The sequence below is a fragment of the Roseibium sp. AWQ4_290 genome (assembly GCF_056160985.1).
In genome coordinates this window covers 1-56,478 of the sequence record NZ_JBSWYG010000006.1, presented here as the reverse complement: position 1 = coordinate 56,478, position 56,478 = coordinate 1, and the positions used below count along the sequence as shown (strand labels likewise).

Below are 56,478 nucleotides of genomic sequence, written 5' to 3'. Positions count from 1 at the left end.
ACGATCATTCCCCCTTTGGAACAATTCGGATGGAATTAAACCGGGACTTGCCCGGAAGGTCCGATGCGGTTCCGTTTCGTTACTTGAACGGAATTTTTCGCATATCGTGAAAGCTTATATCGATTGCTTGAATTCAACCAACAGCGTTGTTATGCAAATTTTGCATAGAGTTTTGCCCTGCTCAGTTTTTCAGCATTACCCCGGAGCTGCCCCATGGACACAAACTGGCTTGCCGATTTTCTGGTTCTGAGCAAAAGCGGCAATTTCTCAAGGGCCGCTGACGAGCGCAACATTACCCAATCCGCCTTCAGCCGCCGGATCAAGGCCCTGGAAACCTGGCTGGGCACGGACCTGTTCGACCGCAGCAGCTATCCGGTCACCCTGACGGCGGAAGGCGAACAGTTTCATGCGACCGCGCAGAATGTCCTGAAAGAGCTGGAAATCAACCGGGTCGAGTTTTTGCGGCGTAAATCCGGTTCCAAGCCGGACCTGCGCCTGGGCGCCTCCACCTCCCTTGCCCTCAGCTTCATTCCCGAATGGCTGAACCAGATTCACAAGGCCTGCGGCGCCTTCACGGTCTCGCTCGACACTTATGACTTCTATGAAATGATCGAATTGCTGGGCGACCGGAAGATGGATCTGGTGGTGCTGTATTATAAGCCAGAAGTTCCGGCATTTTTTGAGCATCAGGCCTTCGACGCGATCAAATTGGGCGAAGACACTATGCATCTTTGTACTGCCCTGAGCGCGGATGGCAAGCCGGCATTTGACATTGACGCCCCGCCCGAAGGAGGGCTGGAATATATCGGCTATGGCCAGACCGGCTATTTTTCCCGAGTGGAGGACCTGCTTTTTGCGGCGATGACCCCCCAGGATCCAAAATTTGTCTGCACCTCCCAAAGTGGCACATGCGAATTCATGAAACAGCTGGCGCTGATGCAGCAGAACATGCTCTGGCTGCCCGCCTGCAGCGCCCATGAGGGGGTGCGACGTGGCCAGTTTGCCCTGGCAGGAAACGGGCGCTATGACACGCCCCTTGAAATCTGGGTTTACAAGAACCGCGACGACGCGTCCCAGCTGGTGGAGACGATCTGGGCCCATTTGAAATCCAATCCCTGCACCGGCCATCTTGAGCGGCTGCGGCTCTCTTAAAAAACGCGGCTGCAGGCTTGCGCGGCCCTAGGCCGGACCGGTGCCGTCCTGTTTCTCCAGCAGGGCCTTGAGGCGGTCTTCCTCTTCTGCTGTCAGAGGTACCGCCCCGGATGCAGAGACCTGCCAGTCCGTCCGGCGGGCGCGGTTTCGAAGCGCAAGACCAATTGCGATGAGCCCGGCCAGGAGTGCGGCAGGCCCGGCAGCCCACAGGATCAGCGTGTGCCAGGCCATGCGCGGCTTCAGCAGCACAAATTCCCCGTAGCGGGACACAAGATAATCGATGACCTGGGCATCGCTGTCCCCCGCCACCAGCCGTTCGCGCACCAGAATGCGCAGATCCTTTGCCAGCGGCGCATCACTGTCATCGATCGACTGGTTCTGGCAGACCATACAGCGCAGTTCCGCCGAAAGCGCCCTGGCCCGCGCCTCCAGCGACGGGTCGCTCAAAACCTCGTCCGGCGCCACGGCGCGGACCGGTCCGCTCAAAATCGTGACAAGAAGCACCAGGCTCATCAGCAGCATCCGGGTCATCTTGCTCACTCCGCAGGGGCCAGGTTGCGGGCCGCCTTGCGCGCGGCCGGTTTGGGAGCGCCGATGCGCAGCCTGCGGTCCGCCATGGAAAAAACCGCCCCGATGGACATGATCACGCAGCCAATCCAGATCAGGGTGATCAGTGGCTTGAAATAGACCCGCACATCCACTGCACCGTCTCCGCGCCCCTCGCCCAGAGACAGATAGAGCTGGGAAAAGCCGGTGGTATGGATGCCAGCTTCCGTTGTCGGCATGCGCCGGGCCGTATAGACGCGTTTGGAGGGCTCGAGTTCAGCCACGAAAGCCCCGCCCTCGCGGATGGTGAAGTGGCCGACATCTTCGGTATAATTCGGCCCCTGGCGAGGGGCTCCGCCATCGAAAGTCACCTGATATCCGGCCAGATCGACCGTATCGCCCGGGCGCATGGTCTCGATCCGCTCTTCCTGAAAGGCCGAGGCGGTGACGATGCCCAAAACCGTGACGCCAATGCCGAAATGCGCCAGTGCCGCGCCCCAGGCGGACCCAGGCAGGCCCGCCAGCCGCGCGGCCGCACGTTGCAAGCCTATCTCGAAAATCTTCACCCGGGTTAGAATTTCGCACACCGCCCCGGCCATGACCCAGACAGCCAGGCCAACGCCGAGCGGTGCCAGTACCTTCTCCATCCCCCAGAGCCAGAATGTGAACAGGGTGAGAATCAGGGCGAGCGCGAAAGCGGCGTACAGGCGCTGGCAGGCAGCCAGCAGATCACCGCGTTTCCATGACAGAACCGGCCCGAAGGGGACCGCCAGCAGCAATGGCACCATCAAAGGCCCGAAGGTGAGATTGAAGAACGGGGCGCCCACGGAGATCTTCTCACCGGTTACCGCATCGAGGGCCAGCGGATAAAGCGTTCCAACAAAGACCGCCGCACAGGCTGCGGTCAGAAACAGATTGTTGAAGACCAGACCGCCCTCCCGGCTGATCGGCGCGAACAGTCCGCCCTGTTTCAACATGGGCGCGCGCCAGGCATAGAGCGCCAGCGACCCGCCGATGAAGAGGCACAAAAGACACAGGATGAAAACACCGCGCGCCGGGTCGGTGGCAAAGGCATGAACGGACGTCAGCACCCCGGAGCGCACCAGGAACGTGCCCAGCAGCGACAGGGAGAAGGTGAAGATGGCCAGCAGCACCGTCCAGACCTTCAGCGCTTCGCGCTTTTCCATTACGATGGCCGAATGCAGCAGGGCGGTTCCGGCCAGCCAGGGCATGAAGCTGGCATTCTCGACCGGATCCCAGAACCACCAGCCACCCCAGCCCAGTTCGTAATAGGCCCAGTAAGAGCCCATGGCGATTCCCAAGGTCAGGAAACACCAGGCCAGCAGCGTCCACGGCCGGACCCAGCGGGCCCAGGCCGCATCCGTACGGCCCAGAATCAATGCGGCTACGGCAAAGGAAAATGTGATCGAAAACCCGACATAGCCCACATAAAGCAGCGGCGGATGGATGGCGAGGCCGATGTCCTGAAGGATCGGATTGAGATCCGCCCCTTCCAGAGGCGGGTTCAGAACCCGGGTGAAAGGGTTGGAGGTGGCTAGCAGAAACAGCAGAAAACCGGCCGTGACCCAGGCCTGAACGGCAAGGGTTGCCGCCTTCAGGTCCGAAGGAAGGTTGCCCCCGAAGAGACCAACCAGCGCCCCGAAAAACACCAGGATGAGCACCCAGAGCAGCATGGAGCCTTCGTGGTTGCCCCAGACACCGGTAAATTTGTAAAGCAGCGGCTTTGCGGAATGGGAGTTCTCGACCACGTTCAGGACTGAAAAGTCCGACGCCAGATAGGCGGCGGTCAAGGCCGCAAACGAAATCAGCACCAGAACGAACATCATGACCGACACGGGCGGGGCCACAGCCATCAGCCGCCCTTGTCCCGAAAGCGCGCCCCACAGGGGCAGCACCGATTGCAAAAGGGTCAGCGCAAAGGCAAGCACCAGTGCATAATGTCCCAGTTCTACGATCATGTCGCGTCCCGTCCTCATTCGAAAAGGCGATGGCCCCGCTGCCGGTCCGGCAAGAGGTGCCCGCCTCTGTATCACGCCCCTGCCAGGCTTTCTGGAACAACTCCAGAGCGTGTCGCGTTCATCCGCTGTCAAACTGCTTTGTCTTTTACGGAGAAATCTCTGATTTCAAACAGCAAAAGGCAAATCCGATAAAACGCAACTGGCTTTAGTTGGCCCGGCCCTCTTCCCCCTGCCAATGGCCCTGATCCTTCAGGGCTTCGGCCACTTCCTTGGGCATATAATTCTCGTCATGCTTGGCAAGCACACTGTCGGCCATGAACACCCCGTCCGAGCCGATGATGCCTTCGGTCACCACCCCCTGGCCCTCGCGGAACAGGTCCGGCAAGATTCCTTTATAGGTAACAGCCACCGTATTCTCCATATCCGTCACCCGGAAACGGACTTCGGCATTGTCCGAGCGGACCACAGACCCTTCTTCCACAAGGCCGCCCAGACGGATGCGCTGCCCGGCCGGAATGGATTGTTGCGCGATGTCACTCGGGCTTTGGAAAAAGACGATCTGATCGTTCAAAGCCACCAGAATCAGCCCAAGCGCGACGGCCAGCACAGCGCCTGCCGATCCGATCAGGGTCAACCTTCTCTGCTTACGTGTCATGTGTTCCGTCCGGTTTTCCCGTCCGGCCGCCCTCCGGCGGCTGGACATCTCCTGCCCTTAAGAGCCACTTAGCCCCAGCGCACTGGCCGCGTCCTTGATCCGTGACAAATCCGCCGGACTGTCCGCATACGCGGTTTGCGCTGCACTCAAAGCCTCTTCAGCTTTTTCCTTCTGCCCCAATACCATGTAGGCTCGGATCAGCTGCGTCCATTCCTCAACACTGCCCCCCTCCGAGGAAAGGCGGCCGGACAGCCCGGCCACCATCCCGCTGATCATGGCAGCCCGGTCCTCCGCCGGCATGTCTTGCGCGGCCTCCACTTGGTCCCGGCTGGGCCCGGCAAGCGGCGTGTTCGGGGCCTTCTCGGCCTGCTCCGGCGTGGTCTGCCCCTTCAGGGCGGCCAGCTGCTGGCGGGCAACACCGGTCCAGGCTGCTGTGTCATCCGCATCTTTCAGGAGATCTTCCCAAGCTGCAATCGCACCGTCCGCGTCGCCGTCCTGACCGAGGGCAACCGCGAGGAAAAAGCGCGGCTTGACCGCACCCGGCGCCAGCTTGAGCGCTTCTTCAAAGGCCTGATGCGCCTCAGCCGTCACCAGGCCTTGATTTGCAACCGTCAGCGCTTCGCCCATATCCGTCAGCCAGTCCGGGTTTGGCCCCAGAATGCGCAGGGCATTGGCATAGGCCTGCGCAGACGCCTGCGGGCGGCCAAGGGTCATATAGACCGGCGCGACCACCGCCCAACCCTGACCGTCTTCCGGATTTTCAGACAGGTGGCGCTCGACACGGGCCACCAGAATATCGACTGATTGATCTTCGGCCGGGGCCTCCAGCCGGGCCTTCAGGGGCTGATCCGGATCGTCCGGTGACCCGAGCAGACCATAAAGCCCGAGCGCCAGCACCGGCAGCACGGCCATCGCGCAGATCCGGGCAACCGCCATGCCGCCACCCGCTCCCTGTGCCCGGCCGGAGGGATCTGATCTGTCATGGGCGGCGAGCAATCTGCGTGCGGTTTCCGTACGTGCGGCCTCTGCAGCCTCCGCATCAATCAGCCCCCGCTCCAGTTCCTTGTCGATGGCTTCAAGCTGTTCCCGGTAGACAGCCTCGTCTGCGCTTGTCTGCGCACCGGAATGCGATTTCGCCGGCCGCGACAGGGGAACGAGAACCGACAGGGCCGCAGCGCCTGTCAAAAGGGCGATCAGTATCCAGAAAATCATGCCGCTCTATAGACAAGGCCTTCCCGGCAAATGCAAGAGAGATCCGCTGTGACCCGCCGTCGCGGCCCACGCCGCCAACAGGCTTTTTCAGCCCTGGCCGAGCGCGCTTTTCACCAGTCGGCGCTCCGGCCCGGACACGGGCGGAGGCGAGCCATCCGGGCCATGTCCGGCAGCCTTGGTCACCGCCGCCTGGCGGCTGCGTCTTAACTGAGCGGCATAATCGGCGCCAAAATAGATTTCCGACAGCATCACAGCGACATCCACTGCGGACAACTGGGCCAGAACGTCCCGGCCCCGGGCCTTGCCCAGATCCGTCATCAGGGTCCGGGTCAGAAGTTCAAGTGTCTGCTCTATACTTTGCCGAGTCTGCTTTTCCACTTCGCTGACCGCCAGCGTTTCGGATGCACCGCGGGCCATCATCAAAACACGCAAGATGCGCACCGCCTCGTCAATGGCCGCCTGGTCCTGCTCAAACTGGCCGTCCTTGTCGAGTCTGGGCACCTGAAGCGCTCTGCGGATCGCCCCATGAGCGCTTTTCAGCTCACGCGTCACTTCCGAGGAAATGTTGCGCTTGGTCTCCGACAGGCGCTGCTGCCAGCGTCCGGCCATGGACAGGTCCATATCCCGTTCGACCCCGCGCACCAGCGAGTGGTAATCCGACAAGGCCCGGGAGAAGGCGACCGGGTCCGGGTTGTTGTTGCGATGGTCCAGGGCCAGGATCTGCAACCGCTCCGCCTCGCTCATGACCACGTCCACAATCGGCGCAAACGGGCTGCCGGCAATCACCTTGGGGTCCAGATCCCCCGCCAGCCGGCCGGCAAAGGTGCACAGCGCTGCGGGGACTTCTGAGCGGTCGACCAGGGCGGACGCGATCAGGGGCAGATGGTCTGGAAAGCGCGACGAGCATTTGTCGACCATGCGCAAGACGTCAAAGTCATGTTTCAGGCGGTGCTCATTGATCCGGTCAGGTATGTTCTGCAGAAAAGGCACCAGCCAGCGTTCTGCCGCGAAGATCTTGTAGATATCCTTCAGCTCGGCTATGCCGCGCTCGCCCCCCAGTTCCACGGCAATCAAGCGCCGGTCCTTCTCCGAAATCTCGCTACGGTGAAGGGCTTCGCCAACGGCCTCCACGGCCCGGCTGCGCAGTGCCTGCACCAGGGCATCCACCCGTTCTCCACTGACCGCATTGCTACCGGCCTGGTCCAGGACCGTCTTGACCTCGTTCGGGATGACATCCCGGCCGAGCCACTTCCAGACCCGCTCGATCATCGCCCGGTTGATCCGCCCTTCCTGACGCACCGGCAAGGTTTCGCTGATCAGAAAACTGTCAAGCGGAGCAAAAAACAGTCTTTGGACCTGGGCTTTGCGGTCGGGGCCACCCAGATCCGCAGGCTTGACTTTCGGGATAAGCGCGGCAGCCGCAGCCAGAACCAGATTGAGATGGGGGTCGGCGTTCTTGCGCACCTTGGCCTGTTGCAAATTACTGACCAGCGCCTCAACCGCTTTAGGGCTGAGACTGCGCAAATAGGTCTGAATTTTACTCTCAAGCTCGTTTGAGTAGGTCATTCAAGGGGTCAACGCCGCGATCCGAATCCGACCCATGATACGGTCAGAAGGATTAAACAATTGTTGAGTTTAAACGCAGCGACATCAAAGGCTTTTACTGGAATATCTTAGCCGATAACTGTCCAGTCGCCACGGCCGGTTTCACAGGCCGTGCCCCTCGCCTTAAGCGTGCGCCCCTTGAAGATCATTTCATGTGTGAATTCCCGGCAGCGTGTCTCGTTCACGGTGTAGACCGGCCCCGGCCGGACATGGCCGCTGCGGCCTGTCCGGTCATTCTGCCAGGCCACCGACACCCCGACGCCCCGGGCCCGCAAGGCCCGTTTCTGCGCGTCTTCGGCAGCACGCCGGTCCGCCGCATCAAGCGCATTGCCGAATTCATTGTTCACCAGCACGGAAATGGCCGTGTTGGCCTCGGAGCGGGCCGTGTTCGCGCTCGGATCGCCAAAGGATGATCCCCAGCCTCCGCTTCCACTGCCCCCGGATGTCATGGAGCATCCGGCCAGAAGACCGGCAAAAGCAACACATTTGGCATTGCGCAACCGCATGCTTGAAAGCTCCCGAGGGGCAAAGAATCCACGCCAGACCCGCTGACGTAAAACCGGTAATTTCAATTTGTGGCCGAACTTGGCCACACGTCGCTTTTCTAGCCGCATTTCCGTCAACGCGTCGATCAATTCTTCGTTTCTCCCCAAAGGCACCCGCCATCATTCGAGGCCGAAGCGATCCGGACCCGGTCTATAGCGTGTTGCGATCAATCGGATTTGCCTTTCGCTGCCTGAAATCGGAGATTTCAACGCAAAAGACAAAACTGTTTGAAACCATTTGCACGCGGCACACTCTAGTCCCGGGTCAGGGCCGGAAGCCGCAGCCGGGCTTGCAGGCCACCCAATTCCGAGCTGTCCAGCTCCAGTTTGCCGCCATAAAGGGCAGCCAGATCGGCCACGATTGACAGACCCAGCCCGGTGCCCGGTACGGTTTCATCAAGCCTGCGCCCGCGTTTGACAGCTTCGGCCCGCTCTTCGGGCGTCAGGCCCGGACCGTCATCTTCCACGATCACTTCAAGCATGGCCCGGTTGGAAGCGGTGCCGCTCACCAGATGCACCTTTGCCGACACTCTGGACTTCGCCCATTTGCAGGCATTGTCGATCAGGTTGCCGCTCATTTCTTCCAGATCCTGGCCTTCTCCCCGGAACCGGATCCCGGCTGCCTGATCCAGGGCAATTTCAAGGCCCTTGTCCCGGTAGATCTTCTCCATGGCGTGAATCAGACGGGCCAGCACCGGTCCGGCCTCGCAAGACACCCCGATCACCCGCCTTTGCGCCGCCATGCGGGCCCGTTCCAGATGGTGCTGGATCTGGGTTGACATGATGGCGGCCTGCTCGGTGACCTTGTTGGCCAGCACCCCTTCCCCGGCGCGCGCTTCATTGGAAATGACGGACAGCGGGGTTTTGAGCGCATGGGCCAGATTGCCCACATGGGTGCGGGCACGCTCCACAATTTCCCGGTTGGAGACGATCAGCGCGTTCAGTTCCACCGCAAGCGGTGCAATCTCACGCGGTAGCGCCTCGTCAATCCGCTCCGCTTCGCCCATGCGCACAGCGGACAGGGACTTGCGCAGCCGCGCCAGGGGTTTCAGACCGAAACGAACCTGCAGGAAAACCGCCAGGATGAGCCCGGTCCCCACAATGCACAGGGTCACGGTCACCATGCGCGCGAATTCAGCAATATCGGCCCAGAACCCGGCGGTCGCCGCACCAACCGCAATGACATAATCCGTGTCGCCAATGGAAATGCGCCGCTGCAGCACCCGCACCTCATCGCCGGTTGGCCCGACGATAAATCCGGCGCTGGTCTGATTGCCTCCGATCGGCGGGGTGTTGAGCGGATCGCCCACAAGAGATTCGGAGGCATAAAGAATACTGGGGCTGTCCGCCCGCCGGATCGTCCAGTACCAGCCGGACAAAGGCAGGGAAAACCGGGGATCTCCCCGATAGATCGGCGCTTTGGCGATTTTGACCGATGGATCGGTGTCCGCATTCGGCTCAGTCGCCAGCATTTCCGCCAGAATGGCCTTGATGTGGATCTCGAGTTGGGCGTCAAAAGCGCGTTCGCTGGCGCTCTGATAAAGGCCAACTAGAAACACTCCGGCGAGGGCGAGCGCAACCGTGGACCATATGGCAGCGACGAGGACCAGCCGGGCGGCCAGCGAACGCTGGGGCTTCGCTGGATCCGGGGCCTGCGCGCCAGCCTTTTTGTCAGGTGTCACCGGCAGCTCCAAGGCGATAGCCAAGACCGCGGATCGTCTCGATCATGTCCGAGCCGATCTTCTTGCGCAGCCGTCCCACAAACACCTCGACCGTGTTGGAGTCCCGGTCGAAATCCTGGTCATAAAGATGTTCGGTCAGCTCAGTGCGGGAAATGACCTTGCCCTGATGGTGTAGCAGATAGGACAGGAGCCGGTATTCATGGGAGGTCAGTTTGACCGGGCTGCCGTCAACCGTCACCCGTCCGGCCCGAAGGTCAAGCCGGACCGGGCCGCAGGTGAGTTCATTGGAGGCGTGCCCGGCCGCCCGGCGCACCAGCGCGCGCACCCGGGCCAGAACTTCCTCCATGTGAAAGGGCTTGGCTACATAGTCGTCGGCCCCCGCATCAATCCCGGCCACCTTGTCGGACCAGCGGTCCCGCGCAGTCAGGATCAGAACCGGCATGGTACGCCCGTCCCGGCGCCAGTTTTCCAGCACAGACAGGCCGTCAAGCGAGGGCAGACCAAGGTCCAGAACAACCGCGTCATAGGGTTCGGTGTCCCCCAGAAAATGGCCCTCCTCACCGTCATCGGCCGTGTCGACCACATAGCCGGCCTCTTCCAGTGCAGCGGCGAGCTGGCGGTTCAAATCAACATCATCTTCAACGACGAGAATACGCATGGGATCAACTTCTGACCTGAAAATATGGCAAGACCTGAGACGGGAGCCGGTGCGGGAGAACGTCAGGGGTGAGCCAGCACCTTAACGGTCACCGGCTCGCGTTGACTGTGACCTTTGTCACTTTGCCGCCCTTCAGCACAGACAGGACATAAACATATCCACCGCCTTGCTGGCAAAGCTGCGCCTTCACGATTTCGCCGCCCGCCCGCCCGGCAACGGAGCCGAGCGGCGCCGCCTTGCCACTGGCCACGGCCTCGCGCGCCTGGGACTGGGACAGGCACCCGGCCTGGGCCGGCATCACGGAGAGGGCGAAGAGAAGCAAAACGGCGGCGGTCTTTTTCACGTGACGGGTCCGGGTCAGGGGCTGCATGTCTTATGTTTGAGCAAGGTGTAGTCAATTTTTCCTGAACGCAAGCTGAACCAGCCCTTCAGCTGTCCCGTCCGCCCATTTTTGAGGCGCGGGCCAGCCTTTGCCCCCGGCCTCTGCCCTGCTAAGATCTTTCGATGTTCCGGCAGACCTTTTGCGCCTTCTGTTCTTCGGCCCTCGCGGGCACGGCCCTCCTGAGCCTCTCGACCTTGGGCCGGATGAGCCTGGAACGCATGAGCTTGGGCCGGGTCTTCGCGCTGTGTGCGGTTCTCCTTCTCACGGCCCCTTCCCCGGCCTCTTCCTGCGCACTGGCGCTCGTTCTGGCCATGGACGGGTCCGCCAGTGTCAATCCGCGTGAGCACAGCCTGCAGCTCAACGGTCTGGCCGATGCCTTGAGCGACCCGGACGTGGTCAAAGCGATTGAAACTGTGGGCGGCATCTGGGTGATGAGTTTCGAATGGAGCGGACGTTACAAGCAATTTGAGCAACTGGGCTGGCGTCCATTGACCGATATGGCCAGCGCCCGGCGTGCTGCCGCCGACCTGCGCAAGTCGCGCCGCGGGGCAGTCAATTTTCCGACCGCGCTCGGATATGCGCTCGGCCATGCATCGGTTCAACTGCGCCGCGCCCCGGTTACCTGTGACCGCAAGGTGATCGATGTGGCGGGCGACGGCATCAATAATGACGGCTTTCCGCCCCAAAGCGCCTATAAGGCCTTTGATTTTGAAAATGTAACGGTCAACGGGCTTGTGATTGCCGATCGGGACACCAGCGCCGTGCGCTACTACCACCGCAACGTCATCAGCGGTCCTGGTGCCTTTGTCGAGGTGGCTGCCAACTTCAAGGATTATGCCAGGGCCATGAAGCGCAAACTGGTCCGAGAAATTCTCGGCAATGGCCTCGCAGCGCGGAACTGACGCGTCCCGCCACCGTCCAGCCCGCCCGGTCACCGATGGTCTTTCATCTCCATGGACCGGTAGAAATCCTTCAGGGTCTTACCGGGTTCGGGGCGGAAAAGATCGCCGGTTTCGGCAATCTCCTCCATCCTGTCGAGACGGAACATGCGGAAATCCCCGCGCAGCTCGCACCAGGCCACCAGGGTCCAGACCTTGCCCCAGAACCACAGGCCCAGCGGCCGGATGATCCGCTGGGACGGCTCGCCCTTGCCATCCCGGTAGACGATGGCAAGCCGCTTGCGCCCATCGGCAGCCGCTTCCAGAAAATCGATATGGTCCCGGACCTGAGGCGTCATTTCCGGTGCGAAGGCGTGGATTTCAACCTCGCTCTGGCGCACCCGCGTCTTTTCAGGCAGCACCGCATCGATCTTGATCATGGCCTCTTCGGCGGCCCGGGCCATGGCAGCGCCGCCCCAGGCGCGGATGATGCGGGCCCCCGCAAGAAGGGCGACGATTTCGTCCCGAGTGAACATAAGCGGCGGCAGGTCATAGCCATCGCGCAGGATATAGCCGACCCCGGCCGCCCCCTCGATGGGGACGCCGGAGGCCTGCAGATCTGCGATATCACGGTAGATCGTGCGTTCGGAGACCTCCAGCCATTCGGACAATTGCCGGGCGCGCACAAGACGGCCACCGCGCAGATATTGCACGATCTGGAAAAGGCGGTCGGCGCGTCTCATGCAGCCAATCCCATCAGAAGGGTTTCAAAAGGTTCTTCATGCGTCTCGTCCTTGCGCGGCCGGTCCAAGAGCGTGTCGCGTTCATCCGGATGCAAACTGCTTGTCTTTTGCGTTGAAATCCCTGATTTCAAGCCGCGAAAGACAGATCCGATCGAACGCGATTTGCTCTATTCGGCAAACAGCCCAATGGAATTGCCGTCCGGATCAAGGCAATAGGCGAATCGGCCGACCGGAATGGCAATCGGATCCGATATTACCTCGCCGCCCGCTTTCGCTAAGCGTTCCATTGTCTCTTCCAGCGTGTCGGGACAGGCCAGATGGATGGTCGGCCCCGTTCCCCTGGGCGCAGGCGTGCCGGGGTAAAGGTGCCCAGCCCGGCCTTCGCCTTGAACCGGAAACATGGCAAAATCATTCGGGCCACCGGTCTCCAGCACAAGCTCGGTCTGAAAAACCTCATTGTAAAAGCGCATGGCCTTCTCCAGATCGGACACAGGAATCTCCGTCCAGATGGTGAAATGGTCAGGTTTGAACGTCATGTCAGTCTCCTTGGAAAATGCAACGGAGCCGACTGTAACAAAGCCCTCCTGACACCTGCCTGTCAGGAGAGTGCGCAGGAAAGAAACGCTGCCGCCGCTCCCGCGCGGACGACCAAAGAACTGCCTCTGGCACGCCTTGCTCTATGACAGTTCGCAGACAGTGTGACAGCCCGCGCCGGATGACCGAGACAAAAGTTTAACGTTACGGACAATCCAGCGTCACTCAGGCCCGCCACTCTGGGCCCCGGCTGATCCCATGGCACTGTCCCATAGAGGTGTCTCTCAAGCTCTGTTCCATGGCCAATCCCTGGAGGCGTTCATGAAGAATCTGACTGTCACCCTGCTTCTTGCAGGCACAAGCCCTTTTGCTTTCGGCGCGGCCCTGTCCGGCGCGCTCGCCAAAGACGCAACCTATATCGGAACCGTTGATGCAGAAAGCGGCACGCAGCCTGCGGACACGGCCACCGGCAAGGTCTTTGTCGATGCCAACCGCAATTCCAAGCTGGATGACGGCGAAGCCGGCGTCCCCGGCGTCCTGGTGTCCAACGGCCGCGAAGTTGCCGTAACCGGCAAAGACGGCTCTTACGCCTTGCCGGTTTATGACGACATGAACCTTTTCATCACCAAGCCGGCCGGATATGCGCCTCCGCTCAATCAGGACATGGTTCCCCAGTTCAACTACATCCACAAGGTGGCCGGATCGCCGGATCTGCGCTTCGGCGGCATTGAAGCGACCGGCCCGATGCCCGCCTCTGTCAATTTTCCGCTGATCGAGGACAAGACCGGCGATGATTTCCAATGCCTCGTCTTCGGCGACACCCAGCCCTACACCAATCAGGAAATTGGCTATGTGCGCCAGACGGTCGGCACATTGCTGACCAACCGGGACAATTCAAAAACAGAATGCCTGCTGTTCGAAGGCGACGTGATGGGGGACGACCTCTCCCTTTATCCGCGCTTCAAGAAGATCATCGCCGCCGGCGGTGTGCCGCAATATTACGTTGCCGGCAACCATGACCTCGATTTCGATGCCAAGAGCGATGCTGACAGCTTCGACACCTTCCGCCGCGAATTCGGCCCGGAATACTATTCCTTCGACATCGGTCAGGTGCATTTCGTCGTTCTCGATGACGTGCGCTACCCGTGTAACGGTGTGGATGCCCACGCGTTCTGCGATCTGTCCGCAAAACCGTCCTATAACGGCGTCATCTCCGAGCGCCAGCTGGAATGGCTGAAAAACGATCTGGCCCATGTGCCGGAAACCAAGCTCATCGTCGTCAACGCGCATATTCCCTTCGTCACCTACACGGATGCGAATGCCCAAAAACACCAGGTGGACAACCTCGACAAGCTTTATGAGCTGATCGGGGACCGGCCCGCCCTTGGCCTTTCCGGCCACACCCACACGACGGAGCAGATCCTGCCCGGCGAATATTTCGAGGGCTGGAAAGAGGCCACAAACACGGGCCCTGCCAAGTTCCACCAAATCGTGACCGGCGCCGTCTCCGGCTCCTGGTGGGCCGGGGATCTGAACAATTCCGGCGTGCCCCACAGCACCCAGCGCCTCGGCGCGCCGCGCGGCTATTACATTCTGGATTTCTCAGGCGCCGACTATGTCGACACCTACAGGACCTTTGAGGGCACGCAGCAGGACCAGATGCACGTGGCTTTCAACTCGCCCCACTTCCGCGAATGGGCGGAAAAGCTGGTTGGCTACACCGAGCTCTATGACGTCCCGAGCGATATTACACCACCCGTGACGATCAACGACCTGGGCGACATGGACATGCTGACCAAGGCGGATCTAAGCGGCACCACCTATGTGGCGGTCAATGTCTGGAACGGCTCGAAGGACAGCAAGGTTTCCTTCTCCCTCAATGGCGGCGCGGCCACCGAGGCGGTCCGCACCCAGAAGGGTGAAGGGGAAGCTCCCAATGACGGTCCCACGTTTGCCGATCCGCTGGCGCTGGCCAAGCAGTCTACCAATGGCCGTCAGGCGATCCGCAGCACCTCCGGCGGCGACGAAACTGCCGGCTACCGCACCTGGCGCGGCACTGAATGGACAGGCATTGCCGGTCCGTTCCAGAACTGGATGCTGACCACCAAGTCCAGCCACCTGTGGCGCGCGGAACTTCCCAAGGACCTGCCTGTTGGCGTTCACACTCTGGAAGTGACCACGACCGACCGTTATGGCCGGACCTTCAAACAGACCAAGACCTTTGAAGTGGTGGACGAACTGCCGCAAATGACCTGGCAGGAAAAATTCTGGCAGTAATCCCTTGGCGTTTCGCCAAAGGTCTCACAGGATAGTCCCGGGCTCTGAGCGCCCGGGACCGTTTACCGGAAAAACCGCCATGCGCATGTACGTCTCCTCTCTCCGCCGCAATTGTGTCCGCTCCCATAGTGTCCGGCTTGTGGCCACTCTTCTCCTTAGCTTAATGGGTCTTTTGTGCCTTGGACTGACGTCACAAGCCCATTTTACCAAGGGCACCAAGGTCCGCACCGTTCTTGTCGCGCAGGAAGACGGCGGCCTGACCGCCTATATCCGCGTGCCTGCCCCCCTGGTCTTTTCCGATCTGATCGGCAAGGCACAGGTGGACCAGACCCCGCTCCACTCCCCCTTCCTGCGGGTTGAGGCCACCGGAACCGGCGCCCGCTACCGGATCGACATGGCAGCCGTTGAGAATGACCGGGCCCGCTTTGAGGACCGTCTGCAAAGGGCACTGATCTTTTCCCAAGCCGGTCTGGATCTGGAAAGCTCCGTCACCGGTTTCACCATCCGGTCCCGCCGCCCGGCGCAGGTGATGGACAGTCTTGCCACTGCGCAAGCGGCCATGCACGTGACAAGCACGTCGCTCGATCCGGTTTTTGGTGAAGCTGTCATCGACTACGCGCTGACACTGCGCAGCCAGGATCTGTCCGGCCTTCTGGACGTGCGCGCTGGCTATGCGCCCCTGTTGCCCGGCCCGGGCGTTGCCTTTGAAACCCATCTGGTGGATGCCAGGGTCACGCCGCCGGTTGCCTCGACAGCCGAAGGCCTGCTTGAAATTCCTGCCCGTCTCGACGGTTCCCGGCTGACCACCTTTGTCCATTTCCTCTACCAGGGCATGCTGCATATTCTGGAAGGGCTGGACCATGTGCTTCTGGTAGTCGCGCTTGCGCTCGGGGTGGGCGCAACCCGCAAGCTGATCTTTCTGGTCACCGCCTTCACACTCGGCCATTCGGTCACGCTGATTGCCACCTTTCTAGGGGCAACGCCATCCTGGCCATGGTTCATTCCGGCCGTGGAAACGGCCATTGCCCTTTCCGTCCTTTATGCGGCGGTTGCGGCCATGGTTCACAAATCCGGTTCCATCCTCGTCTTTTCCGGCATTGGCCTGCTGCACGGGCTCGGCTTTTCCTTCGTCCTCGGCGACATTCTTGGCCGGACTGCGCCCGACCTGATCCCTGCTCTTCTGGCCTTCAATCTGGGCATTGAAGCGGGTCAGCTGGTCATTCTGGCGGTCACTCTCAGCATTGTGTTTGCGCTCGGCCACCTGCTGCATCCGGCGCTCAAACCGGTCCGGCTCGGGGTCCTGACAGCCATCGCGGTTCTGTCCTCCTGGTGGGTCCTGGACCGGTTCGGCGGCATTCTGTCCTCGGCTTGACCGCAGAAGCGCCCCTACGCAACATTCTTTAAAAAGGGGGCGCCCGCCCAATTCACCTCCGATTGATCTGGCTCAAGGTGACAGCCGCCGCTTGGCGGCACTTTGAGGACAGCAAAAGGAGGACACAATGAGTCACGTTCCACACGAATTGCATGAAGAATTTCCGGAGGCCGCGCAGGTCCTGCACCGGTTGAAAACCGAGGATCCGCATTTCGCCCGGCTGGCGGAAGAGTACCACGCCGTAAACCGGGAAGTGCACCGCATTGAGACCGACGTAACTCCTGCGGCAGATGACGTGCTCGAGAACCTGAAGAAAAAGCGCCTCAATCTGAAAGACAAGATTGCCGCCCTATTGGCGGTTGCCGAAAACACCGTGCCCTGAGCCCCTCCTTTTCAGGCCGGTGTGAGTGCCCGCGTCGTCCCCGTCCGACGGCGCGGGCCGCTTTTTAAGGAAACACGCCCCGTTGCTTCAAGGTCAATCTGTTTTCTTTTGCGCTGACCTCTTCGAATTTAAGCTGCAACAGGGAAATCCGATGGACCGCGCTTTGCGCCAGGAGCCCGTTTCCCCCCCAAAAAAAAGCGCCGTAGCCTCTTCAAAAGCCCGGCGCCAGTCTGGGGAGGAACGACCCTCATCGTTCAAGACTAATGTGTGCCCTCTCCCCCCCGCATTCAAGGAAATAAAGCGTGAATCTATCGTGAGAGACTGTCTCCACTAGACATTTTCCGGTTTCTTTTCAATATCTTAAACGAACACTTGACCAAGCGTCATTCACCAGCTTTGCTTTCCCTGTCTTTCACAGCGAAGCAACTTGCCATGGTCAGCCCCTTCCCCGCGCTCTGCGGTCTTTTCCTGCTTTTCTCCGGGTACGCTCAGGCGGCCGAAATATGTCTGGATGTTCAGGCCAAGAAAGGCTGGCAAGGGGTTACCTTGCCTGGCGGCAAGATCGGCAAGGTCAGCTATTCCGGCAACTGGAGCGTGATTGCCGGTCAGTACAAGCCGGTCGGACCTCGCGGCTATACCGGCGCAGATGCAAAGCGGCTGGGCCCGCTTTACGGCTATAAGTTCGACCAATCCTATGCCTTTGGCGAGATGCTGGTGCGCGACCAGGCCGGGCGGATTGTCCCGTTTGCGGAATTTGCCGCGCTGGCAGTCAACGCACGGGACACGGCCGGCAACTATGCCTTCCGCATCAACGATCTCGACATCGCCCTTTGGGACAATGCGGGGGCGATCCGGGTCTGTATCACCCTGCGCTGAATCGCGCTCATACCAACCTAAATAGATAGGAACGGATCTGACCGTGTTTAGGGACTGTTCGGCGAGGAGCAGGTTGCAGGGCGATATGGTTTATCGTTCAAAACCTGGGACGCAGCTGAACAGTCCTCAAACACGGCCTCGCTGGCCTGCTCCGGCCCGCCGGACTGCGTTGCGCCGCTTGAACGGCCAACCAGGCCGTCCTGCGCAACGCGCCTTGCCGGCCAATCCGGACCAGCGCCATCAGATGGGTTTCTATCTATGCAGGTTGGTATAAGCTCTGCGTCCATCTTTCAGATTGCTCAAGAAAATCAATCCAAGTGGAGGAAACATGGCAGCGAAGGTTGCTTTGGTCACGGGCGCAGCACGCGGTATCGGGCTGGCCACAACACACCTGTTTCTGGACCGGGGCTGGCAGGTTGCCATGCTTGACCGGGACGGCGAAGAATTGACCCGTGCCGCAGAAGGGCTTCAGAACGCAGCCCCCTTTGTGTGCGATGTCTCCATCGAGACAGAGATTGCCGGAACCGTTCCAGCGATCCTGAAACGATTCGGCCGGCTGGACGCGCTGGTCAACAATGCGGGTGTTGCCCGGTTCGGCCCGATGGAAGACACCAGTTTCGAGACCTGGCGGACGGTGATGGCCACCAATTTGGACGGGGTCTTCCTGCTGTCCCAGGCGGTCCTGCCAGCCTTGAAGGAAACGAAAGGCGCATTGGTCAATATCGCCTCCATCTCGGGCCTGCGCGCCTCGACCCTGCGGGTGGCCTATGGAACCTCCAAAGCCGCCGTCATCCAGCTGACCAAACAGCAGGCGGCGGAACTCGGCGAATTTGGTGTCAGGGCCAATTGTGTCTGCCCGGGACCTGTGCGCACCAAACTTGCCATGGCGGTGCACAGCCAGGAGATCATCGACGCCTATCACGATGCAATCCCCCTCAACCGCTATGGCAGCGAGCGGGAAATTGCAGATGTCATCGTATTCCTGTGCTCTGGTCAGGCCAGCTACGTAACCGGTCAGATAATTGCGTCCGATGGCGGCTTTGAAAGCACTGGCGTCGGCCTGCCCGCACTGCGGAAATAATCCGCCAGGGCGCTTCCAGGGTCAGGATGTTGCCAGAAAATGCGCGGCCACCTGACGCTGGTGCGGCTGGCTGCGGTGCTCAAACAGATAGAGGCCCTGCCAGGTGCCCAGCATCATCTCCCCGCTGTCCACCGGGACCGACAGGGAGACAGGCAGCAGCGCCGCCTTGATATGGGCCGGCATGTCGTCCGGCCCCTCATAGGTGTGGGTAAGATAGCCCATGGCCGGATGATCGGAGGAAGGCACAAGCCGCTCAAAAAAGGCTTTCAGATCCACCTGAACATCCGGATCGGCATTTTCCTGAATAAGCAGAGAACAGGAGGTATGGCGGACGAACAGGGTCAACAGCCCGCTCATCCGGCCCGCCTCCCCCAGCCACGAGCGGACGGAGGCGGTGAATTCGTAGAGGCCCTGCCCTTGAGTGCGCAGGGAAAAAACAGTCTGCATGTGCCGATACCACTCCGGATTGTTCAATGGCCGCCCGTCAAACTAGAGCCTCGTGCGCTAAGTTTGCACCATTTGATGCTGGAAAGCAGATCCGGTCAAATCGTGCAGACTGATCGCACGATGCTTTAGGCTGTTCCGGGCCGCGCTTGCAATTTCCAGCCGCAAACGCCACTTGCCAGACACAGTCGGCCGGCCCTGCTGGTCTCCCAGGTCCCAAGTTCCAGGACCCTTTTCCCGCCCTCCGTCCCAGGACACAGAATGCCAGATACCAGCCCCAGAATCCTGATCGCAACCCTTGGCACGCGCGGGGACGTGCAGCCCTATGCGGCCCTTGCCCGGGCGCTTGCTCAGCACGGGGCGGAGGTGGTTCTGTGCACCGGCGAAGGCTTTGAGGAGATGGCCTCGGCGGCCGGGGCCCGCTACCGCCCGCTTCCGGTCAATTTCGAACAGCTTTTGCAGCAGCCAGACATCAAGGCGGCGCTCCGATCCGTCACCGGCATGATCAAGGCCGCCCGGCAGAATATCTCTGTGCAAAGAGACGTGACACGGTCCCTGTGGACGACGGGCCTGTCTGAAAAGCCGGACCTGATCCTGTTTCATCCCAAAGCTGCCATCATGACCTTTTTGGGCCGCCGTCTGGGCGTTCCCGCCCTGCCCACCGTCTTGCAGCCCGTCACCGCCCCCACCGGCGCCTTTCCCGTGGCCTTGTTTGGCTGGCCTGGCATGGGTTCCTTTCTCAACCGCACGAGCTACGCCCTCGCCCGTTCGGTAATGGCAGCCGGGCTGCGCAGCCTGCTGCCACCGATCCGCGCCGAAGCCGCCCGGGAAATCGCCATGCCCGGCTCCAGCCTTGACGGGTTTGTTCCGGACGCGGCCCCCTGGAATGGCGGCAAGGCCTTGTCTCTGCAGACCTATTCCCGGGCCTTGGTACCAACACCGCCAGACTGGAGCGCCGAATACTGGCAGTGCGGCTACTGGTTCACTGAGCCAGATCCGGACTATACCCCGCCGGAGGATCTGGCCCGGTTTCTGGGCGAGGGCGCCCCGCCCCTTTATCTTGGGTTCGGCTCCATGCCGAGCCGGGACCCCGAGCGGCTGACTCAGATAGTCTTAAGAGCTCTTGAAAAGACCGGACAGCGGGCCATTCTGGCCAGCGGCTGGGGCGGCCTGAGCACTGTGGCTTTCGCGGAGAGACTGCCGGAGGGGCTGTCAGACAAGATCCATCTGATCGGTAAAGCTCCCCATAGCTGGCTGTTTCCCCGCTGCGCCGGAGTTGTCCACCATGGCGGGGCTGGAACCACCCATGAGGCCCTGCGCTGGGGCAAGCCCTCCCTCGTCTGCCCTGTTTTTGCCGATCAGCCCTTCTGGGGACGCCAGGTGCACAAAATTGGGGCTGGCCCAGCCCCGATCCGGCAAAAGAACCTGACCCCGGATGCTCTGTCCCAGGCCCTCAAGGATCTGGAAACGCCAGGCTTCACCAAGGGGGCCGAAGCCGCCCGGGACATTATGGCCCAGGAGCCGGGTGCCTCCGGCACAGCGGCCCGGCTGTTGGAGGCGGCAAGACGATGACAGATGCCAAAGCGGCTGGCCTCAAACTCTATCGTTACGGAAGACCGCCCTAACTTTGTCCTTTTCTGTCAAGCGTCTCTTGGCGCTTTTCTTTTCCCGTGCAGCCTGACACAAATAGGCCTTATTGAACGATTCTCCCAAACGGTGTCCGTCACCGGCCCGTCCATAGCCAGCTTTCAAAGGGGTCACCTGCCGTGTTTCCTGCCCGCTATATCGTTTTTGTACTTTGCCTTGTCGCGACGTTCCTGACATTCGTCCTCATGTTCGCCTTCAACATTCACTTCCTGTGGCCGTTGCTGGTCTTCTTTGCGCTCTCCCTTGTCGGCTGGCATGATCTTCACCAGACAAGGCATGCTGTCTTGCGCAATTATCCGGTCGCCGGTCATTTCCGCTTCCTGTTCGAGGCGATCCGGCCGGAACTGAGACAGTATTTCTTTGAAAGCAATCAGGACGGGCGGCCCTTTTCCAGGGAACGCCGCTCTATGGTCTATGACCGGGCGAAAAATATTGAGGATGTGCTGCCCTTCGGCACTGAGCTGGATGTCTATACCAGCGACTATGCCTGGGTGAATCATTCCATGACACCGATGCCGGAGAACCATGACGAACTTCGGGTCACGATTGGCGGGCCGGACTGCAAGCAGCCCTATTCCGCCTCGCTCTACAACATTTCCGCCATGAGTTTCGGCTCCCTGTCGGCCAATGCCATTCTGGCCCTGAACAAGGGCGCCAAGGCCGGGCATTTTTATCATGACACCGGCGAAGGCAGCGTTTCCCGTTATCACCGGGAAGGCGGCGGCGATCTGGTCTGGGAACTGGGTAGCGGCTATTTCGGCTGCCGCAACGACGACGGCACGTTCTCGCCGGAAAAATTCAAGACCCAGGCCGCAAATACTCAGATCAAGATGATCGAAATCAAGATGAGCCAGGGGGCGAAACCAGGCCATGGCGGGGTTCTGCCCGGCAGCAAGGTGTCCGAGGAAATCGCTGAAGCGCGAGGCATCCCGGTCGGTCAGGACTGTATTTCCCCCGCCTCCCATTCCGCCTTTTCAACACCGCTGGAGCTGCTCGGCTTCATTCAGCAGCTGCGGGACCTATCGGGCGGCAAGCCGGTCGGCTTCAAACTGTGCATCGGCCACCGCTGGGAATTCATGGCCATTGTGAAGGCCATGCTGACAACCGGCATCAAGCCGGATTTTATCGTCATTGACGGGTCTGAAGGCGGCACCGGCGCTGCCCCCATCGAATTTGCCAACCGGCTTGGCACGCCGCTGCGCCAGGGATTGCTCTTCGTGCATAACAGCCTTGTGGCCACGGGCCTGCGCGATGACATCAAACTGGGTGCCGGGGGCAAACTGATCAGCGCCTTCGACATTGCCGGAACCATGTGCCTGGGCGCGGACTGGGTAAATTCGGCCCGCGGCTTCATGTTCGCGGTCGGCTGCATCCAGTCGCAGAGCTGCCATACCAACCGCTGCCCCACCGGTGTGGCCACCCAGGACTCCAAACGCCAGCAGGCCCTGGTCGTTCCCGACAAGGCGGAACGGGTAGCCAATTTTCACCGCAACACCCTGAAATCCCTGATGGCGTTCACCGCTGCGGCCGGTTTAAACCATCCCAGCGAATTCCGGCCCGAACATTTTTTCCTGCAGGAAGGCGCCGGTGGGATTTTGCCCGCCAGCGCTGCGCTTACCTGGCTGGAAAAGGACGCGCTCCTGGAAGACGGCCACGATATTCCAGGCTATTCGACCTACTGGGCCATGGCGGACGAGACCAGTTTCCTGCCGGTCCGCAGCGTTGCCACGGCCAAGGCCCTGCGTCATCAAGGCAGCCACAACTAGGTCATGGCCTCCCAAAAGCATGCCTTCAGGCGTTAATCCGACCCCAAATGGCGAATCCTGTTCAGCACGGCGTACCCCGGCACACCGCACACGCACCGGCAGACTGAGCTGCGACCGGCAGCCGAGCCGGCACTTTCCGTGTTTTGTGCTGGGGCCAAAGGACAGAAGCTTTAAAAAAGGGCCTGGGATGGAAGCACAGGATCCCCGCCGGGGGCCTGCCTTTGCAATGATACGTAAAATTATCAATATATTTCATCATTCGGACATGCAGCCCATCTAAAGTGCAATCTCCGCATTTAGCAATTTAAAATTGTATTGGAGGTTGAATATGACATCCCCGTATCCCCAATATTCGGAAATCTACATTTTTGGCGATTCCCTGTCCGATGGCGGCAATTTCTATGGTGTTTTCTCCAGTTTGCTGACGGTCGGCTTTCCGCTCGATTCCTTTGGCTACAATCACACCTTCACCAACGCGGAAGCCACCGGCGATGGCCAGGTCTGGAGCCAGAGCATCGGGGATCTTCTCGGCGTGGCGCCCGAGCAGGTAAATAATTTTGCCTTTGGCGGCGCGGAAGCGATCGGTACCCAGACCATTCAGGAAGCCATCGTTTCCCGGAACCTGGACACTGAATTTTTGAAAGACGGGCTGACCGCCGACCAGCTTGCCCCCAATGACGACGGCAGCGTGAATGCCACCGTCACAGATTTTTTTGCCGAAACGGCCTTTGGCCAGGACCAGCTGGACAAGATGCGGGTTGCCGACAATGTCAACCTGACAGGCCAGGTGCAGAATGCAGCGGCCTATGCCGCCGCTCAAAACGGTGTTTCGGAGACTGGTGAAGTGTTTCAGGAAGGCTCGGCCGCCTTTCTCCTGATTGGCGGCAACGACTATGCCGCCATCTCTCCTGTGGGCTTTGACGCAGAAGCCTTTCTGACGGAGCTGGTGGGCTCCATTCTCAGCAATGCCCAGTCTCTGGTCGCCCAAGGCATAGATACGCTGGTCTATTTCACCCAGGCGCCCCTGACCTTTGCCCCCGTTGGCCAGCTTGCCGTGGAACGCTACAAACTGGCCCTGCTGGCCGCAGGCCTTTCCGAGGAACAGGCGGAAGCGGCAAAACAGCAGTTTGTGGCCGATCTTGCCTCCCTGTCGGACCAGCAGAATGCTCTTGTGCAACAGGGTTTGGAGCAAATCGCGGCCGCGACCGGGGCCAAGGTCGAAATTGTCGATTTCGCCCTGATTTCGGCGCTGCTTCAAGATGACCTGTCCGGGTTTGGATTTCTGTCAGCAGAACCCCACCTTTTGGATACGGGCTCCTTCCCCCATGCGTTTCAGGATGCGGACGGAGATGGCAATCCGGAGATCATCAACGATTTCGGGCAATTGGAAGAACTCAAACCCGGCGAGTTCATTGCCAGCGACGAGGACGGCGACGGCACGCCGGATGTTGTGGCCGCTCTCAATCCCGATACACTCGGTCTTGATCTGGACGACGTTCTCTTTTTCGACCCCTACCACCCGACGGCGGCCGCTCATGACATTTTCGCCCGTTTCGCCGCCGACACCCTGGCAGGGAAAGTGTCTTTGCTCGATGCGGACAGCAACAGCTTCCGGGGAACCTGTGCGGACGAAACCGTGTTTGCTGCAGCCGGTGATGACAGGCTTTTTCTGCGCAGCGGGAACGATGTGGCCTTTGGCGGCCTTGGAGACGACCGGATCCAGGGCGGCCGGGGCAATGACATTCTGTCTGGCGGTGGCGGTGCCGACACGGTGCGCGGCGGGTCCGGATCAGATGTGCTGACCGGCGGAGACGGCAATGACGTGCTCAGCGGCGGCCGCGGCAACGACATTCTGGCCGGAGGCACTGGCAACGACAAACTGCTCGGCGGATCGGGCCGCGATCTCTTCCTGCAGACACTGGATGGTGGGCAGGACACCGACCTGATCGATGGCCAGTTCAACTTTGATGCCCTTTTTGTCGAGGTTGACGGCGATGCCCTGACGGATCTGGAGCTTGCCGCCATCCAGTCGGATCTGGCAGCGGCGATTGACAGCTGCACTGGCACCTTCACCTTTGGGGACACGACTTGGACCTTGAGAAACATCGAAAAGGTCTTCATCGGCAACGCGGCGGACGCGGATCAATTCGCGCAGGCATATGCCGATGCTCTAGACTATGTCAGGGCCGATGCCGGTCTGGTGGACGCCGCCGCCGGCTGGAACCAGATCGACCCGACCCCGGACACGTTTCTGTTCTGAACAGATCCCGTCTCTGCGGATTTGCCTGTCGCGGCCTGACATCAAAGATGTCAGCGCAAAAAGACAGCCCGGTTTGAAGCCGTCCGCATGCAGCACACTCCAGACGCCGCACAAGACCAAGCGCAATTGATCATAAGCTCTTGGAACGGGCTTGGTAGAACGGCTCAGCCCTGACAAAAAGCCCGGCACGCAGCCGGGCTTTTCCGCTCTTGCGGGGCCAATCGCGGTAGAGGCTTAGGCGGGTTTCGCCACTTCCGGCGCAGGCGCGCCCGGCGCCTTGTTTGTGGCCGCCGTCAGATCGGCCTTGCCTCCTGTTCCCGGCACCGCCTCATGGGGAGGTTCCACCGCCCCGGAGATCCCAGCAGGCACCGTCCCCAGGCTGGCTGTCAGACCGGAGAGACCAGAACCGTCCAAACCAACCTCTTTCATCATGGCATCCAGAAGCGGAGCCTGTGAGCGGTATTTCAGGGCTGATGAGACCATCTGGTCGGCCAGATTTCCGCCGGAGCCGTTTGTGGAAGACCCATTTGCTGCACCCGCGCCGCCGCCGGTCATACCATCCACCTGGATGATCTTGATACCGTCGATCTGCTCCATGGGTTTGACGCTTTCAGAAATGATTTCAGGTAATTGCTCCAGAAGTTTGATGCGAATTTGCATCGCAATCTGCTCGGGTGACAGCAAGTTGGCCGCCTCATTGATGGCCTTCTGTCCGGCTGCTTCCACTTCATAGAGCGCTTTTTCGGCTTCCGCGCGCAGCTTCTCAGCCTCTGCCGAGCCCTGGGCCTCGATGCGGAGTTTCGCAGCTTCCGCTTCTGCAGCAATCCGGACCGCTTCGGCCTGGTCGGCAGCTGCCTGTTTCTGCGCTTCTGCGCCGACCGTAATGGCAACGGCGTCCATCTCAGCAGCCTTTCGGGCCTCGATCAGTTCGATCTGCTTCTCGCGTTCCGCAACCTCGGTGTCCCGCGCGGTGGTCACCTGTTCGGCCGCACGGGCCGCAATGGCACGCGCTTCATCCGCCTCAGCTTCCGCTTCCGACTTTTCCCGGGACTTGGCAGCAACTGCAATGTCGCGGTCCTGTTCGGCAAGCTCGATCAGTTTCCTTTTCTCCACATTGGCTGCCTCAACGGTACGCTCCTTGGTGATTTCCCGCTCACGCACCTGCCGGTCCATGTCGATCTGACGTTCTGTCACGGCCTGATCGGATTCGATCCCCGCATATCGGACCTTCTGGTGGGCCATGATCTTCGCTTCTTCGGCTTCGCGCTCCCGCTCGGCCTGCTGCTGTGCGATCTGGGCCACCTGCTCCGCCCGGCGGATTTCAACTTCACGCTGCTGCTGCAGCTGCGCGAATTGTTTGTCCCGGTCGATCTGCAAACGCTCCTGCTCCGCCTCCAGGTTCTTGCGCTGAATGTGAACCTCCGTTTCCTGCTCGATATCGTTGCGCTTCTTCCGGCGCTCCTCGATTTCCTGTGTCAGCTTGGTCAGCCCCTCGGCATCGAAGGCGTTCTCCGGGTTAAAATACTCCCGGTTGGTCTGATCCAGGCCGGTCAACGAGACGGATTCCAGCTCAAGGCCGTTCTTCAAGATGTCTTCGGACACAGCTGCCTGCACTTTCTGGACGAAGCTGACCCGTTGCTCATGCAGCTCCTCCATCGCCATTTCAGCTGCAACCGCCCGCAAGGCGTCAACGAATTTGCCCTCCACAAGCTCTCTGAGCGCTTCCGGTTTCATCGTGCGCTGTCCAAGGGTCTGGGCGGCGTTCGCAATGGATTCGACCGTCGGCTGAACGCGCACATAAAACTCGGCCAGAACATCAACGCGCATCCGGTCTTTCGTGATCAACGCCTGATCATTCGACCGGCGCACTTCCAGGCGCAGTGTATTCATGTTGACCGGGATGACGTCATGCAACACAGGCAGCACCAGCGTCCCGCCATTCATGACAACACGCTGCCCGCCAAATCCGGTGCGCACGAAGGACACTTCTTTTGAAGACCGGCGGTACAGCCGCGAAATAATCATGCCGACGGCAAGCAGCGCGACAAAAGCCACGCCAACAAGAATGAGAATTGTCATGAGTTGGTTCATGTTCCTCAACTCCTATCCAGAGAATGAAAAAGTGTTTTCCCGGCACCGGAATCAGCTTCTGGCGCCGGTCAATGAGGTGTTGGTATTGCGGATCGCGGTGAAATGCGCCCCTTTCTGGCGCACAATGATGATGTTTGTGCCCTGCTCAAGCACCTCGTTCTCAACATCCGGCTCGACGAGCAGATAGTGGGACTGGCCGGTGCCATCCTTCAGGCGGGCCTGAGCCGGCAGCCCGCCTTTGGCATGCCCCTGAACAACCACCGCAGGTTTGCCCACAAAGCTCTGCCTGGACACTGCATCACTTTCATCCCTGGGCATGACCTTCGACAAACCCAGCGCAGCGGCCCTTGTGAAAGGCAACGCCCCGGCAAAGGCACCGGCAGAAGCCAGAACGCCCGGCAGTAGGAGACCGGAGACAGATTGCACAAGCCCTTGCAGGACAAAGCCCGCAAGTCCGAACCCGGTCAGGAAAATCACCAGGATTATCAGAGCGGGCACGCGGCCAAAGCAAAACCAGCCGAGAACCCGGCTCAAAACGCCCTGTCCAGGACCGGTGACCTCCGTTCCGGCAGCCACCGTTTCAAGATCTCCCGGAAGCGCCCCACCCGTCACATTCGTATCGAAGTCGGGCACGTCCACATCAATCTCGGGAAGATCGACGTCCGGCAGCAGGCTGTCGACCATGCTGGAGAGTCCGAGCCCGAGCAAAGTGCCGACACCTTCAGCAAGCGCAATCGCGATCATCAAGCCAATGGCGACCGCAAACGGCGTGTTCTGGCCAGCGAGAAGAAAGTCGATCATGCTCAACTGTCTTTCGCCGCCGCCTTCATCGCCGCAAGCCGTTCAGAGACCCGGTTCTTGCGCGCCAGCTCTTCCAGTTCTGCAAGCTTGACCGCATCGCCCTTGTTGGCCATGCCCGTTCCGGGAAGGCCAGTGACGGTCTTCAGCACCCTGTCAAAAGCTTCTTCCGCTTTGCGGGTCTTGCCTTCAACGCTGTCTTTTTGGGCCGCACTCCCGGCGGCCGCGCTGTCTGCCGCGGTTTGCTGCTGCGTCAGGCGAAATGTGGCAAGCTCGGCTTCCATTTCGCGTTTGCGCGCCTGAAGGGCGCCAATATAGCCTTCCAGTTCCTTTTCCTCGCGGCTCGCATCAGCAACCGCGGCTTCCAGAACCGGGATCTGAACCTCAAGATCGAGCTGGCGGGCGATGGCGGCCTCGGCAAGATCGTCGCGGCCTTTCTTGACCGACAGGGCAATCTGGCCCTGAAGGTCCTCATGGCGCGTTGTCGTCTCAGCCAGGCGCGTGTTGGCCAGATGCTTGTTGGCAAGAACTGCGGCCAGTTCGTCACGGACCTGGTCGATGGCCCGGTCCACTTCCCGGACGGCTTCCGCCATCACCGTTTCAGGGGATGTGTTTTCGATGGTGTCCACCAATTGGTTCACACCTCCGGAGACAAGACGCTTGACGCGTGAAACGAGACCTTCTGCCATCATTCTTCCTTTCCATTCCATCCTTTAAACGCATCAGGGCCAGGCTTTTGGTCCCAGGCCCCTACCCCTTTGTTTCTCTCCTTTTGTCCAGCAGCCGCGCCACTTCCAGAACCGGCTCCAGACGCTGTCTCATCAATCCAGGGTCGTAGGTCCGGCTGGGCGTTGTGAGACCGAGATCGAAAATTTCCTCAATCAGCGAAAACAGCTCAGCCGAAAGCGCCGCTTCAAACCGCACAAGGCTCTCCTGGTCCTGTTCCGGCCCCGGCGCAGAGGCAATCAGCTCTGCCATCATTTCAGGCAGCCGTTCATACAGTTTCATGACAAGATCAGATCTGATCCCGCTTTCCCGCTGCAATTGCCGCAAAGCTTTTTCAGCAGGGCGGGCCATTGTCCGCAAAAGATCCTCGCAGGCAGCAACATCCCGCACACCTTCTGCCCGCTCCCGGGCTGCCTTCAAGATCTCCCGCATCTTGTCACTTGGCGTCCGGGCGCCTTGCACCTCGTAACCTGCCAGAAACGCGACGTCATCGTCGCTGAGCCTGACACTGATTGGAATGCTCTTCGGCATGAACCTCACCAACCGTTTTCAAATTCATCATAATGTAAACATATGTATACAAAAGTTTTCATTTGTCAAGAAAAACAAGTTGAAATTGTAGTCCTCGCCACCTAAACGCCTCACGGCCTCAACCACAAACAGGCGGTCCGCAGAGACAAAATTGCGGAAAATGTTTTTTTCGCGTAGCTGGAAAGCGCCTTCAGCAAAAGTCACCGGGAGCCGGGCGGCCCTTGGGCCGGCCCTGCTCAACAGCCGTCAAATACGGCCTCAAACACTTTGCGCCAGACCGGCGGCAAACGCGCCGGCTTCATGGGAGCGAATGACCGCGTGGCGGACGAGGTCGTCGAAATGACCTGCGAACAGTTGTACATGGCGGGTGTTGGAAAAGGCCAGATAGCGCTGACCGAGATAGAGCGCGGCCCATTTCTGGCCGAACACGGTGAAAGGCGCTGAATACCGGTCATTAGCGCCATAAAGATGCAGACGGAGGGAGGGATAGAGATCCGACAGGTTTTGTCCCATGGCCGCCAGCTGCGTGCGCCGTGTGTCCGGCGGCAGGCCCGACCAGAGCCCCTCCCCCCGGGCAAAGCCCTCCAGCACCTCCCGGGAGAGAGCAATTTCCATATCCGTTTCGGCCCGGTGCAACAGCGCCCGCTGATCCCGGGTTCCGGTGATGGCCTGCCCGGCCGTTCGCAACGTCTCGCCCGCATATTCATAGGCAAGGACTGCTTCCGTTTTCAGGACATCAGGCAGATTGGCCGGTACATGACGGATTTTGGCCCCCACCGCATCCCGGTACCAGGCCAGCAAATGCGCATCGACCGGGTGCCTGTCCGTCTCGGCGAACTGAACCGCCTGATCGAGAACTTCGGCGGCCGCACCGCGATGGGTGGAAAGGCCAAGCAGCCAGTCGGCGGAGACCCCAAGGGCCGCCGCCATGGCAGCCAAGGCCTGGCCATTGGGAAGACGCGGCGCATCGTCCGACAGAAGTTGTGACACGGTGGAACGGTCTAGCCCGGCGGTGCGGGCCAGATCGCTGCGGGTCATGTCCCGGCTGCGGATCGCATCGGACAGGCGTTCCCGGAAGAGTTCTGCACGCGCTCGCTTATCCATGGATGACTATGGTCCCGGATGTTTCATTAAATCAACAACCTGCTTGGCAAAGTTGTTTTCTTTTAGGGCGCCACCGTCCAGATGCTGATCTTCGTTCCGCGCTTCACACCCAATCCGGGCCATGCGATTTTGCCCTATGCGTTGACAGGACCGGCATCAACAAGGGAAAGACACTCCCGGCTGATACCGATCTCAAGCGAAGTTGGTCTTACAAGCGGTCAGCCCGCATGCGAGCTGTGCTGGTTTGCGTGATCTGGGGCCGGGACAGGAAGTCCGGGATCTTCTTGCCCGTGATCTCGACATCGTCAAACAGGAACCGGCCCTTGCCAAAGGCTGCCAGCGCCAGCGTGTGCTGCCCGCCGGCAACGGGGTCAACCTGGACCCGTGTCACCTCCCGGCCATTTGCAAAGAACAGGATCTCATCGCCCTGCAGCTTATAGCTGATCCGGTTTGCAGCCTCTTTGCGGATGGCGGGATGTTCCCCGCTAAAGGCAACTTCGAGACCCCGCCTCTTGCGCCTGAGCAGATGATACGTGCCGTTGCGCCCCACCAAAAAATACCAATAGAAATCGGGCCGGCCAGAGCCGATCATCATCCCGCCGCCCCCGGTGCCCGTGTTTCGGGAGGTCACCGTCAAGGCCAGCCTCATGCCGGCCGCCCGGGACACGGGGCCCATACCATCGAACCGGACCCACTTGATCTTGTCATAATAGGAGGCGCTCCGGTCCCCCTTGTTGCTGAACGTCAGTTGCTCTCCGGCAACCCAGACCTTCCAGTCGGTGGAATTGGGATTGAACTCGATCTGTCCTCCCAGCATAAGACTGGGATCTTTGCCGTCGAAATGCTCGTGGAAGACCGCATCATCGTAGAAGGCAGAAAACAAACTCGAAGACGGAACAACAAAAAGCATTGCAAGGCCCAGAACGCCAAGCGCGATCAGACCGCAAAAATAACTTACGCGAGAAATCATGACATCACCTGCAACCGCATCTGATTGTCAGATATACGCAAAGGCCGGTGGTCTTTCAGCAACAAACCATCCTTAGCGTTAACCGGGCCGCCTCCTGTTCCGCCTCATTCCACAGCGCTCAGCGCCAGAAAACCGCCGGACTGGCGCTGCCACAGCCGGGCATATAGGCCGTCGCGGGCCAGCAGCGCCCGGTGGCTGCCTTCTTCCACGATCCTGCCCTTGTCCATCACCACCAGCCGGTCCATCGCCGCGATGGTCGACAAACGGTGCGCCACGGCCAAGGTTGTGCGCCCCTCCATCATCCGGGCAAGGCTGTCCTGAATGGCGCTTTCCGCTTCACTGTCGAGCGCAGATGTCGCCTCGTCCAGAACCAGCACCGGCGCGTTTTTCAGCAAGACCCGGGCAATGGTGATCCGCTGGCGCTGGCCGCCGGACAGTTTCACGCCCCGGTCACCCACATGGGCGTCCAGGCCTTCCCGGTCCTTGCTATCCTTTTGCTCAAGAATGAAATCAAGCGCTTGCGCGGCGCGGGCCGCATGCAGGATTTGCTCATCGGTCGCCTCCGGTTTGCCATAGCGGATATTGTCGCGGATGGAACGGTTCAGCAGCGAAATGTCCTGTGTCACGACACCGATCTGGCTGCGCAGGGAGGCCTGGCTCACCTCGCGGATCTCCTGCCCGTCAAGGGTGATGCTGCCGTCTGTGACGTCGCGCAGGCGCATGAGGAGCGAAATCACGGTGGACTTTCCCGCCCCCGACAGACCCACAAGACCGACACGTTCTCCCGGCTCGACCGTCAGGTTGAAGGCCTCAAGCACGTGCGCCCGGTCTTTCTGATAGGCAAAGGACACATTCTGAAAGACGATCCTGCCCTCCGAGACGCGGAGCTGGGAGGCATCGGCACGGTCGGTGATCAGCGGGCGGCTGGTCATCATCGGCATGGCATCCTTGATCGTGCCCAGGGCGCTGGTGATCGACTGGCCAACGCCGATGAAACTGGAGGAGGCAGCCGACAGAGACCGGGTTACGGTGAGGGCCGCCACGAAATCCCCGATGGACACCCAGCCGGAGATCATGCCCTTGAAACCGACCACGACGATGGCCAGAACCAGAAGCACATTCAGGCAATATACACTGCTGTCGGTCAGGATATAGGACCGGTTCTCACTGTGCCGGGTCTCGATGGTCTCGCCAATCACCTTGCGGATCGCCCCGGCCTCTGAATCCTCAGCAGAAAAGAGCTTCACCATGGCAATGTTGGAATAGACATCCGTCATCGCCCCGGTCGCACGCGAATTGGCCGAAGCCACCCGGGCCGCCCGCTGCAAATAGGTGGGCACCGCCAGCCAGGCCACAACGCAATTGGCCACGATCCAGACCAGAACCGGCAGTGCCAGCGGCCAGGCCAGAGCCAGCAGCAGCAAAAAGGAACCACCAAACTGGATCAGCAGAAACGGGACCGTCTCAATGGCCAGCATCATCTGCCGGTGCACCGAATTGGTGACCTGGGCAATGCGGGAGGCGACCTGACCCGCAAATGTGTCCTCGAAAAACGCCAGATCCTGCCCTTCCACCGCCTTGTGGGCCTGCCAGCGCATGGCAGCGGGCAGCAGGATGCGCACGGTCTGGAAGGAAAAGGTCTGGCGCAGCAGGAAGACCAGCGGCGACAGGATCACAAACAGGAAGAAAAAACCGCACAGCACCCAGACATTTGCGTTCAGAAAGGCTGCAGGCCCCGCCTCGGTGACCCCGTCCACCACATAGGCAATCGCCCAGATGCCGGCAATGCCGAGCGCCGAAGCCAGCATGGCAAGGGCAGAAACGAGCACAAGCTGGCGCCGGAACATCTTGGCGAAATGCCAGATCAAGCGGACCGGGCCGTCATCCGGCAGGGGCGTCACCGGCAGATCCAATGGTTTCAGGTGCTGTTCGAAGGGCTGAAAATACCAGTCTATCAGCGCTGCCAGACGCAGTCTGAAATTCATGAAGGCTGCCCCTTCTGCAAAACAGGTTTTTGCCAGAACGGCTCAACGTGGGACGCTGCGCTCTTTCAGACCGAACGCGCGCTGTCAGGTCTCAGGTTTTATTCTATACATGCAGCGCCGGTCCCCGGCGAGCAGATGTTCCACACGCTCGACCCTCACGCCAGGTCCCAGCACGTCCTTGAACAGGGCAAGCTCTGACCGGCAGAACGTCTGGCAGGCGGTCGCTGCGGCACAGATGGAACAGTGGTTCTCGACCAGAAGAAACCCGTCCTCGTCCTCCACGACCTCGGCCATATAGCCCTCCCGGCTGCGCAGACCGGCCAGGAGGTCAACCTTCGAGGCGAGCCCGGACGCGTCTTTCATGGCCTCGCCATAGACCTGCCGGGACTTTGTCTCCCGGTGGGCTACCAGTTTTTCAAGGCCGTCCTCGCCGAATAAGGTTTCCACCCCATCCAGCAGCCCGACGATCAGCGGGGCATGGCTGTCGGGAAATTGCCCGTGGCCCTCACCGGTCAGATCCCAAACCCGTTTGGGCCGCCCGACTGAGCCTTTCAGATCTTCAAACTCCACAAGCCCGTCGCTCTGCAAGCCGTCCAGATGCTGACGGACAGCAACCGAGGTCACGTTCAGATCCTTGGCCAGAGCCGCTGCGGTTTGCGGTCCGGCGGATTTCAGAGCATTCAGGAGCCGTGTACGGGTGCGATCTGCCATGCTGGCCAATATAGGGTCTTTTGCGCATAAAAAAACACTTCTCTTGCCAAATACTCCCCCCTTTGACAGCTTCTTGGTTTCCACCAGAAATACAGAGGAAGCGACTTCAAAACTCAATACCGATTCGAAAAATACGCAGAGGAATATATAATATTTCGCAGGCTTTACTGGCGCGTCTTATTTTTCCTGAAGTTTCCAGGGCGGCGCTCTTATTTCCAAGCCCGGAAACGGACTTATTTTCAAAGGGCTTGCACACTTTTTCAGGATTTTTCCTGCGATGTTACAACTTGAAGACTAAATCAAACTGGACAAATTAATGCCTTTTCAGAACCATAGGTGGCATTCTAGCGTTTCATATAAATTGATCCCTTTTGAAAATGCCTAATTTGGAGGGACTGATGGACAAAGTCCGGGCTTTCTTGAGATGGATGATGATCGACCCCCGTCATCCGGAGATCGCTCAAGCACAATATAATGAACTGTCGAACCAGATCCCCTCGCTCTATGCGCTGCTGATGGTCAATGCCATCGCCGTGTCCTACACGCATCTGGACGTTGCTCCGACCTATCTGACTGTCGGCGTTTTGATACCGATCCTGCTTGTATCCTTTGCCCGGTTGGTCAGCTGGCTCCGCGCCAAACGGATCTCGCCCACCCCGGAAGAAGCGATCCGCAGGCTGCGGCAAACCGTTGTCATCGGCAGCCTTGTCGCCGTGAGCTATATTTCCTGGTCCCTGACGCTGGATGGCTATGGCGGACCGGAAGAGCGCGGTCATGTGGCCCTGTTCATCGCCATCACCGTGATGGGCTGCATCTATTGCCTGATGAACTTGCCTCAGGCCGCCTTCATGGTCATGTCCATCGTGACGATTCCTTATCTCATCTACTACATGCAACAGGACAAGGATGTTTATTTCGCCATCGGGATGAACATTTTTCTTGTCTGCCTGGTTGCCCTTCAGGTCCTGATCAGCGCGTATTCCGGCTTTTGCAAACTGGTCCGCTCTCAGGTTGTGCTCGCTGCCAAGCATAAGGAAACCGAACGCCTCAACGCGGAGAACGAGCGCCTTGCCCAGACAGATGCCCTGACCGACCTGCCCAACCGGCGCTTCTTCTTTCAGCGCGTTGAGCAGATGATCAAGGACGCGGACAGCAGCGGCGAGACCTTCGCAGTCGGCCTGATTGATCTGGACCGTTTCAAGCCGGTCAACGACACCTATGGCCATAAGGCAGGCGATGTGCTGCTGGCAGAGGTGGGAACCCGGCTGAAATCCCTTGAGTCGAAGGGGGCCCAGATCTGCCGCCTGGGTGGCGATGAATTCGGCTTCCTGTTTGCCGGCCCCCCGGACAAGGCGGAAGAGACCGGGCAGGCCATCATTGACCGGATCAGCGCCCCCTTCAAAATTGGCGACATGAATGTTTCGGTCGGCGCGTCCTGCGGCATTGCCCTGTTCCCGGAAGCCGGACGGTCCGCCCATGAACTGTTCGACCGCGCCGACTACGCGCTTTACAATTCCAAGCAGGTGTCCCGGGGCGGCACGACAGTTTTCTCCGAAGAGCACGAGGCCCGCATACGGTCTGAAAATGCTATTGAAAGCGCACTGCAATCCGCGGATTTCGACGCTGTATTCAAAGTCTATTTCCAGCCCGTGGTCTCCTTGTCTGACCGCACGATTGTGGGCTTTGAGGCGCTCGCGCGCTGGACGAACCCGGTTCTGGGGCCGGTCAAACCGGAACATTTCATTGCCGTCGCAGAGCGGACCGCGCAGATCAACAGGCTCACCCTGGCGCTGTTCGACAAGGCTTTGAGACAACTGAAGCAGCTTCCCGGAGAGCTGCATCTCTCCTTTAACCTGTCGGCCCAGGACATCACGTCTACAGAGACGGCAAACGCGCTTCTAGAAACCATCAAACGCCATGGTCTCAAGGCGCAACGGATCACTTTCGAGATCACTGAAACCTCGGTCATCGGAAGCTACGAGGCGGCAGAGACCTGCATGAAAACCCTGCGCGAGGCGGGAGTGAAGTTCGCCCTGGACGATTTCGGAACGGGCTATTCCAGCCTTGGGTATCTGCACCGGCTGCCGATCGATTGCGTCAAGGTAGACCGCAGCTTTGTGACCGGCATTCACGAACCGGTGGCCGGAGGAGTTGTCACCTCCATCATCAATCTGTGCCGTTCCATGAAAATGCTCTGCATCGTGGAAGGGGTTGAAGACCCTAACCAGCTGGCCCTCCTGAAGGCGTTGCGCTGCCATCTTGTCCAGGGCTATCTGTTTTCGCCCCCCCTGCCCTTCGAAGACATCTTGAGGAGTGCGCAGGAGACCGGGACCATTGCCGGACTGGCCCTTCCTGCCGCAACCGGTCAGGACGCATTGAGGCTGAACAGCGCCTGACACACCGGGGAAACCACCCCGCGTCAATCCGTCAGCCTTTCGCCTGAGTCTAGGATGCGGGTCGATATGAAGCGCCCCAAGACGCATGGAAGGAGAGTGACCGCCGGAATGACGCTATGTATAAGACCGGAAACTCCAGAAACGGCCGTTCAGGGACGATGCGCAGCCCCGCCCCTCAGAACGACCAACCGGCAGGATCAATCGGCATGACCGGCGGCACCAAGCGGCAGAAAGAGATGCGCAAGGCCCTCAGAGCCCTCTTGCCACGGGTTCCCCTTGGCGATGCGGAAGCAATCCTTGCCGGAGCCCTTGCAGGTCATCTGAGGCATTTGCCACCCTCCATTTCGCTCTGGCAGGCCACAACAAGTCATGTCCGCCATGTGCACACGGAGTATGATGCGCTGCTGGCGGAGGGCTATGACCGGGACTCTGCCCGCCACTTTGTGCTGGACGCCATGGAAAGCTGCTGCGGGACTGGGGTTGCAACCGGACTGTGTCCGGCGCTGAAGACGAAGAGATCCTGTGACGGTCCCGCCCACGTGCGGCAAACCGGTGAAGCGCTTGTCATGGCGCTCAACAATCCGGCAACCAGGACCAGTGATTTCAACGGAAAAGACAAACAGGTTTGCATCCATATGAACACGGCATGTGTTAGGGACGGCGCGCTACCAGATCAATCTCCACCAGGGCATCAACCGCCAGCCCGGAGACCCCGACGCAGGTTCTTGCCGGCAGCTTGCCTTCGGCAAAAAACGCGCTGTAGGTCCGGTTTATCGCCTCATAGTCGCGCTTGAATTCTGTCAGATAAACCCTTGCGAAGACAACATTCTCAAGTCCGAGCCCGACGCCCTTGAGCACCAGTTTCAGGTTTTCCATCACCCGTTTTGTCTGCGCCTCGATCCCGCCCGGCAAGGGAACCTCCGGCGCGTCCGGGTCCGTTGGCATCTGGCCGGTTACAAACACCCAGCCATCCGCCTCCACAGCGTGGGAAAACGGAGCAACCGGCTGCGGCGCGCCGCCAACCATATGATGAAGTGGAAGCATGTATCTCCTGTCCTTCTTCTGGTTTCTGGGGAGGGCAGTCTCTGCCAAATGGGTCCTGCCCCCTGCGCTAACGGAAGACCGTCCGCCTCCGGGGCTTCGGGCCTCCTCAGGTTTCTTTCGGGTAGATCCACTGCTCCGGCACATGGGCGGTCACAGCCTCTCCGGCCTGGATCACCCCTGGCTTTTCAACATAGCCCACAAGACCGCGCAGGCCCCTGGCTTCCCGGGGAAACATCAGGTCCAGCCCTTCCCGGTCCGGATAGTTTGCGGCAATGGACTCACCGGCAAACCGGCACGGGGCATTGTCCCCGTCCACCCGGATCACGGTTCCGCCCTCAAACACCAGCCGGGTGCGCGGCGGTATCCTTGTCAGGCTGGCCAGCCCGGACAGGGTGACGTTGGCGCCGATCCACTCGGGCCTCACCTCGGGAAGCATCATCTTTTCGGCAATCTGCGCCAGTTCCTCATTGGACAGGAGCGAGATCTGCCGCTCATTGCACATCTCGGTGCCCCTTGGATACCAGGGCTCCCGTCCGCCGGACTTGCGGGTGAACCCGGCATGGCGGTCCCCCGGAATACCTTCAAATGTCAGCTCCAGATCCTCGACAGCTTCGGTCTGGAAATCCTCCGGCCGCGCTGTGCGATAGACACCGGTCACCGTACCGGCAAGCTTGAATTTCGGGGTCACCTTGATCGCTGCGGGCAGCAAGGAAAGCTGGTCGCTCATTTGGGCCTCCTTCGAGGGTCTGGCAGTGCGGTAAGACACAGGTCCGCGTGGCTCGGTCCGATAGGCAAATGCACCAGACTGACCAGAACTGGTTTTAGGGGACAGCCAGGGAAAGCACCAACAATTCCTCTTGATGAATTGATCACAGGCTGTGGCCTTCGACATCAGAAATGTATTCGGAGCCGCAGCCCACTGGGCCACGCTAAACTTTCGGCAATATTGCGTCCTATTTCTGCCTTCGAAGATTTCGTTTCAGGATACTGTTTCGAAAAAATATAATTCTCGAAACATGCGCGGCATGCGTGAGACTCACGAGCGAAAACGCCTGCGGCAAGTTGATCAAAATTTTCGGACGCCAGCGTCTGCTTTCACAGCGTATCGGTTTTCTTTTCCTCAACATGTCAGGCCAGATCACCAATAAAGCGCCGGTCTCCGAAATCCAGAGGCACATGATCGGGACGGCACTTTAGGTTTTCGCCGCTGCGAATGCCCTGCTTCTGAACGGAGATTCTGCAGGCAACATTCCAAAGCTGTCCTCGCCCCGGATCGACACTGTCCTTGAGACAGGAACGCTCCGCACAGCACAGCAAACCATCGATCACGTCCTTGAGGAGCTGCAGCGCCGCCGCGACAAACGCCCCTGGGACACGGAAAAGGTTGTCGCGACTCTCAAGCAGATCCAGCGCGGGTCAATCCCCTCACGCATGAGTGCGCTCAATGCCAAGATCCCGGCGGACCGGACCGGTCCGTCCGGTCAGGAATTTGGTGCCCTGACCGAAGACCTCAAGAACATCTCCATGTCAATCGCGGTCAGTTCCGCAGACAGCATGCGCCACTTGCGGCACGTCCAGAACATTGGCGGCCGGTGAGGCGGAGACCAGAGCACTGGCGCTCTCACAGGCAGCAGGGCGAAAGAACATGCGCAAGAACCCTATTGGAGCGGGACCGTGCAGACCATCTGGGTGTGCTGGGAATTGATCCAGCAATTGGGCGGCAATGGCCCTGTCGGAATTGGATAATAGTAATAAGGTGGCCGGTTTGCGGCGTTCGCAATCGCCGCTCCGGTCGCCACGCCAGCCGCATAGGCCCCCGGATGGTAGTAGGGCCCATAAGGGCCGTATGGCGGATGAACCGGGTGATAGGGAGGATAATAAGGGTGGTATGGATGATGCCAGGCCCGGCACCGCGGATCCTGCGGGGCATGGTAACAATAAGGCCCATAGGGCTCGAACCCCACAGCCCCAGGTGCAGTCCCGGCCCTGCCATGGCGGTAGGGCCGTGCGCTGCGGTCGACAAAAAGGGCGACACCCGCCGCGCTTTCGGGCAGCTCCCCCCGCAGGACCGTGACACCATAGCGCATGGATGTCCCGTCTGACTGGGCAGAGTTCAGTTCGACCAGCGCAGGCGCCTTGTCCGTTTCCCCCAAGATCGACACCACTGCATTGGGCGGGTCTCCCTTGAAACCGTCCTCCTTGTCCCAAAAGGCCGCAAAGTCCGCATTTGAGATCTGGCCACCAACCCGATAGGGGCGGTCACTGAAGAACAGAACTCCGGCTGCCACCCCGGACAGCGTCAGCGTGCCTTCTGCGAACTGCATCTCACCAGCCTGCTGCACGAAATCATAGGTTGGTGGCGGGGACGGATCCCCATTGGCCGGCTGTGCCTTTGCCACTGCGGCCGCAAAACCCGCAAACAGCCCTGCCCCAATCACAGCGCCTGCAATCCGTGTCTGAAGTGTCACCATAAATCTCTCCTCCGCGCACTTTTACCTAACGGAAATAATGCAACCGGAGTCTGACGGTGGCAAAGAAAAAGAAAAAGACGCGGTTTGCCTCCGCCGCTCCCGAACTCGATTGCAATCATCTGGAAAAGGAGGCGGCGTGCTCTCGGCCTGAAACTATTCCCTTCCCGCTTGTTCAGGGTCCTTTCGGCTCAGCAAGATCCCGGCAAAGAGCGGCCAGTGGTCCGAGCCCAGGAAAGGACCGACGTGGCAGTGGCTGGCGGAGACAGGCCCTTTCAGGAACAGGTGATCCAGTTCCAGTCCGAAACCGGGGACCGGGGCGAGCCAGGTCGGGCTCCAGCGCGTGCCGCAGGCGACCTTTTTCAGCCCGCTACGCGTTTGCAACTGCCGCATCAAAGGCGACCAGGAGACTGCGTTGAAATCGCCCGCGACAAGAACGGCCCCCTTCTGCACAGCAACCTTTTCCGCGAGCGTTTCCAGAATTGCCCTTTGGCGCGTCGCATAATCCGGACGCAATGGCGGCGGTGGATGCAAGGCGAACACTGTCAGACAGGATGCTTGTCCATCAAAACAATAGGCAGCTACCGTCAGCGCAAAACCGTTCGTCCCCACGCGGATCCGCTTCGAATGCTCCGGGGGTGTGCGCGACAGGATCACAGCGCTTGGCCGTCCGAACAAGGCCTGACGCGCTGTGCCAGCAACATGTACCATGCCTGGAAACCGGGCGAGAAGGGCCGCATCCGCTGGCCCGGGAAGCTCTGTCAGGATGAGAATATCAAATGCCGTTTTTTCATGCTCCTGCGCCAGCCTGTCCAGTGCAGCGGATCGGCCGAACAAATTGAGAGCCCCCACCCTGACCGGGGTGCCCTTCCCGGCGCCCGGTTCCACGAACCGGGTCGTGCTGCCAAGGTCCATCTGCAAGAGGGATACAGCCGCCAGCACCAGAACCAGGAGTGCAAAGGCAAACCGCCGCTTTATGCAGGCCAGGACGGCTAGCCCCAGACCGGCCAGAACACATTGCGCCTGAAAATGCCCGGCGACAGTCAAAGGCCAGACGGGATGTGCCCAGACCCCCGCCCCGGTGAGGCAGGCAAAGGCGGCAAACAAGGCATTGAAAAACCGCATCAGGAAAGACATGGCCCTTCCCTAACGCAAAAAGGGCAGTCACTTGGCTGCCCTTTTCAGCATTTTTTATGCAGTTTTGAGCGCGATTAACGCGTCAGCGGCTTGTACTTGATCCGGCGCGGGTCGGCGGCGTGCGCGCCGAGGCGGCGGACCTTGTCCTTTTCATAATCCTCGAAGTTGCCTTCGAACCATTCCACATGGCTGTCGCCCTCAAAGGCCAGCATGTGTGTGGCCAGACGGTCAAGGAACATACGGTCGTGCGAGATCACCACGGCGCAGCCAGCGTAGTTTTCCAGCGCATCTTCAAGAGCCGCGAGGGTTTCCGTGTCCAGATCGTTGGTCGGCTCATCGAGAAGCAGAACGTTGGCTCCCTGTTTGAGGACCTTTGCCAGATGTACCCGGTTGCGCTGACCGCCGGACAGGTCGCCCACCTTGGCCTGCTGGGCCGGGCCCTTGAAGTTGAAGGACGAGCAATAGGCGCGGGAATTGATTTCCTTGTCGTCGAGATAGATCACCTCGGCCCCGCCGGAAATCTCTTCCCAAACCGTTTTGTCCGGGCTGAGCTTATCCCGCGACTGGTCGACATAGCCGAGCTGCACACTGTCGCCGATAACGACCTTGCCGCTGTCCGGCTTTTCCTGACCGGTCAGCATTTTAAAGAGGGTCGACTTCCCGGCCCCGTTCGGGCCGATCACGCCGACAATGCCGCCGCGCGGCAGCTTGAAGGACAGGTCATCAATCAGGAGCCGGTCTTCAAAGCCCTTGGAGACACCCTCGACCTCAATGACATTCGCGCCGAGCCGTTCGCCAACCGGAATGAGGATCTGCTCGATGGACGGCTGACGCTCTTCCTGGGCGGACAGCAGGTCCTCAAAGGCCCGGATACGGGCTTTGGATTTGGTCTGACGGCCTTTCGGGCTCATGCCCATCCATTCCCGCTCGCGGGCAATGGCCTTGGAGCGGGCCATGTTCTCGCGGCCCTCCTGCTCCATGCGCTTGGTCTTCTTTTCCAGATAGACCGAATAATTGCCTTCATAGGGGATGCCCTGACCCCGGTCGAGCTCCAGAATCCATCCGGTGACATTGTCCAGGAAGTAGCGGTCGTGGGTGATGATCAGGACAGAGCCCTTGAACTCGCGCAGGTGGCGTTCCAGCCAATGCACGGTTTCCGCGTCCAGGTGGTTGGTCGGCTCATCGAGCAGCAGCAGGTCCGGCTCGGACAGAAGCAGCTGGCACAGGGCCACCCGCCGGCGTTCCCCGCCCGACAGGTTCTCCACCGCACTGTCGGAGGGTGGGCAGCGCAGGGCTTCCATGGCCATCTCGACCTGACTTTCCAGGTTCCACAGGTCCTGGGCGTCGATTTCGTCCTGAATCTGGGCGGCTTCCTCGGCGGTTTCATCCGAGTAGTCCATCATCAGCTCGTTATAGCGGTCGAGCTTGGCCTGTTTGTGGGCCACGCCTTCCATAACGTTTTCCATGACCGTCTTGTCTGGATTGAGCTGGGGTTCCTGCGGCAGATAGCCAACCTTGGCACCTTCAGCTGCCCAGGCCTCGCCGGTATACTCCTTGTCGAGCCCGGCCATGATCTTCAAAAGCGTCGACTTACCCGCCCCGTTCGGGCCCAGAATGCCGATCTTGGCGTCCGGGTAGAAGGACAGGTGGATGTTGTCGAGGACTTTCTTGTCGTTATAGGCCTTGGAGAGGCCGTGCATGTGATAGATGAACTGGCGCGCCATGGGGCTCCGCTTCTCCACTTTCGAAAACTGACGGGATTCTTTGGAATTCTGCCGGGACTTTTAGGGGAAATGGCTGCCGGGGGCAATGGGCTTCACACGTTGCCGACCGGTTCAGCCCAAAAAAGGAACGACCGCCCGGCCAACCCCGCGCCGGGATCAAATGGGCCCGTCTCAAATCCAAGATGCTGTGGTTTCCTCTCCGTCTTTGACAGGTCAGACGTTTTCGGCCCTTTCAGCAAGTTCCGGCGCCCCAAATCCGGCCGCAAGGTCTTTTACTGCGCGCCAACCCGGCAAAACGACACCGAATCCTGACCGGGAAATGCACGCAAAAAGCCTATCTACACATTTTATTTGCCACACCATCAAAAAGCGTGAAAATTTATTATTGTCAAAACCACCAACTCGCAAACAAAACTGAATCAATTCACTCATTATTATAATTTACAATACTCTTCAGCTTCTGATTAAGCTTTGCACCCAAAATTAAAACCGTAAGTTTTTATTCATCTCTCAGTACAATCTTATTTGAAACTGGCTCTTGCCAAATTTCAAAGAGGCCCTAGCAATGCACGTCCGTCTTTCAGTTGCTGCTAAAGTACTTTCTATAGTTGCCTTTCTCAGTCTGGTTATTATCGCCCAATCCATCTTTAGCGTGAGCCAGCTGAACAAGATCGGAAGGGAACTGGAGACCATCGCGGAATCCGACATTCCCCTGACCGAAGTGATCAGCCGGATCACCTCCCATCAATTGGAACAATCGATCCTTTTTGAACGGCTTCTGCGGCTGAATGGTCTGGCAACCGGGGACATCGACGAGCAACGCCGGAAAGCTGAGCAGAAATTCCTTGAATATGCAAGGCTGGTGGACGCTGAAATCCTCGAAGGCGAACGGATTGCCGAAGAAGCGCTGAAACACGCCTACGACACCAAGACCCGCGCCAAAATCAGTCACGTGCTTGAAACCCTTAAGCGGATCGAAACCGAACACAAGATCTATGACAAACACGCGGAAGACATCATCGCTCTTGCCAGCACCAATGAGATCGACAAGGCACAGGGCCTCCTCGGAACGATTGAAGCGGAAGAAGAAAAACTCAACCACACACTGGTGGAGCTTTTGCATGAGATCGAGAGGTTCACCCTTGAAGCAACCCGCGCGGCGGAACAGCATGAACGCGACACTGTGCGCATTCTCATCATCGTGGCTGTGCTGTCGACCTTGGCCGGTGTCTTTGTCTCCGCAGTTATTGCCCATATGACGGTGACCAAGCCCCTGCGCAAGGTTGTCGATGCCCTCAACCGGCTGGCGGACAATGACCTGACCGCCGCAGTGAACGTGAAGGGCAATGACGAAATCGCCGATCTGGCGAGGGCCTTCAGCCACTTCAAAGACAAGCTGTTGATGATGCGCAAGCTGGAGGAAGACCGCAAAGAGGTGGAGCGGGAAAACATCCGGCAGCGCCGTGAGACCCTGACGATGATGGCGACCGACGTGAAGGACAAGACCGACCAGGGCATTGCCACGATTGCCAAGAGCGCGGACGAAGTGGAAATCCAGTCCGGCAACATGCGGACCGAGCTGGAGCGCGCTCATGAGCGGATCAATGACCTGCTGTCCCAGGCCCAGGAAACCCACAGGCGCTCCGAAGAGGCGGGCGAACTGTCCGAAGGCCTGCTGACGGCGATCAGCGAGGTTGCCGAGAAGACCGACAAGACCCATGAACTGACCACCGAGGCTGTGTCTTTGTCCTCCTCCTCCCATGACACCATTGGCGAGCTGGCCAGCGCGGCGGAAAATATCGGCCAGTTTGTCTCTGTCATCAGCGACATTGCCGAAAAGACCAATCTGCTGGCGCTCAATGCCACCATCGAGGCCGCACGGGCGGGAGAAGCCGGCAAGGGCTTTGCCGTCGTGGCTTCGGAAGTCAAGGAACTGGCCGAGCAGACCAACCGCTCCACCGAACAGATCTCCGAGCAGGTCGTCACCATTCAAAGCAAGACAGGGGCTGCGGTCTCCTCCATCGACAAGATCATCGAAAGCATCGGGCGTCTGAGCGAAATGGCTGCCTCCGTGGCTTCGGCGACGGAAGAGCAGCGGGTGACCACGGAGAATTTCGGCCAGATTGTCAATGACAGCGGCAGCGCGGTCGGCAGCATCACCGAGGGCATGTCGGACGTCGCCCAGATTGCCCAGCAGACCCTCGCCTTTTCCACCGCCATGAATGACAAGACCACGGCCATGGCCGCCGCCGCCCAGACCATGCGCGAGGAAATTCCTGCCATCATCCAGGCGTCGCTGGATGAGACCGAACGGCGCTCCCAACCGCGCACCGATGTGAACCAGCAGGTTCCTGCGCGCGACCCGGCCGGGGACTTCAAGGTCCTTCTTCTCAACATGTCCGATAGCGGCTGCTGCATTATCCCCCCGGACCGCGCACTTCTCGACCCGCTGGAGCTCAACATCCCGGGCGAAGGCTGGCGCCGATTCTCCATGGTCTGGACCGAACAGGACCGGGTGGGCCTGGAGCGGGTTTAAGATAGCGCCGCAGCCCTGCGGCAAACAACAATCGGAACGCTCCGCACACAAGGTTTCAGCGGAGCGTTCCGATATATCTGGTGATTTGGCACCACCGAAGGCAACACAAATCTTCGCAGACACCACAAGCGGCAGGCCTGTACCACCTCAATTCGGGCTTTTCTTGCAGGGCTGAATCTGTAAGGTCTAGAGGCACCTACCTGTAATTGCCGTTCCGGATTACCCATGCCCAAGACCGATATCCTGATTGCCAAGAAGATGCTGCCGCTGGTGGAAGACCAGCTAGACGCGGCCTTTTCCGTTCACCGGCTCTATGAGGCGGCCGACCCGGCTGCTTTCCTGAAGGAGATCGGGGCGCAGATCCGGGGTGTGGCCCTGACCGGAACGGCGGTGAATGAGGCCTTTCTGGCCCCCCTTCCAAATGCGGAAATCGTGGCAAGTTTCGGCGTCGGCTATGACCATGTCGACACAAAGGCCTGCCTTGATGCCAAGGTGATGGTCACCCACACGCCGGATGTCCTCAGCGAGGAAGTCGCTGATACCGCGCTTGGCCTTTTGCTGATGACCGTTCGCGAGCTCGGCCAGGCCGAGACCTGGCTGCGGGACGGCCATTGGACCGGCAAAGGCGCTTATCCCCTGACCCCGACCACCTTGCAGGGCCGCACGCTTGGCATTTTCGGCCTGGGCCGGATCGGCAAGGCCATTGCCAAACGGGCCGAAAGTTTCGGCCTGACCATCCACTATCACGGCCGTACGCAGCAGGACGGCATTGCCTATCCCTACCACGCCAGTTTGCGGGATATGGCGGCCGCCTGTGATACGCTGATGGTGGTCGCTCCCGGCAGCGCCCAGACCCACCACGCGGTGAATGCCGAAGTTCTGGACGCGCTCGGGCCAAACGGCATTGTCATCAATGTCGGCCGGGGCTCTGTGATTGACGAATCGGCCTTGATCATGGCACTGGAAGACGGCACCATTCTGGGCGCCGGGCTGGATGTTTTCGAACACGAACCGGAGGTTCCAGAGGCCCTGCTGCACCTGCCCCGGGTGACCGTTCTGCCCCATGTAGGATCTGCATCCCAGGCAACGCGCAATGCCATGGGCCAGCTTGTGGTGGACAATCTGAAAAGCTGGTTTGCCAATGGCACCGCTATCACTCCTGTTCCGGAAATGACATGACGGCCCCCGGGGCACGGATTCCCATGCCCCGGATCACCGCAATTACGCTATGTATCAGGGCCGTGTCAGGCTCTCAGCCAGCGCAGCCCCGATCTCGGCAATCGCCTTGTTGCGGTCGTTAAAACTCGCCTGCGTCTGGGTGATATAGATCGCGATCACCACCGGAGCCCGTCCTTGCGGCCAGATGACGGCAATGTTGTTGCGCGATCCGTTCTGGCCCGCACCGGTCTTGTCGGCGATGCGCCAGTCCTTTGGCAGCCCGGCTCTCAAGGTTGCGTTGCCAACTGTGTTGCCTTCCAGCCAGCCGGTGAGCTTTGCCCGCGCAGCCTCCGGCAGGGCACTCCCCAGAACAAGACTTTGCAGGCTGCGCGCAGCGGCGTCCGGTGTGGTCGTGTCCCGGTCATCTCCAGGAATGCCGCTGTTGGAATCCGGTTCCCAGCGGTCCACCCGCGTTGCCGAGTCGCCGATCGCGCGCAGATAGGCTGTCACCCCCTTGGGCCCACCGACCGCCTTCATGACCAGATTGGCCGCCCCGTTGTCGCTGACCGTTACCGTGATCCTGCACAAGTCCTCAAGCGTGACAGGAGCGCCGCCGACCCGTTTTTCTGTTACCGGCGAATAGGAAACAATATCGCTTTGCTGAATGGAAACCGCGTCTTCAAGATCCACGGCTCCGCTCTCCGACGCCTCCAGCAAGGCCGCACACAAAAAGGTCTTGAACGTGCTGTTTGTGGGAAAACGTTCCCCACCTCGATGGGACCAGGTGCCGCCGGAATGTGTCTCAATGACTGACACGCCAACCCGGGCGCCCAGACGCGCTTCAGCCTCCGCAACCACATGTGCAACAGGGGCCGGATCGAAGTCGGCTGCCCCTGCGGCCTCCCCACAAAGAGCTGGCAAAACAAGGACCGGCACAAGCACGCCCAGGACTGTGCATGTGTGGTTTCCCGACATCATTTTATCTCCCGAAAACGAAAGGTCTTGTCTGCCATCTTCCAGCCCACGACCATTTCCCGTTTGCCTGCAAAGCCCGGTTTCTTCTCCACGGCAAATCCGGCCGCCTGAAGATTGCGGCGCACCCAGCCAGCCGCTGTATAGGTCGCAAGCGTCCCGTCTTCGGCGGTCAGAGCCGCGGTTTTGGCCAGAAGCGCGTCCCCCCAGAGTTCCGGGTTTCTGGCCGGGCTGAACCCGTCCAGATACCAGGCATCCACGGGCGGGATCACGACAGCGCCGGAGGGCACTCCTGAGGCCGTTGCTTCCCGCACCAGAACAAGATCCGATATCAGCTCACGGGCATCGCCGACTCCGAGCAAAAGCTCCGCTCCGGCAATCTCCATCCGGCACCATCCCGGCTGCGGTGCCCAGCACTCCACAAGCTGGGCCGTCAGTGCGGCAAGCTCGGGAAATGCCCCCAGCGCGCGTGTCAACTGGTCCCGTGTGAACGGATAAAGCTCAAAGGAGACAAAGCAGACCCTGGTTTTCAGGCCTGCCACTGCCAACGCGTCCAGCGTCGTGAGAAAATTCAAGCCCGTTCCGAAGCCGAATTCGGCAATCGTGAAGGCACTGCGCCCCTCCAGCCGTTCTGGCAGCCGGTTTCCGGCCAAAAACACATGACGGGTTTCTTCCAGCCCACCCGCCTTTGAAAAATAGGTGTCGTCAAAGTCCGGCGCTCGCGGAACATCGCCCTGCAGCCATTCAAGCGTGGGTGCCGTTTCCCTGGTCATGTGCGGTCCACATCAATTCCTTTGCCAAGCGTGGTCACATCTCATAAGAGAACCGCGCGAGCCAATCAATCCTGAGGACTGCCCCTGCCATGGCGCCTGACGCTGCCGCCCCGTTTGATCTTGCCATTGCCGGTGCCGGAATTTTCGGCCTGTCCATCGCCCACCGGGCGCTCCAGCACGGCTTGCGGGTGATTGTTCTGGAGGCGGACAAGGTGGGCGCCGGGTCCAGCGGCGGTTTGCTGGGAGCTCTGATGCCGCACATGCCTGCCCGCTGGAACCCCAAAAAAGAATTCCAGTTCCAGGCCCTCGCATCCCTGGACGCTCACATCGCTGCCCTGGAAGCGGAGACCGGGCTTTCCTGCGGCTATAAGCGCTGCGGACGCCTCCTGCCGCTGACAACGCAGGACAAACTGGAGCACCATCTGGAGCGCGCGGAGGAAAGCAAGCTGCGCTGGCGGCCGCAAGACACCGGCTTTTCCTATCAGGTGGAGCCGGCTGGAAGCCGCTCGGACTGGCTGAGTGCGCAAGCCGCCCCCCATGGCATCGTCTATGAAACCCTGGCCGCGCGGGTGTCCCCGCGCGCCTATCTTGCCGCCCTTGCAACCTTTGTGTCCGCCCGGGGCGTGTTGAGGGAGGGCACAAAGGTCACCGGGTTCGATGAGGATGGCGGCCTTGTGCTGCTGGACGGGCACCCGCCCATCGCTGCCCGGCATCTGGTCTTAAGCGGCGGCTTTCACACCTTCGCCCTGATTGAACAGCTGACCGGCGAGCAGATCGGGCGCGGCGAGAAAGGCCAGGCCCTTCTTCTCGATGGCTCTGGCCTGGAGGACCGGCCTGCAATCTATTGCGACGGGCTCTATGTGGTGCCCCACGACGATGGCACGGTCGCGGTTGGCAGTACGTCGGACCGGACCTTTGAAGATACCCGACCGTCTGCGGAGCGCACCGCTGAGCTGATTGCCAGAGCCAGCGCCTTCTGTCCTGACCTGACCGGGCGGGCCGTTCTGGACGAATGGGCAGGCATTCGCCCGCGCTGCAACAAGCGGGATCCGCTGGTTGGGACCCTGCCAGGCTTTGAGCGCCTATATGTGGCAACCGGGGGCTTCAAGATTTCCTTCGGGATTGCCCATCTTATTGCCGAGTGTTTTGTCTTTGAACTCACCGGCACACAGGCATCTTTTGCGCTGCCGGAGACTTTCCGGCCAGGCCATCACTTTGGCGCCAGCCGGCTGGCGCCGGATGCGGCCTCTGGCACAAACGGCACCGGCACACACGGCTCCGGCTGAGACCAAATTCAAGTGATGGAGACCTATCTGATGAGGTCGGAATGATGGGTGTGGCGCAGCGCATGCCGACGTCGAAAGACACGGACGTTGGGGTCCGGCTTCAAACGGAACAGTCTTTGCAGGCTGGGCTCTGGCGCAGCGTGATCAAAAAAGGGAGAACAACGAATAGAGGCCATAAAGGCTTAAGGAGACAGACCCCCAGACCAGAACGTTCTTGGCCAGCAGAAGCCCAAAGGTGGCCTCCCCGCCCGCACGCGGCTGCAAGACAACCCGTTCGGTTCCGTTCAAACGCGGATCGCGAACTTCTTCAGCGGTTGTCATGGCTCTGGCCATCTGGGCATTCCTTGGCATGTGGCGCTCTTCTAAACGCGAAAACGTATTGCTCTGCTACGTTCTTCATAAGCAATAAGGCCTTCTCATTTAACGCACGTTTAAAAACAGTATGAATGCTTCCTTAAATTGCAACAGGTGGTTTTTAATCATATGCACAAATCGTTTTCACACCTGTTGATATGTTTACCCTTCCACATCCCCCAAAACGTGTATTCCCCACATCAGGAGTGAGACAGACCCCATGAGCCTTGAAAGTGTCCGTTCCCATCTGGCCACGGCCGCCCCGGATCTTGAGATCATCGTGACTGACGAAAGCAGCGCAACGGTTGATCTTGCTGCCAAAGCCCATCGTGTGGCCCCGGGGCAAATTGCCAAAACCCTGTCTTTTCAGCTCAAGGACAGGATCTTTCTGCTCGTGGCCCGTGGCGATGCCCGCCTGGACAACAAGAAGGCCAAGGCCGCCTTTGGCGGCAAGATCAAGATGCTGTCTCTGGAAGAGGTGGAAACCCTGACCGGGCATCCGGTCGGCGGGGTCTGCCCGTTTGGGCTCGCCCAGGCGCTGCCGGTCTATTGTGATATCTCGCTGAAGGATTTTGACATCGTCATCCCCGCCGCCGGAGCCACAAACGCCGCCGTGAAGATCCCGCCGCAACGCATGGCCGACATTACCGGCGCTGAGTGGGTTGATGTCTGCCAGCCGCCTGCCGGAAGCTGATCGGTTCAGGAAACGGCTGGCGGGCATCACTTTGGGCGCGCTGGGACCACGCAGGTCTCAGACCCGATAATAGTCCCGGTACCAGGCCACAAATTTTGCCACGCCTTCTTGAACGGACGTCTTGGGGGAGTAACCGGTCAGCCGATGCAGAAGATCCGCATTCGCCCAGGTGGCCACAACATCACCAGGCTGCATCGGCATCAGATTGCGCTCCGCTTTCCGCCCGGTTGCAGCTTCAATGGCGTCGATAAAGTCGGTCAACCGGACGCTTTTGGAGTTGCCGATATTGACGATCCGCCAGGGCGCCACCGGGGATAGGCTGTCGCCCTCGGGCACTTCTTCCCCCTCCTGCGGGCGCACAGGCACGGCGTCCATGAGCAGGCGGATGCCCTCAACCAGATCTTCCACATAGGTGAAGTCGCGCCGCATGTCGCCATAATTATAGACGTCGATGGGGCGGCCCTCGAGAATGGCCTTTGCGAATTTGTGGTGGGCCATGTCCGGCCGGGCCCAGGGGCCATAGACGGTGAAAAACCGGAACATGGTGACCGGCAGGCTGTAGAGATGCGCATAGGAATGCGCCATGGCCTCGGTCGCCTTCTTGGTGGCCGCATAAAACGACACCTGATGGTCGGCCTTGTCGGTCTCCGTATAGGGCATGTGGGTGTTGGCCCCATAGGCGGAGGAAGTGGAGGCCAGCAGCATATGCTCCGGCGGATGGGCCCGGGCCGCTTCCAGAAGCTCGAACGTGCCGCAAATATTGCTGTCCAGATAGGAGCGCGGATTTTCAATTGAGTAGCGCACCCCCGCCTGGGCAGCCAGATGGATTACAAAATCCGGAGCCTCTGTGCGGAACAGGGACATGAGCAGATCCGGTGTTTCGATCCGATCGTTCACCGCCTTGAAATGCTCGTTCTGCAGAAGCATCTGCTGGCGGCGCTCTTTCAGCCGGACGTCATAATAGTCGGTCATGGCATCGAGACCAATGACCCTGAAACCGTCCTCAAGAAGACGCGTGCACAGAAAATATCCGATAAAGCCTGCGGAGCCGGTTACCAGTACAGTTTTCATCTGCGCCCGTCATCCTGTCACTGAATTGAATGCGTCGAAGGCGTCTTTAAAGGGCTTCGGGGCCCCGGGCAACGGCAAATCCCGGCGACCGGTAATTCTCTTGGATTATGTGACATCGCCTCCGCGAACGCCAGAACGGAACCGGGGAGAGAACGGCCGTTCCCTCCCCGTCCGCAATCGGCCTTGAAACGGCGTGTCAGCTTTTCAGGAAGCCGCGCTCACGCAGATAGGCGATCACCTCTTCGGCGATTTCGTCCGGGTCCCGGTCCACATTGCGCAGATGGATTTCCGGGCTTTCCGGTGCTTCATAGGGGCTGTCGATGCCGGTAAAATTCTTGATCTCGCCCCGGTCGGCCTTGGCATAGAGGCCTTTCGGGTCCCGCTGGCGGCAGATCTCGATGGGGGTATCGACAAACACCTCGATGAATTCCCCCTCTCCCATCAGATCCCGGGCCAGACGGCGCTCGGAGCGGAACGGCGAGATGAAGGACACGAGAGTGATCAGCCCGGCATCGGTAAAGAGCCGCGCCACCTCGCCGACACGGCGGATATTTTCCACCCGGTCCGCATCGGTAAAGCCAAGATCCTTGTTGAGGCCGTGGCGGACATTGTCGCCGTCCAGCGTGTAGGTATGGCGGCCATCGATATGGAGTTTCTTTTCCACGATTGAGGCGATGGTGGACTTGCCCGAGCCTGAAAGCCCGGTAAACCACAGCACCGCCGGTTTCTGGCCAAGCTTTTCCGAGCGGGCAGTCTTGTCGATATCAAGGTCCTGCCAATGAATGTTGCTGGCCCGGCGCAGCGCGAACCAGATCATCCCGGCGCCAACGGTGGCATTCGACATGCGGTCGATCAGGATGAAGGAGCCCGTGGACCGGTTTTCCTCATAAGGGTCAAAAGGCACGGCAGCGGACAGAGCGAAATTGCAGAAGGCAATCTCGTTCAGTTCAAGGGTCTTGCCCGCCACATGTTCAAAGGTGTTCACATTGATCTTGTGTTTGATCTCCGAGACGGTCGCCGTCACCGTGCGCGTCCCGATCTTCAACAGATAGGGGCGGCCCGGCAGGAGCGGCTCGTCATTCATCCAGATCACATGGGCGGCGAACTGGTCCGCCACTTCCGGCCGGTGGGCCGTGGAGGACAGAAGATCCCCCCGGGAAATGTCGATTTCATCTTCAAGGGTGATCGTCACCGCCTCGCCCGCGCGCGCTTCGGAAACCTCGCCACTGGCGCCGACAATCGCTTTCACCTTGGAGAGTTTCGCCGGACCGGCCACCACCAGCTCGTCCCCCAGAGACACCCGGCCGCTGGCAATGGTGCCGGAATAGCCGCGGAAGTCGAGATTGGGCCGGTTTACCCATTGTACGGGAAAGCGGAACGGGGCTTCCAGCGCCTGTTCGCCCACCTCAACCGTTTCCAGATGGTCCAGCAGGGTCGGGCCTTTGTACCAGTCCATGTGTTCACCCCTGGCCGACACGTTGTCGCCAAAACGGGCGGACATGGGGATGGCCATAAGGGTCTCAAAATCAAAGCCATTGGCAAAGACTTCGAATTCCTTGCGGATTTCATTGAAGCGGGACTCGGAATAGCCGACAAGATCGATCTTGTTGACCGCCAGCACCACATGGCGGATGCCGAGCAGCGAGGCAATAAAAGCGTGGCGCCGGGTCTGTACCATCAGCCCGTTGCGGGCATCCACCAGAAGCACGGCAAGGTCCGCTGTCGACGCACCGGTCGCCATGTTCCGGGTGTATTGCTCGTGCCCCGGCGTGTCGGCGACAATGAATTTCCGCTTGTCGGTGGCAAAGAACCGGTAGGCCACATCAATGGTGATGCCCTGCTCGCGCTCTGCCTCCAGCCCGTCCACCAGCAGCGCCAGATCAATATCTTCGCCAACCGTGCCGTGTTTGCGCGAATCCCGCTCCAGAGCGGCCAGCTGGTCCTCAAAAATCAGCTTGGTGTCGTAGAGCAGGCGGCCGATCAGGGTCGACTTGCCGTCATCCACCGAACCGCAGGTGAGAAAGCGCAGCTGGTCCTTGGTCTCCTGGGCGAGGATATAATCGGTGACTGCCGTTTCAGCGGCGTCCTGAACCTTGGTCGTCATCTTAGAAATATCCTTCCCGCTTTTTCTTTTCCATGGACGCGCTCTCATCCTTGTCGATCAGGCGGCCCTGACGCTCGGAGGTGCGGGCAATCAGCATCTCGCGGACAATGGCCGGCAGCGTGTCGGCATCCGATTCAATGGCGCCGGTCAGCGGATAACAGCCGAGGGTGCGGAACCGGACCATCTTTTCCTGAAGGACTTCGCCGGGCAGCAGCTTCATGCGGTCATCATCGGCCATGATCAGCATGCCGTCCCGCTCCACGACCGGGCGCTTGGCGGCCAGGTAAAGCGGTACCATCGGGATGTTCTCGGTCAGGATATATTGCCAGATGTCCAGTTCGGTCCAGTTGGACAGCGGAAACGCACGGATGCTCTCTCCCTTGGCCACCCGGGCATTGTAAAGGTTCCACAATTCAGGCCGCTGATTTTTCGGGTCCCAGCCGTGATTGGCATTTCGGAAGGAGAACACCCGCTCCTTGGCCCGCGATTTTTCCTCATCGCGCCGCGCCCCGCCAAAAGCCGCGTCAAAGCCGTATTTGTCGAGCGCCTGTTTCAAGGCTTCCGTCTTCATGATGTGGGTGTGAACGGAGGAGCCGTGATCAAATGGATTGATGTTCTTTTCCAGCCCTTCCGGGTTGGTATGGACCAGCAGATCAAGCCCGAGACGCTTGGCCGTTTCATCCCGGAAACGGATCATGTCCTGGAATTTCCAGGTCGTGTCCACATGAAGCAGCGGAAAGGGCGGCTTGGACGGGTAAAACGCCTTCATGGCCAGATGCAGCATGACGCCACTATCCTTGCCGATGGAATAAAGCATCACCGGGTTGGAGAACTCGGCCGCCACTTCCCGGATGATGTGTATGCTTTCCGCTTCCAGCCGCTTCAGATTGCTGAGGCGCTCAGGCGTGATCCCGTTCGATTGCATGTTCATGGTCTTGTTTTCCGTTTCGGCCGGCGCACCGGCTTTCTCTGGACTGTTTCTTTGCTTCTGGCGGCCTGCTCAAACGGCGGCGGCCGGTTGGGGCAGCAGCGCCCGCGAACTCACTGCGATGAAATGCGGATTGCGCAGATCGTCCTTCACCGCATTTTCCGGCACCCGGTAGACAAAATCCGCGCCGGTTTCTGCAAAAACAACCGCCCCGCCGGCCGCTCTCACCACCGCATCTCCAGCGGCAATATCCCATTGCATGGTCGGGGCAAGGCGCGGATAGAGATCCGCCTGCCCGGCCGCCACCCAGCACAGTTTCAAAGACGAGCCGACGGACAGGCGCTCCGCCACATTCAGCCTGCTGATCAATGCGGTTGTCTCTTGCGACAGGTGCGAGCGGCTGGCCAGGACGCTGAGCCCTTCAGCAGGCGGCTGACGCACGCAAATGGCCTCCGCTCCGGTGATACCGCCAGCCTCGATCCGGGCCCGGAAGGCCTTCCGGCCCTTGCTGTCCACCGCCCCATCAGAAGATCCGGATCCGCCCCCCCCCCAGAAAATATCGCCAAGGGCAGGTGCAGACACCACGCCGAAGACCGGGCTTCCGTCTTCCACAAGCGCGATATTGACGGTGAATTCGCCATTCTTTTTCAAAAATTCCTTGGTGCCATCCAGCGGGTCCACCAGAAAATAGCGCCTGCCAACGGCTGGCAGATTGCCCGCCTCCACCGCTTCTTCCGCAACGACGGGGATGTCCGGGAAAGCATCGGCCAAGCCTGCCAGAATGATCTTTTCTGCCGCGGCATCGGCCTTGGTGACCGGAGAGCCGTCCTGCTTGTTTTCCACCTCGAACGGCTCGGCATAGATCTTGAGGATTTCTTCACCGGCGCGCAGTGCAAGCTCAATCAGGACGGAAATCTGGTTGTCGGTCATAAATACCTCTGGCTGCTGGCCCGCCCCCCGGCGGATCAAGCTTTTGTTGCGGCGGCGCCCGGCAGAAGCGCCCGGCGGTCTTGAGGCACCGTAGTAGCGGGAACCCGTGCCTCAATTCAAGAAATGGCGTTCCACGAATGCACCGGAAAAGGAAATGCATCCGGTGCCTTGCACCGTCAGAAAGGTGATTGTTCCGGTTTCTCCGTCCTTTGGCCCCGGCAAGACCTGAAAGGCCGCAAAGGAGCTGGCGGTGGGCCCTTTTTCGAAGCTGCCAGGCGCTCTTCCCACTTCGGCAAGAGTAAGAGACGCCGGCTGGGACCGCAACCAGCTCGATACCGACCGGATCCAAACCACTCCAGTCCGCAGGCAGCCCTTTGAAATTTAGTTAAATTGTAAGCTTTTACCTTAAATTACATATCTCCTGAAAACAGTCCTCAAAACACTGCGCTGAAATATTAGAAATGACATATTAACCCGGCATAGGAATTTCGGGCCTTTCTGTCATTTAGACAGCATTGACTGCTTTGGATTCATTTCTTGGCAAGGCGTAGCGCCTAGACTTGATCCTGCAGAAAGGCTGACCGCTTCATCGAAACGATGCGAGAACACCATGACCAACGTCACTCCCGCCCCGCAAGACACCGCGGCAGACACAGAAGAACAGTTTCTCCCTCGTGAGCGCCGGGCGCGCGTTTACAAGAAGGGGAAAATGGTTTTTCAAAATGGCCTGAGGTCCATTCCCTGCGTTGTGCGCAATCTGTCCGATGGCGGCGCGATGCTGGAATTCGAGCAGCCTTACATTCTGCCCAAGGAATTCGAACTCTTTATCGATCTGGAAGACTATGAAGTGGCTTGTGAGCGCCGCTGGGAAGAAGGCCTGCGCTGCGGTGTCATGTTTACCGGAGAAAAGCGCCAGGTGACCCAGCAGCGCTTTCAAACCCTGAAACCCTCTGAAACCGCTCTTCAGGATGACGCAAATTTTCTGCGCGACCAGCAGGAAGACCCGGCCGCCTCCGCAGAAGCCCCCGGTGCGGCAGACAGCGGCCGCCCCCAGCCGGCCCCGACAGGCGGCAAAACGGGCTTTGGCAAAAGACGCTGAGCATAAACTCCCCGCGGAACTCTGGCGGATCTGGTCATAATTTCACATAATGACAAGGTGTCCTTGCACTACTGTCCGGGAAAATTGAATTGGAATTGATTTTCCGGATTTTGTTTGTCGACCCTGTCGTTTGGATTTAGCAGTCGGGTTATGTCGCATAAGTTGTGGATGTGGTTTCCGGCGACGGCGGCGAGGCGTTTCAACGGCACGGT

50 protein-coding genes and 1 pseudogene (1 of these 51 only partly in view) are annotated in these 56,478 nt (G+C 59.8%); 18 read left to right on the top strand and 33 right to left on the bottom strand.

Going from position 1 to position 56,478, the window contains the following annotated elements; translation table 11 throughout:
* A protein-coding gene (locus ACXAH0_RS07720) for an ABC transporter substrate-binding protein (RefSeq protein WP_475183321.1) crosses the window boundary here: on the bottom strand, positions 1-2 show a 2-nt sliver of it. The gene continues 1,597 nt to the left of window position 1, outside the view; just 2 of its 1,599 coding nucleotides fall inside the window; the start codon is cut by the window's left edge — 2 of its three bases fall inside, at positions 1-2; the stop codon falls past the left edge of the window.
* A gap of 211 nt (positions 3-213) precedes the next feature.
* Here ACXAH0_RS07720 and ACXAH0_RS07715 point away from each other — a divergent pair, with 211 nt between their 5' ends.
* The gene (locus ACXAH0_RS07715; RefSeq protein ID WP_475190108.1) at positions 214-1,152 is read left to right on the top strand and encodes a LysR family transcriptional regulator; all 939 of its coding nucleotides are present in this window, start codon (positions 214-216) and stop codon (positions 1,150-1,152) included.
* 27 nt (positions 1,153-1,179) lie between these two features.
* Here the strand turns inward: ACXAH0_RS07715 and ACXAH0_RS07710 are convergent, their stop codons facing one another.
* From ACXAH0_RS07710 to ACXAH0_RS07670, 9 genes are all read right to left on the bottom strand, one after another.
* Positions 1,180-1,683, bottom strand: coding sequence for a cytochrome c-type biogenesis protein (locus ACXAH0_RS07710; protein ID WP_475190105.1), 504 nt, complete (start codon positions 1,681-1,683; stop codon positions 1,180-1,182).
* A gap of 5 nt (positions 1,684-1,688) precedes the next feature.
* Positions 1,689-3,677 carry a heme lyase CcmF/NrfE family subunit gene (locus ACXAH0_RS07705; protein ID WP_475183331.1) on the bottom strand — a complete coding sequence of 663 codons (1,989 nt, stop codon included), beginning with the start codon at positions 3,675-3,677 and terminating at the stop codon, positions 1,689-1,691.
* Between the two features lie 205 nt (positions 3,678-3,882).
* Complete coding sequence (ccmE, locus tag ACXAH0_RS07700; protein ID WP_475183336.1) at positions 3,883-4,332, bottom strand: cytochrome c maturation protein CcmE; 450 nt, start codon at positions 4,330-4,332, stop codon at positions 3,883-3,885.
* Between the two features lie 57 nt (positions 4,333-4,389).
* Complete coding sequence (gene ccmI, locus ACXAH0_RS07695) at positions 4,390-5,544, bottom strand: c-type cytochrome biogenesis protein CcmI (RefSeq protein WP_475190104.1); 1,155 nt, start codon at positions 5,542-5,544, stop codon at positions 4,390-4,392.
* 87 nt (positions 5,545-5,631) lie between these two features.
* Complete coding sequence (locus ACXAH0_RS07690; protein ID WP_475190103.1) at positions 5,632-7,110, bottom strand: hypothetical protein; 1,479 nt, start codon at positions 7,108-7,110, stop codon at positions 5,632-5,634.
* Positions 7,111-7,217: 107 nt separating this feature from the next.
* Positions 7,218-7,655: an RT0821/Lpp0805 family surface protein gene (locus ACXAH0_RS07685; RefSeq protein ID WP_475183348.1), complete on the bottom strand. Its 438-nt coding sequence runs from the start codon at positions 7,653-7,655 to the stop codon at positions 7,218-7,220.
* Positions 7,656-7,948: 293 nt separating this feature from the next.
* Entirely contained in the window at positions 7,949-9,376 is a 1,428-nt protein-coding gene (locus ACXAH0_RS07680) for an ATP-binding protein (RefSeq protein WP_475190101.1), read from the bottom strand.
* Positions 9,366-10,034: a response regulator transcription factor gene (locus tag ACXAH0_RS07675; RefSeq protein WP_475190100.1), complete on the bottom strand. Its 669-nt coding sequence runs from the start codon at positions 10,032-10,034 to the stop codon at positions 9,366-9,368. The genes ACXAH0_RS07680 and ACXAH0_RS07675 overlap by 11 nt, the downstream gene beginning before the upstream one ends.
* Positions 10,035-10,122: 88 nt before the next feature.
* Complete coding sequence (locus ACXAH0_RS07670) at positions 10,123-10,377, bottom strand: PepSY domain-containing protein (protein ID WP_475183358.1); 255 nt, start codon at positions 10,375-10,377, stop codon at positions 10,123-10,125.
* Positions 10,378-10,538: 161 nt separating this feature from the next.
* Here ACXAH0_RS07670 and ACXAH0_RS07665 point away from each other — a divergent pair, with 161 nt between their 5' ends.
* Positions 10,539-11,318, top strand: coding sequence for a DUF1194 domain-containing protein (locus tag ACXAH0_RS07665; protein ID WP_475183362.1), 780 nt, complete (start codon positions 10,539-10,541; stop codon positions 11,316-11,318).
* A gap of 29 nt (positions 11,319-11,347) precedes the next feature.
* Here ACXAH0_RS07665 and ACXAH0_RS07660 read toward each other — a convergent pair whose 3' ends face one another.
* Both ACXAH0_RS07660 and ACXAH0_RS07655 read right to left on the bottom strand, forming a co-directional pair.
* A complete protein-coding gene (locus ACXAH0_RS07660; protein ID WP_475183367.1) occupies positions 11,348-12,037 on the bottom strand; it encodes a helix-turn-helix transcriptional regulator in 690 nt (229 codons plus the stop codon).
* A 167-nt stretch (positions 12,038-12,204) separates the two neighbouring features.
* Positions 12,205-12,573 carry a VOC family protein gene (locus tag ACXAH0_RS07655; RefSeq protein WP_475190097.1) on the bottom strand — a complete coding sequence of 123 codons (369 nt, stop codon included), beginning with the start codon at positions 12,571-12,573 and terminating at the stop codon, positions 12,205-12,207.
* A gap of 319 nt (positions 12,574-12,892) precedes the next feature.
* Between ACXAH0_RS07655 and ACXAH0_RS07650 the strand changes: the two genes are divergently transcribed.
* From ACXAH0_RS07650 to ACXAH0_RS07630, 5 genes are all read left to right on the top strand, one after another.
* A complete protein-coding gene (locus ACXAH0_RS07650; RefSeq protein ID WP_475190095.1) occupies positions 12,893-14,848 on the top strand; it encodes a calcineurin-like phosphoesterase C-terminal domain-containing protein in 1,956 nt (651 codons plus the stop codon).
* 79 nt (positions 14,849-14,927) lie between these two features.
* On the top strand, positions 14,928-16,220 hold the full coding sequence (locus ACXAH0_RS07645) for a HupE/UreJ family protein (protein WP_475190094.1): 1,293 nt from the start codon (positions 14,928-14,930) through the stop codon (positions 16,218-16,220).
* A 127-nt stretch (positions 16,221-16,347) separates the two neighbouring features.
* The gene (locus ACXAH0_RS07640) at positions 16,348-16,602 is read left to right on the top strand and encodes an HP1242/YdcH family protein (RefSeq protein ID WP_475183381.1); all 255 of its coding nucleotides are present in this window, start codon (positions 16,348-16,350) and stop codon (positions 16,600-16,602) included.
* Positions 16,603-17,034: 432 nt separating this feature from the next.
* On the top strand, positions 17,035-17,478 hold the full coding sequence (locus tag ACXAH0_RS07635) for a hypothetical protein (RefSeq protein ID WP_475183384.1): 444 nt from the start codon (positions 17,035-17,037) through the stop codon (positions 17,476-17,478).
* Between the two features lie 328 nt (positions 17,479-17,806).
* The gene (locus ACXAH0_RS07630) at positions 17,807-18,559 is read left to right on the top strand and encodes an SDR family NAD(P)-dependent oxidoreductase (protein WP_475190093.1); all 753 of its coding nucleotides are present in this window, start codon (positions 17,807-17,809) and stop codon (positions 18,557-18,559) included.
* Positions 18,560-18,580: 21 nt separating this feature from the next.
* On the opposite strand, the gene ACXAH0_RS07625 is transcribed toward ACXAH0_RS07630, so the two are convergent.
* A complete protein-coding gene (locus ACXAH0_RS07625; protein WP_475190091.1) occupies positions 18,581-19,006 on the bottom strand; it encodes a secondary thiamine-phosphate synthase enzyme YjbQ in 426 nt (141 codons plus the stop codon).
* Between the two features lie 258 nt (positions 19,007-19,264).
* On the opposite strand from ACXAH0_RS07625, the gene ACXAH0_RS07620 reads away from it, so the two are divergent.
* The 3 genes from ACXAH0_RS07620 to ACXAH0_RS07610 all read left to right on the top strand — a co-directional run bounded on the left by ACXAH0_RS07620 (position 19,265) and on the right by ACXAH0_RS07610 (position 24,676).
* Positions 19,265-20,575, top strand: a complete 1,311-nt coding sequence (locus tag ACXAH0_RS07620; protein ID WP_475190088.1) for a glycosyltransferase — start codon at positions 19,265-19,267, stop codon at positions 20,573-20,575.
* A 260-nt stretch (positions 20,576-20,835) separates the two neighbouring features.
* On the top strand, positions 20,836-22,416 hold the full coding sequence (locus ACXAH0_RS07615; RefSeq protein ID WP_475190278.1) for an FMN-binding glutamate synthase family protein: 1,581 nt from the start codon (positions 20,836-20,838) through the stop codon (positions 22,414-22,416).
* 328 nt (positions 22,417-22,744) lie between these two features.
* Positions 22,745-24,676 carry an SGNH/GDSL hydrolase family protein gene (locus ACXAH0_RS07610; protein ID WP_475190084.1) on the top strand — a complete coding sequence of 644 codons (1,932 nt, stop codon included), beginning with the start codon at positions 22,745-22,747 and terminating at the stop codon, positions 24,674-24,676.
* Between the two features lie 234 nt (positions 24,677-24,910).
* On the opposite strand, the gene ACXAH0_RS07605 is transcribed toward ACXAH0_RS07610, so the two are convergent.
* The 8 genes from ACXAH0_RS07605 to ACXAH0_RS07570 all read right to left on the bottom strand — a co-directional run bounded on the left by ACXAH0_RS07605 (position 24,911) and on the right by ACXAH0_RS07570 (position 33,592).
* The gene (locus ACXAH0_RS07605; RefSeq protein ID WP_475190083.1) at positions 24,911-26,767 is read right to left on the bottom strand and encodes a flotillin family protein; all 1,857 of its coding nucleotides are present in this window, start codon (positions 26,765-26,767) and stop codon (positions 24,911-24,913) included.
* Between the two features lie 51 nt (positions 26,768-26,818).
* A complete protein-coding gene (locus ACXAH0_RS07600) occupies positions 26,819-27,568 on the bottom strand; it encodes a YqiJ family protein (protein ID WP_475183400.1) in 750 nt (249 codons plus the stop codon).
* Positions 27,569-27,570: 2 nt separating this feature from the next.
* Positions 27,571-28,257: a PspA/IM30 family protein gene (locus ACXAH0_RS07595; RefSeq protein ID WP_475190082.1), complete on the bottom strand. Its 687-nt coding sequence runs from the start codon at positions 28,255-28,257 to the stop codon at positions 27,571-27,573.
* Positions 28,258-28,315: 58 nt separating this feature from the next.
* Entirely contained in the window at positions 28,316-28,822 is a 507-nt protein-coding gene (locus ACXAH0_RS07590) for a hypothetical protein (protein ID WP_475190079.1), read from the bottom strand.
* A 258-nt stretch (positions 28,823-29,080) separates the two neighbouring features.
* Positions 29,081-29,926: a helix-turn-helix domain-containing protein gene (locus tag ACXAH0_RS07585; protein WP_475190077.1), complete on the bottom strand. Its 846-nt coding sequence runs from the start codon at positions 29,924-29,926 to the stop codon at positions 29,081-29,083.
* A 208-nt stretch (positions 29,927-30,134) separates the two neighbouring features.
* Positions 30,135-30,896 (bottom strand): hypothetical protein, encoded by a 762-nt coding sequence (locus ACXAH0_RS07580; protein WP_475183415.1) that lies wholly within the window; start codon positions 30,894-30,896, stop codon positions 30,135-30,137.
* A 104-nt stretch (positions 30,897-31,000) separates the two neighbouring features.
* A complete protein-coding gene (locus tag ACXAH0_RS07575; RefSeq protein ID WP_475190075.1) occupies positions 31,001-32,881 on the bottom strand; it encodes an ABC transporter ATP-binding protein in 1,881 nt (626 codons plus the stop codon).
* Between the two features lie 84 nt (positions 32,882-32,965).
* A complete protein-coding gene (locus ACXAH0_RS07570; protein ID WP_475183421.1) occupies positions 32,966-33,592 on the bottom strand; it encodes a helix-turn-helix transcriptional regulator in 627 nt (208 codons plus the stop codon).
* A 398-nt stretch (positions 33,593-33,990) separates the two neighbouring features.
* On the opposite strand from ACXAH0_RS07570, the gene ACXAH0_RS07565 reads away from it, so the two are divergent.
* The gene (locus ACXAH0_RS07565; RefSeq protein WP_475190071.1) at positions 33,991-35,988 is read left to right on the top strand and encodes a putative bifunctional diguanylate cyclase/phosphodiesterase; all 1,998 of its coding nucleotides are present in this window, start codon (positions 33,991-33,993) and stop codon (positions 35,986-35,988) included.
* Between the two features lie 206 nt (positions 35,989-36,194).
* A pseudogene (locus ACXAH0_RS07560) lies at positions 36,195-36,514 on the top strand (DUF2293 domain-containing protein).
* A 125-nt stretch (positions 36,515-36,639) separates the two neighbouring features.
* On the opposite strand, the gene ACXAH0_RS07555 reads toward ACXAH0_RS07560, so the two are convergent.
* Both ACXAH0_RS07555 and ACXAH0_RS07550 read right to left on the bottom strand, forming a co-directional pair.
* Positions 36,640-37,032 (bottom strand): RidA family protein, encoded by a 393-nt coding sequence (locus tag ACXAH0_RS07555; protein WP_475190069.1) that lies wholly within the window; start codon positions 37,030-37,032, stop codon positions 36,640-36,642.
* Between the two features lie 106 nt (positions 37,033-37,138).
* The gene (locus ACXAH0_RS07550; protein WP_475190068.1) at positions 37,139-37,759 is read right to left on the bottom strand and encodes an MOSC domain-containing protein; all 621 of its coding nucleotides are present in this window, start codon (positions 37,757-37,759) and stop codon (positions 37,139-37,141) included.
* Between the two features lie 704 nt (positions 37,760-38,463).
* On the opposite strand from ACXAH0_RS07550, the gene ACXAH0_RS07545 reads away from it, so the two are divergent.
* On the top strand, positions 38,464-38,628 hold the full coding sequence (locus ACXAH0_RS07545; RefSeq protein WP_475190067.1) for a hypothetical protein: 165 nt from the start codon (positions 38,464-38,466) through the stop codon (positions 38,626-38,628).
* 62 nt (positions 38,629-38,690) lie between these two features.
* Here the strand turns inward: ACXAH0_RS07545 and ACXAH0_RS07540 are convergent, their stop codons facing one another.
* The 3 genes from ACXAH0_RS07540 to ettA all read right to left on the bottom strand — a co-directional run bounded on the left by ACXAH0_RS07540 (position 38,691) and on the right by ettA (position 42,361).
* Entirely contained in the window at positions 38,691-39,503 is an 813-nt protein-coding gene (locus ACXAH0_RS07540) for a hypothetical protein (protein WP_475190065.1), read from the bottom strand.
* Between the two features lie 153 nt (positions 39,504-39,656).
* Positions 39,657-40,637: an endonuclease/exonuclease/phosphatase family protein gene (locus ACXAH0_RS07535; RefSeq protein WP_475190063.1), complete on the bottom strand. Its 981-nt coding sequence runs from the start codon at positions 40,635-40,637 to the stop codon at positions 39,657-39,659.
* A 74-nt stretch (positions 40,638-40,711) separates the two neighbouring features.
* A complete protein-coding gene (ettA, locus tag ACXAH0_RS07530) occupies positions 40,712-42,361 on the bottom strand; it encodes an energy-dependent translational throttle protein EttA (protein WP_475190061.1) in 1,650 nt (549 codons plus the stop codon).
* 565 nt (positions 42,362-42,926) lie between these two features.
* On the opposite strand from ettA, the gene ACXAH0_RS07525 reads away from it, so the two are divergent.
* Both ACXAH0_RS07525 and ACXAH0_RS07520 read left to right on the top strand, forming a co-directional pair.
* Entirely contained in the window at positions 42,927-44,897 is a 1,971-nt protein-coding gene (locus ACXAH0_RS07525) for a methyl-accepting chemotaxis protein (RefSeq protein ID WP_475190058.1), read from the top strand.
* A 225-nt stretch (positions 44,898-45,122) separates the two neighbouring features.
* The gene (locus ACXAH0_RS07520; protein WP_475190055.1) at positions 45,123-46,076 is read left to right on the top strand and encodes a 2-hydroxyacid dehydrogenase; all 954 of its coding nucleotides are present in this window, start codon (positions 45,123-45,125) and stop codon (positions 46,074-46,076) included.
* A 54-nt stretch (positions 46,077-46,130) separates the two neighbouring features.
* On the opposite strand, the gene bla is transcribed toward ACXAH0_RS07520, so the two are convergent.
* Both bla and mnmC2 read right to left on the bottom strand, forming a co-directional pair.
* Positions 46,131-47,030: a class A beta-lactamase gene (gene bla / locus ACXAH0_RS07515; protein WP_475190276.1), complete on the bottom strand. Its 900-nt coding sequence runs from the start codon at positions 47,028-47,030 to the stop codon at positions 46,131-46,133.
* Positions 47,030-47,800 (bottom strand): tRNA (5-methylaminomethyl-2-thiouridine)(34)-methyltransferase MnmC2, encoded by a 771-nt coding sequence (gene mnmC2 / locus ACXAH0_RS07510; RefSeq protein WP_475190053.1) that lies wholly within the window; start codon positions 47,798-47,800, stop codon positions 47,030-47,032. The genes bla and mnmC2 overlap by 1 nt, the downstream gene beginning before the upstream one ends.
* Before the next feature lie 89 nt (positions 47,801-47,889).
* On the opposite strand from mnmC2, the gene ACXAH0_RS07505 reads away from it, so the two are divergent.
* A complete protein-coding gene (locus ACXAH0_RS07505) occupies positions 47,890-49,086 on the top strand; it encodes an NAD(P)/FAD-dependent oxidoreductase (RefSeq protein ID WP_475190052.1) in 1,197 nt (398 codons plus the stop codon).
* A gap of 144 nt (positions 49,087-49,230) precedes the next feature.
* Here ACXAH0_RS07505 and ACXAH0_RS07500 read toward each other — a convergent pair whose 3' ends face one another.
* Positions 49,231-49,437 (bottom strand): hypothetical protein, encoded by a 207-nt coding sequence (locus tag ACXAH0_RS07500; protein ID WP_475183467.1) that lies wholly within the window; start codon positions 49,435-49,437, stop codon positions 49,231-49,233.
* Between the two features lie 223 nt (positions 49,438-49,660).
* Between ACXAH0_RS07500 and ACXAH0_RS07495 the strand changes: the two genes are divergently transcribed.
* Positions 49,661-50,134 (top strand): YbaK/EbsC family protein, encoded by a 474-nt coding sequence (locus ACXAH0_RS07495; RefSeq protein ID WP_475183471.1) that lies wholly within the window; start codon positions 49,661-49,663, stop codon positions 50,132-50,134.
* Between the two features lie 57 nt (positions 50,135-50,191).
* Here the strand turns inward: ACXAH0_RS07495 and ACXAH0_RS07490 are convergent, their stop codons facing one another.
* From ACXAH0_RS07490 to cysQ, 4 genes are all read right to left on the bottom strand, one after another.
* Positions 50,192-51,205 (bottom strand): GDP-mannose 4,6-dehydratase, encoded by a 1,014-nt coding sequence (locus ACXAH0_RS07490; protein WP_475190050.1) that lies wholly within the window; start codon positions 51,203-51,205, stop codon positions 50,192-50,194.
* A gap of 196 nt (positions 51,206-51,401) precedes the next feature.
* Positions 51,402-53,309, bottom strand: a complete 1,908-nt coding sequence (cysN, locus tag ACXAH0_RS07485) for a sulfate adenylyltransferase subunit CysN (RefSeq protein WP_475183480.1) — start codon at positions 53,307-53,309, stop codon at positions 51,402-51,404.
* Between the two features lies 1 nt (position 53,310).
* A complete protein-coding gene (gene cysD, locus ACXAH0_RS07480; RefSeq protein WP_475183483.1) occupies positions 53,311-54,240 on the bottom strand; it encodes a sulfate adenylyltransferase subunit CysD in 930 nt (309 codons plus the stop codon).
* 69 nt (positions 54,241-54,309) lie between these two features.
* Positions 54,310-55,167 carry a 3'(2'),5'-bisphosphate nucleotidase CysQ gene (gene cysQ / locus ACXAH0_RS07475; protein ID WP_475190047.1) on the bottom strand — a complete coding sequence of 286 codons (858 nt, stop codon included), beginning with the start codon at positions 55,165-55,167 and terminating at the stop codon, positions 54,310-54,312.
* A 709-nt stretch (positions 55,168-55,876) separates the two neighbouring features.
* On the opposite strand from cysQ, the gene ACXAH0_RS07470 reads away from it, so the two are divergent.
* Positions 55,877-56,266 carry a PilZ domain-containing protein gene (locus ACXAH0_RS07470; RefSeq protein WP_475190044.1) on the top strand — a complete coding sequence of 130 codons (390 nt, stop codon included), beginning with the start codon at positions 55,877-55,879 and terminating at the stop codon, positions 56,264-56,266.
* Positions 56,267-56,478: the final 212 nt, after the last annotated feature.

Excerpts from the sequence above, each read along its gene's own strand:
- ACXAH0_RS07520 (WP_475190055.1), top strand. The coding sequence starts at position 45,123 with ATGCCCAAGACCGATATCCTGATTGCCAAGAAGATGCTGCCGCTGGTG.
- ACXAH0_RS07565 (WP_475190071.1), top strand. The coding sequence starts at position 33,991 with ATGGACAAAGTCCGGGCTTTCTTGAGATGGATGATGATCGACCCCCGT.
- ACXAH0_RS07505 (WP_475190052.1), top strand. The coding sequence starts at position 47,890 with ATGGCGCCTGACGCTGCCGCCCCGTTTGATCTTGCCATTGCCGGTGCC.
- ACXAH0_RS07525 (WP_475190058.1), top strand. The coding sequence starts at position 42,927 with ATGCACGTCCGTCTTTCAGTTGCTGCTAAAGTACTTTCTATAGTTGCC.
- ACXAH0_RS07615 (WP_475190278.1), top strand. The coding sequence starts at position 20,836 with ATGTTCGCCTTCAACATTCACTTCCTGTGGCCGTTGCTGGTCTTCTTT.
- bla (WP_475190276.1), bottom strand. The coding sequence starts at position 47,030 with ATGTCGGGAAACCACACATGCACAGTCCTGGGCGTGCTTGTGCCGGTC.
- ACXAH0_RS07610 (WP_475190084.1), top strand. The coding sequence starts at position 22,745 with ATGACATCCCCGTATCCCCAATATTCGGAAATCTACATTTTTGGCGAT.
- ACXAH0_RS07590 (WP_475190079.1), bottom strand. The coding sequence starts at position 28,822 with ATGCCGAAGAGCATTCCAATCAGTGTCAGGCTCAGCGACGATGACGTC.
- ACXAH0_RS07655 (WP_475190097.1), bottom strand. The coding sequence starts at position 12,573 with ATGACGTTCAAACCTGACCATTTCACCATCTGGACGGAGATTCCTGTG.
- ACXAH0_RS07665 (WP_475183362.1), top strand. The coding sequence starts at position 10,539 with ATGTTCCGGCAGACCTTTTGCGCCTTCTGTTCTTCGGCCCTCGCGGGC.
- cysN (WP_475183480.1), bottom strand. The coding sequence starts at position 53,309 with ATGACGACCAAGGTTCAGGACGCCGCTGAAACGGCAGTCACCGATTAT.
- ACXAH0_RS07605 (WP_475190083.1), bottom strand. The coding sequence starts at position 26,767 with ATGAACCAACTCATGACAATTCTCATTCTTGTTGGCGTGGCTTTTGTC.
- ACXAH0_RS07685 (WP_475183348.1), bottom strand. The coding sequence starts at position 7,655 with ATGCGGTTGCGCAATGCCAAATGTGTTGCTTTTGCCGGTCTTCTGGCC.
- ACXAH0_RS07640 (WP_475183381.1), top strand. The coding sequence starts at position 16,348 with ATGAGTCACGTTCCACACGAATTGCATGAAGAATTTCCGGAGGCCGCG.
- ACXAH0_RS07675 (WP_475190100.1), bottom strand. The coding sequence starts at position 10,034 with ATGCGTATTCTCGTCGTTGAAGATGATGTTGATTTGAACCGCCAGCTC.
- ACXAH0_RS07495 (WP_475183471.1), top strand. The coding sequence starts at position 49,661 with ATGAGCCTTGAAAGTGTCCGTTCCCATCTGGCCACGGCCGCCCCGGAT.
- ACXAH0_RS07500 (WP_475183467.1), bottom strand. The coding sequence starts at position 49,437 with ATGCCAAGGAATGCCCAGATGGCCAGAGCCATGACAACCGCTGAAGAA.
- ACXAH0_RS07635 (WP_475183384.1), top strand. The coding sequence starts at position 17,035 with ATGGTCAGCCCCTTCCCCGCGCTCTGCGGTCTTTTCCTGCTTTTCTCC.
- ACXAH0_RS07600 (WP_475183400.1), bottom strand. The coding sequence starts at position 27,568 with ATGATCGACTTTCTTCTCGCTGGCCAGAACACGCCGTTTGCGGTCGCC.
- ACXAH0_RS07555 (WP_475190069.1), bottom strand. The coding sequence starts at position 37,032 with ATGCTTCCACTTCATCATATGGTTGGCGGCGCGCCGCAGCCGGTTGCT.
- ACXAH0_RS07550 (WP_475190068.1), bottom strand. The coding sequence starts at position 37,759 with ATGAGCGACCAGCTTTCCTTGCTGCCCGCAGCGATCAAGGTGACCCCG.
- ACXAH0_RS07690 (WP_475190103.1), bottom strand. The coding sequence starts at position 7,110 with ATGACCTACTCAAACGAGCTTGAGAGTAAAATTCAGACCTATTTGCGC.
- ccmE (WP_475183336.1), bottom strand. The coding sequence starts at position 4,332 with ATGACACGTAAGCAGAGAAGGTTGACCCTGATCGGATCGGCAGGCGCT.
- ACXAH0_RS07470 (WP_475190044.1), top strand. The coding sequence starts at position 55,877 with ATGGTTTTTCAAAATGGCCTGAGGTCCATTCCCTGCGTTGTGCGCAAT.
- ACXAH0_RS07715 (WP_475190108.1), top strand. The coding sequence starts at position 214 with ATGGACACAAACTGGCTTGCCGATTTTCTGGTTCTGAGCAAAAGCGGC.
- ACXAH0_RS07660 (WP_475183367.1), bottom strand. The coding sequence starts at position 12,037 with ATGAGACGCGCCGACCGCCTTTTCCAGATCGTGCAATATCTGCGCGGT.
- cysQ (WP_475190047.1), bottom strand. The coding sequence starts at position 55,167 with ATGACCGACAACCAGATTTCCGTCCTGATTGAGCTTGCACTGCGCGCC.
- ettA (WP_475190061.1), bottom strand. The coding sequence starts at position 42,361 with ATGGCGCGCCAGTTCATCTATCACATGCACGGCCTCTCCAAGGCCTAT.
- mnmC2 (WP_475190053.1), bottom strand. The coding sequence starts at position 47,800 with ATGACCAGGGAAACGGCACCCACGCTTGAATGGCTGCAGGGCGATGTT.
- ACXAH0_RS07545 (WP_475190067.1), top strand. The coding sequence starts at position 38,464 with ATGAGTGCGCTCAATGCCAAGATCCCGGCGGACCGGACCGGTCCGTCC.
- ACXAH0_RS07575 (WP_475190075.1), bottom strand. The coding sequence starts at position 32,881 with ATGAATTTCAGACTGCGTCTGGCAGCGCTGATAGACTGGTATTTTCAG.
- ACXAH0_RS07630 (WP_475190093.1), top strand. The coding sequence starts at position 17,807 with ATGGCAGCGAAGGTTGCTTTGGTCACGGGCGCAGCACGCGGTATCGGG.
- ACXAH0_RS07595 (WP_475190082.1), bottom strand. The coding sequence starts at position 28,257 with ATGATGGCAGAAGGTCTCGTTTCACGCGTCAAGCGTCTTGTCTCCGGA.
- ACXAH0_RS07585 (WP_475190077.1), bottom strand. The coding sequence starts at position 29,926 with ATGGATAAGCGAGCGCGTGCAGAACTCTTCCGGGAACGCCTGTCCGAT.
- ACXAH0_RS07620 (WP_475190088.1), top strand. The coding sequence starts at position 19,265 with ATGCCAGATACCAGCCCCAGAATCCTGATCGCAACCCTTGGCACGCGC.
- ACXAH0_RS07645 (WP_475190094.1), top strand. The coding sequence starts at position 14,928 with ATGCGCATGTACGTCTCCTCTCTCCGCCGCAATTGTGTCCGCTCCCAT.
- ccmI (WP_475190104.1), bottom strand. The coding sequence starts at position 5,544 with ATGATTTTCTGGATACTGATCGCCCTTTTGACAGGCGCTGCGGCCCTG.
- ACXAH0_RS07490 (WP_475190050.1), bottom strand. The coding sequence starts at position 51,205 with ATGAAAACTGTACTGGTAACCGGCTCCGCAGGCTTTATCGGATATTTT.
- ACXAH0_RS07540 (WP_475190065.1), bottom strand. The coding sequence starts at position 39,503 with ATGGTGACACTTCAGACACGGATTGCAGGCGCTGTGATTGGGGCAGGG.
- ACXAH0_RS07650 (WP_475190095.1), top strand. The coding sequence starts at position 12,893 with ATGAAGAATCTGACTGTCACCCTGCTTCTTGCAGGCACAAGCCCTTTT.
- ACXAH0_RS07580 (WP_475183415.1), bottom strand. The coding sequence starts at position 30,896 with ATGATTTCTCGCGTAAGTTATTTTTGCGGTCTGATCGCGCTTGGCGTT.
- ACXAH0_RS07705 (WP_475183331.1), bottom strand. The coding sequence starts at position 3,677 with ATGATCGTAGAACTGGGACATTATGCACTGGTGCTTGCCTTTGCGCTG.
- cysD (WP_475183483.1), bottom strand. The coding sequence starts at position 54,240 with ATGAACATGCAATCGAACGGGATCACGCCTGAGCGCCTCAGCAATCTG.
- ACXAH0_RS07570 (WP_475183421.1), bottom strand. The coding sequence starts at position 33,592 with ATGGCAGATCGCACCCGTACACGGCTCCTGAATGCTCTGAAATCCGCC.
- ACXAH0_RS07625 (WP_475190091.1), bottom strand. The coding sequence starts at position 19,006 with ATGCAGACTGTTTTTTCCCTGCGCACTCAAGGGCAGGGCCTCTACGAA.
- ACXAH0_RS07535 (WP_475190063.1), bottom strand. The coding sequence starts at position 40,637 with ATGTCTTTCCTGATGCGGTTTTTCAATGCCTTGTTTGCCGCCTTTGCC.
- ACXAH0_RS07710 (WP_475190105.1), bottom strand. The coding sequence starts at position 1,683 with ATGACCCGGATGCTGCTGATGAGCCTGGTGCTTCTTGTCACGATTTTG.